Source organism: Aeromonas sp. 602200, assembly GCF_049173895.1.
Lineage (GTDB): Bacteria > Pseudomonadota > Gammaproteobacteria > Enterobacterales > Aeromonadaceae > Aeromonas > Aeromonas veronii_A.
The window spans coordinates 1-57671 of the sequence record NZ_JAAKSL010000018.1; the positions used below are offsets into that span (position 1 = coordinate 1).

The window sequence follows — 57671 nt, forward strand, 5'->3', positions numbered from 1 at the left end:
GAGCGGGAAACGAGACTCGAACTCGCGACCCCGACCTTGGCAAGGTCGTGCTCTACCAACTGAGCTATTCCCGCAACTACCTTAAAACAGGCCGTACAGCATTTGGTTGCTTGCGCTACTGTACGGGAGCCGAATTATAAGAGCAGTCATTCCAATTGCAAGGGCTTTTTTGTCTGGTTGCGCGCGTTCGCTCAAAAGCTGGCCGAACTGTCGATTTTAGCAGCCAGCACATGACAAACCCTTGCCGGGGAATCAGATCTTGAAGACGTGGCTGCGATAGAACTGCAGCTCGGCGATGGATTCGCGGATATCGTCCAGCGCCTGGTGGGTGCCGCTCTTCTTGAACTGATCCAGCAGTTCCGGCTGCCAGCGGCGTACCAGCTCCTTGATGGTGCTGACGTCGACATTGCGGTAGTGGAAGAAGGCTTCCAGCTCGGCCATGTGCTTGACCATGAAGCGGCGATCCTGACCGATGCTGTTGCCGCACAGCGGGCTGGTGCGCTCCGGCACCCACTGGCGAATGAACGCGAGGGTCTCGGCAACGGCTTTCGCTTCGTCGTGCTGGCTCGCCTTGACCCGGGCCACCAGACCGCTCTTGGTATGGGTGTTGACGTTCCAGTCGTCCATCTTGGCCAGCTCTTCATCACTCTGATGAATGGCGATGACCGGCCCTTCGGCCAGTACGTTCAGATCCTTGTCGGTGACGATGGTGGCAATCTCCAGTACCACGTTCTCTTCGGGGTCGAGACCCGTCATCTCCATGTCGATCCATACCAGGTTCTGCGCGCTGACTGTCATGATTGCTCTCTCTATTGGGAGGAATGGCGGAATTTTGCCAATTTGCATGTATCATACTGGCTTTGGATCTGTTCATAAACTGGCGAATCGAGTGGCAAAGAAAGCAAAACTCAATCTGGGTCAACAAAGGCGCGTCCAGGCCAACCGCGAACGGCGGCTGCAAAAAGAGCACACCACAGTGGTGGATGACACCCTGTTTGGCCCCGCCATCGAAGGGGTGGTGATCAGTCGTTTTGGTCAGCACGCAGACGTGGAAGCGGTCGATGGCACCATCCACCGCAGCAACCTGCGGCGCAGCAGCATCAGCAGTCTGGTGTGTGGCGACAAGGTGGTGTGGCGTCCCGGCCTCAATGCCGCGACAGCGGGCGTCATCGAGGCGGTGCATCCGCGCCACTCGGTACTGACCCGGCCGGACTTCTACGACGGGGTCAAACCTATCGCCGCCAACATCGACCAGATCATCATCGTCTCGGCGGTGATGCCCGAGTTCTCCACCAACATCGTCGACCGCTATCTGGTGGCCGCCGAGGATGTGGAGATCCGCCCCCTCATCGTGCTGAACAAGGTCGATATGCTCGATGATGCCGCCAGAGCGCGCATCGAAAGCCAGCTCGAAACCTACCGCAAACTCAATTACGAGGTGCTGCTGGTGAGCTGCGAGAGCGGCGAAGGGCTGGATGAACTCAAGGCAGCCCTGACCGACAAGATCAGCATCTTCGTCGGCCAGTCCGGGGTGGGCAAGTCGTCGCTCACCAACGCCCTGATGCCGGGACTGGATGTACTGACCGGCGAGATCTCCGAAAACTCGGGGCTCGGCCAGCACACCACCACCACGGCGCGGCTCTACCACTTCCCGAGCGGTGGCGATCTCATCGACTCCCCCGGGATCCGCGAGTTCGCCCTCTGGCATCTGGAAGCCGACCGCATCACCTGGTGCTTCGTCGAATTCCGCGACTACCTGGGTGGCTGCAAGTTCCGCGACTGTACCCACAAGGACGATCCCGGCTGTGCCCTGCGCGCCGCGGTCGAGGCGGGCGCCATCAGCGCCGATCGCTTCCACAACTATCACCGCATCCTGGAAACCATGCAGGAAGCCCGTCACGGTCGCCAGCAAGCGCGCCTGTGACCCTCATAAACCTACGTTGATGATGAACATGAGCATTACTGACAACCTGAAAATTGCCGGTCAATACTGTCTGCCCAAGCACGCCCTCTCCCGTCTGATCGGCAAGTTTGCCGCCGCCGAAGCGGGCAACATCACCACCAAGGTGATCGAGGCTTTTATCAAGCAGTACCAGGTCGACATGAGCGAGGCGCTGCACGAGAGCCCGGCCCACTACAAGAGCTTCAACGAGTTCTTCACCCGCGAGCTCAAGCCCGGTATCCGCCCCGTGGTAGAGGATGCCATGACTCTGGCGCTGCCGGTGGATGGCACCGTCAGCCAGCTCGGTCCGATCCAGCAGGGTCGCATCATCCAGGCCAAGGGCCACGACTACAGCGCCCGCGAACTGCTGGGCGGCTATGAAGATCTGGTGGCGCCGTTCAAAGATGGCGACTTTGCCACCATCTATCTGGCGCCCAAGGATTATCACCGCATCCACATGCCGCTGGACGGTGTGCTGGAGAGCATGGTGTTCGTGCCGGGGGATCTCTTCTCCGTCAACCCGCTCACCGCCGAGAACGTGCCCAACCTGTTTGCCCGCAACGAGCGGGTGGTCGCCACCTTCCGCACTCCGCACGGCCCGATGGCGCTGGTGCTGGTCGGTGCCACTATCGTGGCCAGCATCGAGACCATCTGGGCCGGCAACATTGCGCCGACCAAAGAGAAGAAGGTGGTGCGCTGGGACTACAGCGGCGACGAGGCCATTACCCTGCAAAAAGGCGCCGAGATGGGCCTGTTCAAGCTGGGCAGCACCGTGGTCTGCCTGTTTGGCCCGGGCATGCTGGCCGGTTTCGAACCCCATCTGGCCAACGGGGTCACTACCCGCATGGGTCAGCCCTTTGCCAAGCTGGCGGAGCAGGCATGAGCGAGCAACCGAACGCCTCGCAGAAGAACAACCCGCTGCACGGGCTGACACTGGAAGCCATCGTCACCGCGCTGGTCGAACACTACGGCTGGGAAGAGCTGGGGCAGCAGATCAATATCCGCTGCTTCACCGATAATCCCAGCATCAAGTCCAGCCTGAAGTTCTTGCGCAAGACCCCCTGGGCTCGGGAGAAGGTCGAAAGCCTCTACCTCTACGTCCAGCGCAAGCAAGCCAAATCGAAGAAGGAAGGGCAAGATGGCCTTTAAGATTACGTACACCTATAAAAAACAGGCCAAAGAGATCGGCTACGCGAACGACAAGTTCCGCAGCATCTACGACGCCATCGCCGCTGCCGAAGGGCTGGACCTCACCAGTTTTCACGCCATGGAGGCCCAGCTGGCTCAGGTTTGTCGCCGTGACAAGAAAAGCGTGAAGGATTACCAGGAGAACTACTTCAAAGAGTTGGGATTCTCCAACATCGTCATCGAACGGGATCTTCAGGAGTAACCATGCGCACCTTGACCCTGATGGCCGCCTCTCTGCTGCTGGCGGCATGCAGTACACCGGAACAACATCTGGTGGGCAGCGATCGCGACAGCCACGGCTGTATCGGCAGTGCGGGCTATCAGTGGTCAGCGCTGACTGGCAAATGTGTGCGCCTGTTTGATGAAGGTATCCGGCTCAATCCAACCGATGCCAGCCAGACCAGCAGCGCCTTCGTGATGTTCAATGCCGACCAGACGCAGGCCGAATTGCATCTGCCAAGCGGCGAGCAGCACCTGCTGACCCGTCAAGGTGCGGAGGGCAACTGGTCGTGGCAGGGCAGCGGCTACACCCTCTTTATCTGGAAGGGTTATGTGCTCAAGCACGGTGACAAGGCGCTCTATCACGGGGAATAACCCCGTGCGATAGCGCACTGCGTGGTATCGGCACGATACCCGCGAAAAAAATGCCGACCCTGTGGTCGGCATTTTTGTTTTTGCAACAGCCTGTTATCAGGCACGGCTGAGGTAATCGGCCTGTCCCACCCACTTGTAGCTGGTGAGCTCGGTCAACCCCATGGGGCCACGGGCATGCAGCATCTGGGTCGACACCGCCACTTCAGCGCCCAGACCAAACTGGCCACCATCGGTGAAACGGGTGGAGGCGTTGACATAGACAGCCGCCGAACCGGCGCCATTGACGAAACGCTCGGCGTTGGCCAGATCGTTGGTCAGGATGGCATCGGAGTGGCCGGCGTTGTGCTCGCGCATATGGGCCAGCGCTTCGTTGACGTCTGCCACTAGCTTGACCCCCAGGGTCAGCCCGAGCCACTCGGTATCGAAATCCTCCGGCCCTGCCTCGCACAGGTTGTCGGCACCCGCCAGCAGCGCCATGGCGTTGGGCGCAGCCACCAGCGTCACCTTGCGCTCGTTCATCAGCGTCACCAGCTGCGGCAGGAAGGTGGCAGCCACCTTCTCGTGCACCAGCAGGGTATCGAGGGCATTGCAGGCGGAGGGGCGTTGCACCTTGGCGTTGTCGATAACCGCCAGAGAGCGCACCAGATCGGCGCTCTCGTCGACGAAGATGTGGCTGATGCCGAAACCGCCGATGATGACCGGAATCGAGCTGTTCTCCTTGCACATCTTGTGCAAGCCGGCACCACCGCGGGGAATGATCATGTCCACATAACGGTCGAGGCGCAGCAACTCGCCGACCAGCGCCCGATCCGGGTTGTCGATGTACTGCACCGCCGCTTCGGGCAGACCGGAGGCCGCCAAGGCATGCTGGATCACCCGCACCAGTTCCAGATTGGAGTGGAAAGTCTCGCGCCCGCCACGCAATATGCTGGCGTTGCCAGTCTTGAGGCAGAGGCTGGCGATATCGATGGTGACGTTGGGGCGCGCCTCGTAGATGACACCGATAACCCCAATGGGCACCCGACGACGGGAGAGTCGCAGGCCATTTTCCAGCACCCGGCTATCCATTTCGGCGCCGACCGGATCGTCCAGCGTGATCACCTTGCGCACATCCGCCACAATCCCGGCCAGCCGGGCCGGATTGAGCAGCAGGCGATCCAGCATCGCCTCTGACAAGCCCGCCTCACGACCAGCCGCAATATCCTTGTCGTTGGCAGCAAGGATCTGTTCACTGCGCGCCTCAAGCTCATCGGCAATGGCGGCCAGCGCCCGATTCTTCTGCGCCGTGCTGATGGTAGCCAGCTGATAGGCGGCTTCACGGGCCGCCTGCCCCATTTTCTCCAGACTCATCTCGGTTCCCTTTGTTCATGCTGTGCCGCCCTGATTAGAGCAGCACCATATCGTCTCGATGGATGGCTACTGAACCATATCCATAGCCCAGTACCTGCTCAATCTGATCCGAGTGGACGCCACGCAACTTCTCCAGCTCCAGATGGTCGTAACGGCAGATGCCACGCGCCAACTCGGCGCCTTTGGGATCAAGAATGCGCACCACATCGCCCCGAATGAAATCGCCCTTGACCGCGACAATCCCCTTGGGCAGCAGGCTGGAGCCTTTATCCTTCATGGCGGCGACAGCCCCCTGATCCACATGGACTTCGCCGTGAGGGGGCGGGCCTGCCAGGATCCAGCTCTTGCGCCCTTCTAGCGGGGACGCCAGCGCCGGGAACAGGGTGCCAATCCGCTCACCCTTGGCAAGACGGCCAATCACCTCCGGCATCTGGCCGGTCGCGATCACCACGTTGACACCAGCTCGACGCGCCACATCGGCGGCCTGCAACTTGGTAGCCATGCCGCCGGTGCCAAGGCCGCTGACACTGTCACCCGCCAACGAGCGCAGGGTATCGTCGATGGTCTGCACCTCTTCAATGAGCTGGGCATCGGGATTGGTACGCGGATCGGCGGTAAACAGCCCCTTCTGGTCTGTCAGCAGGATCAGCAGATCCGCATCCGCCAGAATGGCGGCCCGTGCGGAGAGGTTGTCGTTGTCGCCGACCTTGATCTCGGCGGTCGCCACCGCATCGTTTTCGTTGATCACCGGAATAATGCGGTGATCGAGCAGGGTGCGCATGGTGTCGCGGGCGTTGAGGTAGCGCTCCCGATCTTCCAGATCGGCGCGGGTCAGCAGCATCTGGCCGATATGCAGACCGTAGAGGTTGAACAGATCTTGCCATACCCGAATAAGCTGGGTCTGACCAACCGCCGCCAGCATCTGCTTGTTGGGCAGGGTTGGCGCCAGTGGCGGGTGGCCCAGATGTTCACGCCCGGCGGCGATAGCTCCTGATGTGACGACCACGACCCGATGGCCGTGACGGTGCAAGGCCGCACACTGTCTGACCAGCTCGACCATATGGGCACGATTGAGCTGGGAAGACCCCCCTGTGAGCACGCTGGTGCCCAACTTGACGACTATGGTTCTGTTTTCCATGGGAGCATAAAGGCTAAAAAGTAAGGAATATCTTTATACCCACGGCCATGGAGCCCTGCAAGGCAATTCCATAAAGGGTGATGAAAGGATGGGGCAAGAGTCTCCCTGCGAGCTCGTCACAACCTCTCGCAGGGCATCAGAGGCTCAGGCAGCCGTTACACTCAACTCGTTGGTCACCTGTTCGGCAGGCACTAGCTGACACTCGAGCGAGGCCAGTTTGTCACTGATCAATTTGTAGAAACGGTTGAGGGTCCGTTCCACCTCGACCTGGTGCTTCTTGGGGATCGGCTTGTCGAGCCACTCGCCATCGGCATTGTACAATCCGAACTGGTAATGGTAGCGGAACAGATGATCCTCCTGCTCCAGCACCAGCCACCAACCCCAGAACTCCCGCTTGTCTGGCGCCGGTTTGGCACTGACACAAACGGAAAGACTGTCGAAACGGTAACGCCCCTCTTCACAGAGATCCTCACGCAAATAGGGGCCAATGGCAGCAAACTGTCTCAGCAGTCGCTTGTAGGTCACTCTTTCAGACATGTTAACCTCCCTGTTAAACAAGCCGCGCCACCTCGGGATGGCGTCAGTCCTTCAGCGCATCAGATACATAGATGCTGTTTCAGCCACTCGACGATTTCGTCCAGCGCCTTGTCATACACCTCAAGCAAGGGCTGCTTGTCGAAGACGATGGCCTTGCCGTTACGACTGGCCGCCGCCAATGCCCGTACATCCTGCTCGGGACAAATAAAATCTCGCTTGTGTCCAATACTCAATATCGGCACAGAGGTGCGAGTCCCCAGTAATCCCTGCGTTTTCAGTGAAAATACCTGACACTTGGTACGCATGGTATCCCAATGAGCCGCATCAGCGCCCAACCGGTTGGCCAGGCTGTCCCGCATCATGCGCGGGCACTTGGCAAACAACTCCTGATTGGTAAACACCTGATTGACCCCGGCCCCGACACAGACCACGGTTTTGAGCTTGAATGGCTCGATAAAGGCCAGACGTGCCGCCACATTGCCTGCCAATCGCATACCGACCATAGCGATACGCTGATGATCGACCCAGGCCACTTCGGAGAGATAGTGCAGCACAGCCTGATGAAGGCGGCTGGTATCCTGTACCAATGGCCAATGCTCGGCATACCCGATGCCCGGCATGTCGAGGGAGAGCATACCGATGCCGTTGGGCTCGAGTCGCTTGAGATAGAAGTTGAGGAAATCGAGCTGCAGAGAGTCGATCCCCCCGCTGATGATCACCAGAGGCACCGGTTTGTCGGTGGTCGGCAGGTGGAGATAACCCTGAATATGCTTGCCGCGAAAGGGCACCTGGATCTCTTTGAGCGGCACCTTGAACAACCGGCCCGCCTCGCGATAGGCCATATTGCCAAGCAGCTGGGCCTGATCCGCCAGTTCATCATCCTTGAGATGGGGATAGCTGGCGATGGAGTAGTAGCGCACCGCCTTGAGCAGCTGTTTCAAGGCGCCAGCTGCATCCCCCTGCTCACGCAGTTCGCGCCCAAGCTTGAAGTAGTTACCAGCCACCTGGCTCCACTCATAGATCCAGTTGCCAGGCACATAGCCCTTGATGGTATCGAGATAGCAGTCATGGGTGCGTTCACCGGTCGCCATGGCGATGCGGGCCAGAGTCTGCTCAACCTCGACCGGGTCGGCCCCCTGCCAGGCCCAGGAGGGGCGGCGCAGCAGGCGATACCAGCTCTTTGACATGGAGCCGTCGATAAACATCTCGTCTGACTCTGCTTCGGCAATGTCCGCCGGGCTGGAGTTGGAGATCTCGGAAGTTTCCAGCACCTTCTTGACCCGGGTAAACAGCTTTTCGGTCAGGTTTAGGTCTTCGTTCAAGTCCAAGATAGTGTCCCATTCATATCAGGCAATAGCTCATCTTAACCACTTTTACTGCCCATCAGCCACCCTGCAACAGATTGATACACAAAAAAACAGGGCTCCAAATTGGAGCCCTGTGAAACCATTATTGCCGGTCGCGACCAATGGACGCAGTGAGCGTCACATCCCGCTCCCGTTACTTTTCGTCGCAGATCGGTGTGGCGAACTCCAGTGCCATATCCCACGGCTGTTCGATCCAGGTATCCTGCGGGATCGCCACTTCGAAATCGTCCAGCAGCGCTTCGCCCATCGGCTTGGCGAAAATCGCGATGAACTTGGCTTTCGGGTAGAGCTCGCGGATCGCCTTGGCGGTAGTGCCGGTGTCGACCAGATCTTCCACCACCAGCCAGCCTTCGCCGTCACCAGCGGTGGTGGCAGCCTTCACGACCACCAGCTCTCGCTGGCTGTCATGGTCATAGCTGGAGATGCAGAGGGTTTCCACATTACGAATGCCAAGTTCACGGGCCATCAGGGCTGCGGGCACCAGGCCACCACGGCTGACTGCGATGATACCTTTCCACTGGCTGACAGGCAGCTGACGACGGGCCAGACGGCGAGCTTCACGTTGCAGGTTGTCCCACGACACATAGAACTTTTTCGGCATGTTATCGATCTCGAATAGTTATTTAAAAACAATCACTTAAAATAACAACATCCGCAATTATCCCTGCGGATGCCAGTAAATGGCGGCCCTTGCCCGACTGAATTCAGATTGCACTTCGGCTGCCTCAGGGCTAAGCCTCGGCAGCAAATCTGATAACAATGGAAGCAAGATGGGCTTATCCGGCGATCGGTTAGATGATGTGTCCAAACCGCGGACAGGCTGTTGGGCCGATATGATAGCACCGTTTGCAGAGAAAATGCCTGGCAAACGTATGCCAAAAACAGGAAAAATCGGCATCACCCTCTCCATTCGGCCCATCTCGAGCGCCAAACGACTAACCTGCCGTCCCTGCTGCCGAGTCCAAATGGGCTGTGCGGCAAATCGCAGATAAAAAAATAGCAGGGGGGAGGATTTACCTCACGCACCTGCTGCTTTCTCGCCTCTGCCTGGTTGGGCAGCTCGTCTTAGCGACGAGTGACGAAGGGGTTAGGGTAGCTGAAACCCTGGGTATACAAAGAAGGGGCAAACCAATAGGTTGAGTTGCTGCCTGGCATATTGAAACTCCTGATTGCTTAACAAGTTACGTACCTTTATGCGGGCTCAAATCCTTGAACGAACACTCGGTTCCATGGAGGCGCACTTGCTTTGCTTCGGTTCCCTGGAGGCTTTCATCGTCATCCTGACGGGTGGCGAACCACGGGAGCTAATTTACCAGTCGGTGCGTTAAATTCAATATTTTTGTGAGATCGGTCACACATTTTCTTTTCTATCGTTCAGCGTCGTCCGAACCTGACGATCGTACTGCCTGGTTGCCATCAGCCAGCACAAGCTGCCTGCGATTTGCGCTGATTGCTCACATTTTTGTGTGATTGACTGTATTATCGTTATCCTCTTCCCCGGCCCGCTGATGGGGCCCTGTTAATTCCGTGCTGGTAAGGAGTCCCGACGTGGCACAGCTTAGCTCTCTCTCTCCCAAACTGATTTGGCATTTCTTCGAACAGATCTGCTCCATTCCCCACCCTTCCAAACATGAAGCCAAACTGAGCGCCTGGATCATCCAATGGGCTCAAGGGGAAGGTCTGGCGGTCAAGCAGGACAAGGTCGGCAACATCATCATCAAGAAACCGGCCACCCCGGGGATGGAAAACCGCAAAGCCGTGGTACTGCAGGCCCACATCGACATGGTGCCGCAGGCCAACGCCGACACCAAACACGACTTCGCGACCGATCCCATCGATGCCTATATAGATGGCGAGTGGGTCACTGCCCGTGGCACCACCCTGGGTGCCGACAACGGCATCGGCATGGCCGGTTGCCTGGCTGTGCTGGCTGACAAGACCATCAAGCACGGTCCGCTGGAAGTGCTGCTGACCACAGACGAAGAGACCGGCATGACCGGCGCCTTCGGTCTGGAAGCCGGCTGGCTGGATGGCGAAATTCTGCTCAACACCGACTCTGAAGAGGATGGCGAGGTCTATATGGGCTGCGCTGGCGGTGTGGATGCCAATATCCGCTTCCCGCTCGAGCTGGTTGATGCCAGCGAAGGCGAAGCGTTCGAACTGGTCGTAAAAGGACTGCGCGGCGGTCACTCCGGTTGCGATATCCATCGCGGCCGTGGCAACGCCAACAAGCTGCTGGTGCGTCTGCTCAAAGCAGCCGAGCCGCTGGATGTTCGTCTGGCCGAGATCCACGGCGGCACTCTGCGCAACGCCATCCCGCGCGAAGCCCGTGCCACCCTGCTGGTGCCTGCTGCCAGCGTGAACGAGTTCAAGGCGCTGGTTGACCGCTACACCGGGATCTACCAGACCGAACTGGCCGCCACCGAGCCGAACCTGACCGTACTGGTCAACAGCGCCGCCAAACCGGCCAAGCTGATGAGCGTCTCCCTGCAACTGCGCCTGCTGGATGCCCTGATGGCCTGCCCGAACGGCGTGATGCGCATGAGCGATGCCATGCCCGGCGTGACCGAAACCTCTACCAACCTGGGGGTCATCAAGACTCAGGATGGCGAAGTGTACGTCCAGTGCCTGATCCGCTCCCTGATTGACTCCGGCCGCGAGAGCATCGAGCAGATGACCCGCTCCCTGTTTACCCTCGCAGGCGCCAGCTGCGAATTCACCGGTGCCTATCCGGGTTGGGCGCCGAACGTGGACTCCCCCGTCATGGCGCTGGTACGCAACAGCTACCAGACCTTGTTCGGTACCATGCCCAGCGTCATGGTGATCCACGCCGGTCTCGAGTGCGGTCTGTTCAAGAGCGCCTATCCGGAGTGGGACATGGTCTCCTTCGGCCCAACCATCCGCGGAGCCCACTCCCCTGACGAGAAGGTACATATCCCGGCGGTCGAACGTTTCTGGCAACTGCTGGTGCACGTGCTGGAAGCGATTCCGGCCAAGTAAGCCAGCCCGGATAAAACAACAAAACAAAGCCCCGCACTGCTGCGGGGCTTTTTATTGTCTGTTACAGCCAGATTTTGGCGCTTAACGGATGCCGCGGGCCTCGCGGATCCACTCCCAGGCTTGCTGGATCTCCTGGGTCTTCTCCTTGGCCATCTCCATCATCTCCGGCGGCAGCCCTTTGGCGGCCAGCTTGTCCGGATGATGCTTGCTCATCTCCTTGCGGTAGGCGCGCTTGATATCCTGATCGCTGTCGCTCTCGCTCACCCCCAGCAACTGGTAGGCATTCTTGAGGCGATCCGCAGAGGGTGCCGCCTGCCGATACTGCTGGCCACCGGAATGGCCTCCCTGATACTGGCCATGAGCCTGATTGAAGAAGTTCATCTGCGCTTCGGCCATCGCCAGAATTCGGGCCAACTCGATGCGGCTGAAGCCCAGCTCGTCGGCAATGGTGTGCAGAATGGCGCGCTCGCCCTCCTCTACCCGCCCGTCGGCAAAGGCAGCCTGCAGTTGTACCTCGAGGAAGAAGCGCAGAATGTCGCGCTGCCCCAAACTGGCACGGCGGAACTCAGCCAGGGTCTCGCGCAGCGGGAAGTCAGCCTCCTTACCGAGACGAAACGACTCCTGCGCCCGGGCACGCTGTTCGCCCGCCAGCCGCATACGATCCATCAGGTTGGAGGCAACCCGGATCTCCTGCTCGGTCACCTGACCGCTGGACTTGGCAATGTGGCCCATCACCGAGAAGGTGGCGTGGAAGAAGACGGCTTGCTGCGCCTGACTCGGGCCGCGACGAAACGCCCCCTGCAGCCCCATGCCACGGTCGAAACGGTGGCCTATCCACAGGCCAATCAGGGCGCCGATAATATTGCCGAGCAGAAAACCGAAGAAGGCGCCCAGCACCTTACCCCAAATACGCATGGTTCAAGACCTCTTGAAGTTAATGAGTGCGGGCCTGGAGCTGGTCATCCAGCTCGCGCAGTCGGTCGACCGTGCCGATATCACGCCACTCGCCAGCGAGAAGGCTGCCGCCCACCCGCCCTTGCGCCATCCAGTCACGGAGCAGGGGCGCCAGCTTGCGGGCGCCGCCAGCGAGACCGGCAAAGGCCGCCGGATCATATAGCCCGACCCCACTGAAGGTAAACGCTGGCGTATCCATCACTCGCCCGGCTTGCAGGGCAAAGTCCCCGCTCGGGTGTTGGGGCGGGTTGGGCACCAGCCAGAGGTGGGCCAAGTCATCGCCAAGGGGCTGGCTGACCAGAGTGCGATAATCGAGCTCGAGCCAGGTATCGCCGTTGATCACCAAAAAGGGTTCAGAGCCCAGCAGTGGCAGCGCCTGCACGATGCCGCCCGCGGTCTCCAGCGCGCTCTCCTCGGCCGACCAGTGGATGGTCACACCAAGCGCACTGCCATCACCAAGGCTCTCGACCAGCTTGTGGCCGAGCCAGGCGTGGTTGATCACCAGCTCGGTCACGCCAGCTGACTTCAACTTTTCGATATGGTGGACGATGAGCGGTTTGCCCCCCACCGCCAGCAGCGGCTTGGGCAACAGGTCGGTCAGCGGGCGCATCCGCTCGCCACGGCCAGCGGCCAGGATCATCGCTTTCATGGTTTCACTCCAGCGTTGGCGATCCCTGGCAACACCACCTGCTCCAGCCACTGACCAAAACGGGCCAGTACCGGATAGGCGCCACCGTGAGTGCGACAGACATCCACCACATAGCCGAGGGTGCGGGGAATATCCTTGAGATAACCGGACTTGCCGTCGCGATGATAGAGCCGGGTGAAGATCCCCGCCGCTTTCAGGTGGCGCTGCATGCCGGTCAGGTCGGCACCACGGCGGAAACTGGCATAATCGAGTTCACCAAGCAGCCCCGCCTGTTGCAGGGTGGCAAAACCGTGGCGCATCCCTTCATCGATCACCTCATCCGGCCAGCGCACGTAGCAATCTTTGAGCAGGGAGACCAGGTCATAGCTCAGGGGCCCGATCACCATGTCCTGAAAATCGATGATGGCCAGCCGGCTGCTCTCGGGGGTATCTCCGCCACATACCATCAGGTTGCGACTGTGGAAATCTCTATGCATCACCCCCTGCGGCTGGGCCAGATTGCAGGCAGTGAGGCAAGCGAAGGTCTCGTCCAGCAGTTGCTGCTCTTCATGGCTCAGGCTCAGTTGCAGATGATGGCCAAGCAGCCACTCGGGGAAAATGCTGTTCTCCCGCGCCATAAATGCCGCATCGAAGGGTTCAAGCGCCAGTTCAACCGCCCCTAGGCGGGGCAGCAAATCAATCGCCTTGCCATACCAGGCCAGTACGTTGTGTTCGTTCAGGCAGCTGATCAGCTGAGTATCGCCCAGGTCACTCACCGCCAGCAGACCCTGTTCGTAGTCCACCGCCTTGACCTCTGGCGCCAACAGCTGACGCGCCTGCAAGGCGGCCGCGTTACGAACAAACTCATGATTTTTTTCGGTTTTCGGATTGGCATCCACCCAAACCAGACCACCACCACGAGAGTAGCGGCGGAAGCTGGCATCACCGGAAATGAGGGTCAACTGAAGATTGGCATCACCGGAAATACGGCGTGCCCACTGCAATAGCAGGGAATCGCGATCGTGCATAAGTAGAGGACCAAGGTGGAAAGCAGCACTTGGCTGTTAGCCCTGGCCGCAATAATGCTTTATCATTGCCGGCTAACATAAAGCAATGACATGCAATGTCAACTCGATGAAACCTGTCGTAAAATGCATGCCTTGGATCAACCGTATCTATCACGGATTGCACGAGTCTTTCACATGACCAAATGGACACTGGGGTACCGCTATCCCATCGCCCTGACTATCAGCCTGGCCCCCGCACTCACTCCTATGATGGTGCAGGCGGCCCCGTTCGAAGCGCCGCCAGCCACCGGCATTCTCGATAGTCTCTGCTATGACTATGTTCCCAAGATAGAGAAGCCTGCATCGGATCAGGATGCCAACGCGCAGCCGGTCGAGGTCGATGCTGACCGTCTCGAGGCCAAACAGGGCGGCACCGCCGTCTATGAAGGCGACGTCAAGGTTCGTCAGGGTGTTCGCAAGTTTGACTCCGATTATGCACAGCTCGATCAGAAGAGCCGGGATGTCATCGCCATCGGCAACATCTATTACAACGACGGTCAGGTGACCGTCACCAGCGACAAGACCCTCAAATCCAACCTGGATACCAAAAACTCCGAGCTGGAGGAGGGCAAGTATCAGGTGCATGGCTCACCGGTGCGCGGCTTTGCCAAACGCGTGGTGATGACCAACAACAACCAGAACATCACCATGGAGGGAGCCCAGTACACTACCTGCCCCCCCGGTCAGGAAGTGTGGACCCTCAAGGCGGGCAGCATCGACATCGACCAGAAAGAGGTGTTCGGCGAAGCCTGGAACGCCAGCCTCTGGCTCTATGACTACCCGGTGTTCTACTTCCCCTATATCAACTTCCCCATCAAGGATGAACGGAAGACAGGTCTGCTCTACCCGGGTTACAAACAGAGTTCCGGCAACGGCATGGAGATCACCCAGCCCTTCTACTGGAACATTGCCCCCAACTACGATGCCACCATCACCTCCCGCTTTATGGACAAACGCGGCCTGATGGAACAGGTAGAGTTTCGCTACATGCCGGACCCAGCCCATACCGGTACCCTCTATTTTGAAAGCCTCAGGGATGACAAGCAGTATGATGCTGGCAACCCGAGCTTTACCAACCCGTCGACAGGGACTCCGTACCTCTCAGATGGTCATCGTTACCTGATGAATATTCGTCACGGATCCACCCTGATGGATGGCTCCCTGCGTTTAGGCATCGACTACACCCAGGTACGGGACAAGGATTACAACTACTTCAACGACTTCAGCCCGCAAGTGGGCACCCAGGTCGACAGCCAGTTGCAGCAATCCTTTACCGCCGGTTACTACCAGCAGAACTGGAACCTCACCTCCGAGGTGCGTCGCTATCAGATCCTGAGTCCCTACGCGCTGCTGCCCCACGAGATGCTGCCACGCATCAACTACAACTACTTCCAGCAGGGGAAATGGTTCGATCTGGCCTGGAACAGCGAGCTGACCAAGTTTGGCTATGACAGCGGCAGCGCCACTGCCCAGCAGGCCGGTGAGCGTTATACCGCTACCCGTCTGCATCTGGCTCCCACCCTGACCATCCCCCTGGTCGATGCGCCGGGTTACTACCTTATAAGCCAGTACAAACTGATGTTTACCTCCTACAACCAGGAGATCCCCAAAGACCTGATTAGCCAGGATCGCAGTAAATTTACAGACGCAGATAGCCAGCAGCTGACCCTGAAAGACGGCACCATTACCCGCACCTTGCCGTCCTTCCGCCTCAAGGGGGGCGTCAACTTCGATCGTCCGGTAGACTGGTATGATGGCAAGGGCACCCAGACCCTGGAGCCTGAGTTCCAGTACCTCTATATCCCTTACAAGAATCAGGACGAAATAGGGATTTACGACTCCACCACCACCCGTCAGGACTACTACAGCCTGTTCAGCGATCGCCGCTACGCCGGTCTCGACCGCATCAGCGATGCCAACCGGGTCACCGTTGGCCTGACCAGCCGGGTCTATGACAATGTGGGGGATGAGCGGTTACGTCTGGCGGTAGCCCAGGCCTTCGAGATGACACCACCCAAGGTGCGCCTCTACCCGTCCGATCAGGAAAACACCAACGCTCGCTCCCTGCTCTCGTTCGAGGGGGATGCCCGGATCACCGATGAGTGGTTCGCCCATGCCGGCACCCAGTACGATACCTCCGAGGGGGAATTTACTGCCGGCAACGGTGCAGTCGAATACCGGACCGGCAAGCTGACCACCCAGGTCAACTACCGCTATATCCAGGACGGCAACCGGGACTATCGCTACCCGAGCAATCCTGCTCTGGCCGAAGACCTCAGCCAGGCTGGTCTGGTGATGATGGCGCCGATCGCCGATCAGTGGCAGATGTATGGCGGTTACTATCGCGATATCAAGCAGGATGTGAACATTGACCGCAAGATCGGTGTCAAATACGACTCCTGCTGCTGGAGCATCAACATGAGCCTGGAGTGGCACAATCAGCCGGACAACGTCACCCTGAAGCCCACTTCGGAAAAAGTCATTGGTCTGCAGTTTGAAATGAAGGGACTTGGCAGCGTGGGTACCGGTGGCCGCAGTGTCACACTGGATACCGAGCTGTTGCCCTATGTTCGCCCGTTTAATCTGAAAGACCAGCAATGATGCTGGTCCAGCCTTGAGAGATGGATATGAAAAAGACCCTGATTGCCCTGCTGACCGCGGGAATGTTCGGCGCCATGAGCCAGGCCGCACTGGCTGCGCCCGAGCTGATGGACAAGGTTCTGGCCGTGGTCAACAAGGACGTAGTGCTGTCCAGTCAACAGGACGCACTGGTCAACAAGGTAAAACTCTCCGCCCAGGAGAGCGGCCAGTCTCTGCCTGACGATGCCACTCTGCGCAAACAGGCACTCGACCGTCTGATCCAGGAGAGCCTGCAGCTGCAACTGGCGGATCGCCAGGGGCTGAAGATCAGTGATACCCAGCTGGAACAGGCTATTCAGGGCATCGCCGCCGACAACAAGATGACCCTGGATCAGCTGCGCGCCCAGCTCGCCCGTGAAGGGATGACCTATGCCCAGTATCGGGAAGAGGTTCGCCGCGAGATCCTGATGAACGAGGTGCGCCGCAATCAGGTGCGCCGCCGTATCAACATCTCCGAGCAGGAGGTGAAGCAGGTGGTGGAGATCCTGAAGAAACAGGGTCAACAGCAGAACGAATACCACGTCGGCCATATCCAGATTGCCCTGCCGGACAACCCCACCGCCGCCCAGCTGGATGCCGCCAAGAGCAAGATCGAGCACATTCTGGCCGCCCTCAAGCAGGGTGCCGACTTCCGCAAACTGGCCATTGCCGAGAGTAACGGCCCCAAGGCGCTGGAAGGGGGTGACTGGGGCTGGATGAGCCCGCAAGAGATGCCGACCCTGATGGCCGAAGCGGTACAGGGTACCAAGAAGGGCGACATCGTAGGCCCGCTGCGCTCCGGCGCCGGTCTGCACATCGTCAAGGTGTTCGACACCAAGGGTCAGCAGCAAGTGATGCAGACCGAGGTGAAGGCCCGTCACATCCTGATCAAGCCCTCCATCATCCTGAGCGAAGAGAAAGCCAAGGGGATGCTGGATGGCATTCTGCACGACATCAAGAGCGGCAAGGCAAGCTTCGCCAGCATGGCGGAGAAGTATTCCGAAGATCCGGGCTCTGCGGTGCAGGGTGGCGAACTGGGCTGGTCTGATCCCAACGTCTATGTACCAGAGTTTCGCGACATGGTTAACCGGCTGCAACCAGGCCAGATCAGCGCCCCCTTCCGCACCAGCCACGGCTGGCACATCGTCCAAGTGGAAGATCGTCGCAGCCAGGATGCCACTGACAAGGCTCTGGAACAGCGTGCCTATCAGCTGATCTACAATCGCCGCTTCGTGGAAGAGTCCCAGGCCTGGTTGGACGAGCTGCGTGATGAGGCTTACATCCGTGTCGAAGGATCTGCGAGCTGATGAGCTGCCGTCGCCTTGCCGTTACCCCGGGCGAACCGGCCGGGATCGGCCCGGATCTGGTGCTGCAGATTGCCCAGCAGGATTGGCCCCACCAGTTGGTGGTGATCGCCGATCCGGCGCTGCTGCGCGAGCGAGCGGCCCTGCTGGGGCTGCCCATCGAGCTTGAGCCCTATGACGCAATCGCCCCTGCTCATCCGCAGCGAGCCGGCACCCTGACCGTCTGTCCGGTCACCCTCGGCGCCCCCGTGGTGCCGGGCGAGCTGAACGAAGGCAATGGCGCCTATGTGCTAGCGACCCTGCAGCGTGCCTGCGATGGCAACATGAGCGGCGAATTTGCCGCCGTGGTGACCGGGCCGGTGCACAAGGGGATCATCAACCAGGCCGGGGTCTCGTTCAGCGGCCACACCGAGTTCTTTGCCCAACAATCCAACACTGCCGATGTGGTAATGATGCTGGCAACCGAGGGGCTGCGGGTCGCACTGGCGACTACCCATATTCCGCTGGCCTATGTAGCGATGGCCATCACCGAAGATCGCCTCGGCAAGGTGATCCGGATCCTCAACGAGGATCTCGCCACCAAGTTTGGTATCGCCAAACCCCGTATTTACGTCTGCGGCCTCAACCCCCACGCCGGGGAAGGTGGCCATCTCGGACGTGAAGAGATTGACGTGATCGAACCCGCCCTGGTCACCCTGCGCCAGGAAGGGATCGATCTGGTCGGCCCGTTGCCGGCCGACACCCTGTTCCAGGAGAAATACCTCAAGGATGCGGATGCGGTACTCGCCATGTACCACGACCAGGGGCTGCCTGTGCTCAAATACAAGGGCTTCGGCAGTTCGGTCAATATCACCCTGGGGCTTCCCTTCATCCGCACTTCGGTGGATCACGGCACCGCGCTGGATCTGGCAGGCAAGGGCCTGGCCGATCCGGGCAGCCTTGTCACCGCGATTAACCACGCCATCAAGATGGTAGAGAAAAAAAGATATGAGCAGTAAGGTGCACATGGGCCACACGGCCCGTAAGCGTTTCGGTCAGAACTTCTTGCACGACCGGTATGTGATCGATCAGATCGTCGCCGCCATCAACCCGCAGCCGGGTCAGAATCTGGTGGAGATCGGTCCGGGTCTGGCCGCGCTGACCGAGCCGGTTGCCGCCCAGATGGACAAGATGACCGTGGTCGAGCTTGACCGGGACCTGGCAGCTCGCCTGCGCGAGCACCCGACACTCAAAGACAAGCTGACCGTCATCGAAGCGGACGCCATGCGTTTCGACTTTGGCACCCTGATGGGTGAAGGCAAGGGGCCGCTGCGCATCTTCGGCAACCTGCCCTACAACATCTCCACCCCGCTCATCTTCCACCTGTGCGAATTTGCCGACCGGGTTGAAGACATGCACTTCATGCTGCAAAAGGAAGTGGTGTTGCGTCTGGCCGCCGGCCCGGGCAGCAAGGCTTATGGCCGTCTGAGCGTAATGACCCAGTACTACTGCCAGGTGGTGCCGGTGCTGGAAGTGGGCCCGGGCGCCTTCAAACCGGCGCCGAAAGTGGACTCTGCCGTAGTTCGCCTGATCCCGCACAAGAATCCGACCATAGTCGCAAAAGACATTCGTTGTCTGAATCGCGTCTGTACCGAAGGCTTTGGCCAGCGTCGCAAGACCATCCGCAACAGCTTCTCCAACTTCATCACCGACGCCCAGCTGACCGAGCTTGGTATCGATGGCAACCTGCGCCCGGAGAATCTCTCCCTCGAGCAGTTTGTCATGATCGCCAACTGGCTGGCGGATCAGCAACAGGCCTGATCCTGTGGCACTCCCGCACATCGAGATCCGCCCATACCCCGTGTATGTGGCGGGCTCCAAAGACCCTTACCAGTTTCACTATCTGATCGAGATTGAGAATCTGGGGCCCGGCCCGGTGCAACTGCTGCATCGGCGCTGGCTCATCACCGATGCCAATGGCAAGATGCTGGAAGTGGCAGGCCCAGGCGTGGTCGGGGAACAACCCGTCATTGCCGAAGGTGAGACCTACCGCTACCAGAGCGGCGTGCCGCTGGCGACCCCGCTCGGGGTGATGGAAGGGAGCTATACCCTGCAAGATGGCTCTGGTCAGCAGTTTGAGGCGCCCATCGCCCCCTTCACGCTAGCCATCCCCAATATTATCAACTGAGGTTTCATGGCGAACTGTTTTGTCGGTGACATCCAGGGCTGTTACGACGACTTGCGCCGTCTGCTGGATCTTGCCGCGTTCGATCCCGAAAATGACGTGCTCTGGCTCTGCGGCGATCTGGTCGCCCGCGGCCCGGACTCCCTCAATACCCTGCGTTTTGTCAAAGGGCTGGGCAACCGTGCCGTTACCGTGCTCGGCAACCACGACCTGCACCTGCTGGCGGTCGCAGATGGCGTTGCACCGCTCAAGAAGAAAGACAAGCTGCAAAGCCTGATGGATGCCCCTGATCGGGATGAACTGCTGGAGTGGCTGCGCCACCGCCCGCTGCTGGCGGAGCATCCGGATCTGCCCATCATGATGGTGCATGCCGGGATCTCCCCCGCATGGGATGTCCGCACCGCGCGCAACTGCGCCCGCGAGGTAGAGAGCCTGCTGCGCGGTGACCAATACAGCTGGCTGCTGCACAACATGTATGGCGACCAGCCCGATGGCTGGAAAGATGATCTGGTCGGGATCGACCGCTACCGCTACATCATCAACACCTTCACCCGGATGCGCTTCTGCTATTTCGACGGTCGTCTCGACTTCAAATGCAAGAAGGGGCCCAAGGAGTCGACCCCGGGGCTGCGTCCCTGGTTCGAACAGCGCGAACACCACGTGGATGACCCCATTCTGGTGTTCGGCCACTGGGCGGCGCTGATGGGCAACACCGGCAAGAGCGATATCAAGGCGCTCGATACCGGCTGTGTCTGGGGCAACAGCCTCACCCTGTGGCGCTACGAGGATGATGCCCTGATCGCCACCCCCTGCCCGGTTCACGCCAGCTAGGGGGGACGCAACAATCTGGCGGTCGCTGCCGCACGGATGGCTACAGCCCGTTCCAATAACAAAGCCCGGCTGGTTGCCGGGCTTGCTGTTTAGGTTCCCTGTTTTCCGGCGAATGAAGTTACAACTTGCGCCCCAGCCGCTTCTCGATCTGGCGCCGCTCCCACTCGGGGCCAAACAGCTTGAAGGGCTGAAACACCCGAACAGCATGGGAGGCAAGTCCCAGCCCCCAACCCAGGGTTGGCCACCAGGCCCAGATGTACTCCGGATTACTCAGGTAATTGATGACAAACAGCCCGCAGATCACCACCACGTAGCTGGCGACATGGTGATAGAAGCCCTTGAGCTCCTCCACATAGCGCATTGCCGCCCGCTCCTCTGCCGATACCTGGACCGCATCCTGACCCATAGTGTCACTTCCTCTCATCTCGCGCTCCTGTTGCTCTGATCCATCCAGTTGAGCCACATCGAGTTCAAAGACGGCGGCCAGGGCCTTGAGAGATTCCAGTCCGGGTTGCTGCCCCTGCTCGATCCGCTGGATAGTGCGGACACTCAAACCAGTCAACGTTGCCAACTGATCCTGAGACCAACCCCGTTGCAATCTCAACTTCCTGACGATCATCTCGAACTCCTTGTGGTAATTGACAGGGCCAGCATAGGGCTTGCGCCGCGAAAGGTGACACGACAGATGGCCGACATCAACCTGACAACTCTTTAAAATCAATTAGCTGAATAAACATAAAGAGATATAAGGTCAAGCTATGCCACACATGCAGATGTGCCCGGATGTGTAATCACAGGCTCTGCATCAGCTCGGCGGCAATTTCAAAGGAGCGCAGTCGGGCCTGATGATCGACGATGGGCCCATTGAACATCAGCTCATCGGCACGGGTTTCCGCCAGCAGCGCCTTGAGTCCATGACGAACCTGCTCCGGGTTGCCCACTAGCGAGCGGGCCAGGGTCTGCTCCATCGCCATCAGCTCACGGGGAGACCACTCATCGCCAAGCTGGACGACCGGCGCGGGCAGCTTGCCCGCATCACCGCGATGGAGGCGCAAGAACTGCTGCTGCACGGTAGTGAACTGGAAGCGGGCCTCCCGCTCGCTGTCGGCGGCAATCATGTTGATGCAGACCACCGCATGGGGCTTGGGCCAGCGAGCGGAGGGGCGATACTGGCTACGGTAGATCTCCAGCGCTTGCAGCAACATGGCAGGGGCGAAATGGGAGGCAAACCCGAACGGCAAGCCCATCGCCGCTGCAAGTTGCGCGCTGTAGAGGCTGGAGCCCAGCAGCCAGATGGGCAGATGCAGCCCCTGACCGGGCACCGCCTGCACCGCGCCGATCTCGTCGCCAAAGTAGCTCATCAGCTCGCGCACATCGGCCGGAAAATCATCCACCTCGCCACTGCGCATACGCCGCAGCGCCCGCATGGTGCGCTGATCGGTCCCGGGGGCGCGGCCAAGGCCAAGGTCGATGCGGTCGGGATAGAGAGAAGCCAAGGTGCCAAACTGCTCGGCAATCACCAGCGGCGAGTGGTTCGGCAGCATGATGCCACCCGCGCCGATCCGCAAAGTGGTGGTGGCTTCGGCCAGATGACCGATCAGCACCGAGGTGGCGGCACTGGCAATGCCCGGCATGTTGTGGTGTTCGGCCAGCCAGTAGCGCTGGTAACCCCAGCCCTCGGCATGGCGGGCTAGATCCCGCGAACGGCGAAATGACTCGGCAGGTACGGAACCTTCGGCAACAGGCACCAGATCGAGCACGGAATAGGGGATGGCAGGCATGAGTCACTCCATGGATTTACAGACCAGTAACAAGTGAGGCAATGTAGCACGGGATACCTGAATGAATCACTATCTCCTGCCAAGCTCTGCCTGGCAGTGGGCAACCATGGAAAAGCACAGATATCAGGCCAGTATTGTCATTTCTGTTATCGTATTGACACACTGCTGACAGATCGTCTCCGCAAGCATCACTGTGACAAGGAAATGTCCATGATCACTGCCAGATCCGGGCGCAAGCCCTTCTATGTTCACATTGCCACCCTATTTACCCTGCTGTTCAGTGTGCTGGGCATGCTGCTGATTCTGCTGCAGTTCCAGCAGGGCTCTCGCCAGATGCTGGAACATGAGCGCCACAACTTCAAACAGTACCGGGAACAGCTGGCCCTCGCTCTGCAATTGAACGAGCAGCCAGCCCGCATGTCCCTCAGCCTGCTAGCCAGCAGCCGACTGGCCGACATGAGTGATCTGGCAAGCCGACTGGAGTATCTGCCGCAGTTGGCAGAGATCTTGGCCAATCGCGACAGCTATGGTGCCGTCTACATCGGCTATGAGAGTGGCGATTTCTTTCTGGTACGAAAACTCACGGAACGGGCCCGGGTCCAGTTGCAGGCTGTGCCTGAAGGCAGCCAGTTGCTGGTTCAGAGCCTGAGTAGCGGGCGGGGAGAGTTCCTCTATTTTGACGAGCAGCTGCAACTTTTGGCACGGCGAGCCATGGCGGATTATCGATTCGATCCCCGCAGCCGCGACTGGTACCGGCTGGCTCGCGGTTCATCAAAGATTGTCGCCACCACCCCCTATCTCTTTTTTACCACCAGGGAGCCAGGCATGACGCTGGCTGTCACCAGCCATAGCCAACGAGCCGTGATCGGGCTGGATGCCAGTGTCGAGGGGCTCTCGGCCTTGATTGGCGAGCTGCAGTTGCCGCTCCAAAGCCAGGTAGTGTTGTTCGATCGCTCCGCGACCCTACTGGCGGCCGATCCTGTACATCTGCCAGCCTATGATCAGCTAACCCAGCTGCCAGCGATCACGGCTCTGGGCAGCCCAGTCATGGCCGAGCTGAAAACTAGGCTAGAGAGGACGCCTGTGCTGCTGGATGGTTCTCCCCGGGAGCTGACCCTGACCACAGGGGAAAAACAAGAGTGGCTGGTCAATATCTCCCCCCTCGGCAAGGACACCCCTTTTTACATCGCCCTGCTGGTCTCGGCAGATCTGCTCTATCAGCAGGCACGCAATGAAGCACTGATCAATATGGCATGGGCGCTGACCAGCCTGTTGTTGCTGCTGCCAGTAATCTGGATGGTCTCCCGCCGTACCGCTACCCCGCTGCTGGCCCTGACCCGCGAGGCCGAGCGGATCCAGCGTTTCGACTTTGGCGAGGGGCAGGTTCCAGAATCGGCCATCCGGGAGATAGATGACCTTGCCCGCACCATGTCCGGCATGCGCCAAACCCTCGGCAACTTCATGAACATGGGTAGAGCACTGGCTGCAGAGCACCGCTTCGACTCCCTGCTAAGCCGCATCCTGCATGAAACCATCGCCGCGGTACAGGCAAAAGGGGGGAGCCTCTACCTGGCCCAACAGCAAAAGATGCAGCCGGTCCAGGCCCGCTGGCAGCAAACCGAGCTGCCCCTTGGGCAGGTTCCATGGCCACAACCATTGCTATCCGGCATGGCCACTTCCCAGCGCATCTCCCTCAGCCTGGATGAGGCGACATGGAGGCAACACCTGGACAGTTGGGGTTCCTTTCCCGACCCATGCCAGCTGGTGGCTGAGCCGCTCTGCAACCATCGTCAGGAGCTGATCGGATACCTCCTGCTGATCCTGCCACGCTGCAGCGAACAGGAGCTGGCATCGCGCATCAGCCTCATCGAAGCGCTGGCGGGCACTTCCGCCTCCGCCATCGAGAACCAGCGCTTGCTGGAAGAGCAGAAACAGCTGCTCGAATCGTTTATCGAGCTGATGGCCGGCGCCATCGACGCCAAGAGCCCCTACACCGGCGGTCACTGCCAGCGGGTGCCGGAGCTGACCCGGATGCTGACCGAGGCGGCCTGCGCCCAGCGACAGGGCCCCTTTGCCGATTTCACTCTCAACGAGGAGGAGTGGGAAGCCATCCATATCGCCAGCTGGCTACATGACTGTGGCAAGGTGACCACCCCGGAGTTCGTGGTCGACAAGGCCACCAAACTGGAGACCCTCTACGACCGGATCCACGAGATCCGCACCCGTTTTGAAGTACTCAAGCGGGATGTCTATATCGAGAGCCTCGCTGCCCGCTTGTCATCAGAGATCAGAAGTGCCTGCCGGGAAGAGGCAGCCCCGCGCTGGGCCGAGCTGGATCAGGAGTTTGCCTTCATCGCCGAGTGCAATCTGGGTGGCGAGTGGATGGCCCCCGAGAAGATTGAACGGCTCGACGCCATCGCCAGCCGCACCTGGCTGCGCACCCTGGACGATCGGCTCGGCATCAGCCGGGAGGAGATCAAGCTGCGTCAGAAAGAACCATCTCCCGAGTTGCCCTGCCTCGAGCCACTGCTGGCCGACAAGTGCTGGCACCTTGTGCCTCGTCCGGATGGAGATCGGTTCGACGAGCACAATCCCTGGGGCTTCAAGGTCAAGGTACCGCACCATCTCTACAACCGGGGGGAGAGATACAACCTTGCCATCAGCAGGGGAACCCTCACCGAGGAGGAGCGCTACAAGATCAACGAGCACATCATCCAGACCATACGCATGCTGGAGCACCTCCCCTTCCCCCGTCATCTGCGCTGCGTGCCAGAGATTGCCGGCGGTCATCACGAGCGGATGGATGGCAAGGGTTACCCACGCCAGCTGACCGGAGCACAGATGAGCGTACCAGCCCGCATCATGGCTATCGCCGATATTTTCGAGGCGCTGACCGCCAGTGATCGCCCCTACAAATCTGGCAAGACGATCTCCCAGGCTCTTGCCATAATGCAGAACATGGTGCGTGAACAGCATATCGACTCGGATCTGTTCGCCCTGTTTGTCAGCAGCGGCATCTGGCGCGATTACGCTAGGCGCTTCCTCGAGAGCGCCCAACTGGATCAGGTGGACGAAACCGCACTGCTGGCCGCACTGGCCTAGGCTGGGTCATATTTTCTTACATTTGCGGGCTGGCCTGAGCGCTCTGGGCTGGTTATAACGGTGCCCCTATAGCGAAGGGGGAGCAATAGACTCCCCCTCACTCTTTGTCACACCATACTGTTCAGGTTATCTATGTCAAAACATCTCGTTCTGCTGGGCGCGCTGACGCTCTCCGGTTGCGCCCTGTTGTCTCCCCCAGCCCCCACCGTCACCCCGGTGCACCTTGCCGATACCAGCCAGCGAGGCTTCTACATCGAATGCAGCAGCATGAAAGCCTGCTTCCAGCAGGCCAACCAGACCTGCCCACAAGGTTACAAGGAGACCGATCGCCGCCAGCAGACGCTATACAGTACCCAGTATCTGGGAGGCAGCTACGACGAAGACAAGAAGGTCTACAAGGCGGCCAAGCCCTATAGCATCGCCAACACAGTCCACTCCCTGACAATTCAGTGTCCCGTCACTAGAGGCTGAGCCAGCCTAAGGGCGATGCTCTCCCCTTACCGCGGAAAAGAAAACGGTCAACCCAGGTTGACCGTTTTTCACTATGGCGTAGCCCTTAGAACAGCAGATGCGCTACACCGGCAATTACCGGCAAGGTAACCAGGGTGCGCATCAGGAAGATCACAAACAACTCCCACAGTTTGACCGGGATCTTGCTGCCAAGCAGCAGGGCCCCCACTTCCGACATATAGATAAGCTGGGTTACCGACATGGCGGCAATGACGAAGCGGGTCATCTCGCTATCGATGGTCGAGGCCAGCACCGCTGGAATAAACATATCGGCAAAACCGACCATGATGGTCTTGGATGCGGCTTCCGCCTCCGGCAGTTGCAGCAGTTCCAGCAAGGGGACGAAGGGGGCGCCAAGCCAGTTGAAGATGGGGGTGTGTTCGGCCAGCATCAGGGCACAGGTACCGATCGCCATGACCACAGGCAACACGCCAAACAGCATGTCGAGCGCATTTTTCACCCCTTCCCGGGCGACGGCACCGAGACCGGTCATCTGCTCTGCCTTGGTCAATGCACGTTCGAGACCATAACTCATCACACTGTGCTGGTGGGGCACCGCCTCCTGCTTGCGACACAGGGGAGCGCCATCGATATAGATATCCTTCTTCCAGGATAGCGGCGGCAGACGTGGCACCACGATAGCGGCAACCACCCCAGCCAGACAGACAGTCAGATAGAAGGGAACGAACATGTGTTCCAGCTTCACCTGGGAGATCACTACCAGACAGAAGGTGATGGAGACGGCGGAGAAGGTGGTGCCAATAACGGCCGCTTCCCGCTGGGTATAGAACTTCCCTTCGTACTGCTTGCTGGTCAGCAGGATGCCGACACTGCCATCCCCCAGCCAGGAGGCAAAGCAGTCTACGGCAGAGCGACCCGGCAACCGGAATACCGGACGCATGATGCGAGTCATCATAGTGCCGACAAACTCCAGCAGCCCGAAATCGAGCAGCAACGGCAGCAGCAGGCCGGCAAAAATGAAGACTGAAAACAGCACCGGCAGCAGATCGTTGAGCACCAGGCCGCCGGTTGCGCCTGAATAAAGCACCTCTGGTCCCACCTGGAAGAAGGTCAGCAGCACGAAAATACCACCCACCACCCGCACGCAGGCCCAGAAAGGAGAGACGTTGAACAGGCTGTTGAGGAATGGTCTACGCACCAGAATCGCCGGTTTGAACAACCAGGTGATGATAGTCATCAGCATGGTGGTAGTGATCACCGCACTGACCATGGCAACCAGATAATCGGCAAAAACCCGCTGCACCAGCTTGGCCAGCACTGCGACGGGGATGGTGACGTTACCGTCATAGACGACCGGCGTCATGAACAGCAAGATACCGATCAGTGACGGTATTAGAAACATCAACAAGTTACGGCGGGTATTAACCGCAGATGCTTCAAGACTCTTTTCCAGCATGATAAGACTGCCCTAATGTTACTTTTCCATAGCCCGGCCTACCTGCGTATTCATGCATTAACCGGCAAAACGGGCGCAAGAATACTCCAAAAAAATGCACAAACAAGCCCATAATGCATAAATCTGCGCATAAAAATTTTTACAGGTAAACCTTCCATCAAAACAATCAGATACAGAAACGCATATCGATTCAATCGACATCGCCAGATGATTGTTTCATTAGTGTTAATTTTGATGGGCAGTATAAACAGTTATCAACGGCAGGCAATAAGTGGCATCACAAACATACCTAATGAGCCACTACTCGACAGGCATAAAAAAACCGGAGCCTGTTCAGGCTCCGGTTATCAATGAAATGGACAGACAAGGGTATCAGTCACGGACGTAGATCACTTCCACACCATCATCATCTTCGTCATCCCAATCATCATCGTCGAGACTTTCGTCAAAGGCCATGGAGGCGGCAAGCGCTTCCGCTTCGGCTTTAGCCAGCTGGTTCTTGTGGTAGTCGTCCCACTTGAACTCCACTTTCTCGATCGCCTCTTTGGCATCCTGCTCCAGCTGACGGGGCATGGTATCCAGCAGATCCAGGATGTCGTAGCAGACCTTCTTGGTCCCTTCCTTGCTGATGGCAGTGATGGCGTAGACCGGCCCTTCGTGGTTGAGGGCGGCTTTCACGCGATCCATCACTTCCTGAGCCTCTTCTTCCAGGATCAGATCCATCTTGTTGAACACCAGCCAGCGCGGCTTGCCAGCCAGTTCCGGGCTGTACTTCTCCAGCTCACGCACGATGGTCACGGCATTTTCAGCCGGATCGGAGCCATCAATGGGGCAAATATCCACCAGATGGATCAACACGCGGCAGCGTTCGAGGTGCTTGAGGAAACGGATACCAAGACCTGCGCCTTCGGCTGCCCCCTCAATCAGGCCCGGAATATCGGCGATCACGAAGGAGCGGGAGTTCTCACCACGCACCACACCGAGGTTCGGCACCAGGGTGGTAAAGGGATAATCAGCGACTTTCGGGCGGGCGGCAGAAACAGCGCGAATAAAGGTAGATTTACCGGCGTTGGGCAGACCCAGCATACCGACGTCAGCCAGCAACAGCAGCTCCAGCTTCAGGGTACGCACTTCGCCCGGTGTGCCGTTGCTCTTCTGGCGTGGAGCCCGGTTGACCGAACTCTTGAAGCGGGTATTGCCCAAACCGTGGAAACCGCCCTTGGCAACCAGCAACTTCTGCTCGTGGTGAGTCAAGTCGCCCAGCAACTCGCCGGTATCGTCATCGGTTGCACGGGTACCGACCGGCACGCGCAGGATCTTGTCCTTGCCACGACGACCGGTACAGTTGGCACTCTGGCCATTCTCGCCACGCTCGGCAGCATGGAAACGCTCAAAACGGTAGTCGATCAGGGTGTTGAGGTTCTCATCGGCAACCAGATAGACGTCACCACCGTCACCACCGTCACCACCATCCGGACCACCGTTGGGAATATATTTTTCACGGCGAAAACTTACACAACCGTTACCACCGTCACCGGCATCGACTCGAATCTGGACTTCATCAACAAACTTCATAGGTAACCGTCACCTTAATTCGAAAAACCGATACGCAATTATAGTGGTACAGACCCCTGCGGGCGATACGCATCTTGCCTCTCCGGGCAATCTCGGTACCCGGGTCATCTGCGTTCCGTTTTTTCGTCATTATTTCGGAAAAACAAAAGCCCCGCCTGTTGGCGGGGCTTCGGATCCTTGCGGTCCGTAATTACTCAGCAACGATGCTAACGTACTTACGATTCAGCGGACCTTTAACTTCGAACTGCACCTTGCCGTTCGCGGTAGCGAACAGGGTGTGGTCCTTGCCCAGACCAACGTTCTCACCAGCGTGGAACTTGGTACCGCGCTGACGAACGATGATGCTGCCAGCCAGAACTGTTTCGCCGCCGAAACGCTTCACGCCCAGGCGTTTAGCTTCAGAATCGCGACCGTTGCGGGATGAACCGCCAGCTTTTTTGTGTGCCATCTATCGGACTCCTCTAATTAAGCGCTGATGCCAGTGATTTTGACTTCAGTGAACCACTGACGGTGGCCCGCTTGCTTACGGTGGTGCTTACGACGACGGAACTTGACGATAGTCACTTTCTCGCCACGGCCGTGAGCCACAACTTCAGCTACAACCTTGCCACCTTCAACGAAAGGAGCACCTACTTTAAAAGTGTCGCCTGCAGCAACCATCAGCACTTCGTTGAAGTCGATGGTAGCGCCAGTCTCAACGTTCAGCTTTTCCAGACGAACGATTTGACCTTCGGCCACACGGTGTTGTTTTCCGCCGCTTTGGAATACCGCGTACATTTGATTAACTCCGTAAAGGCATGTCTTTTGCTCAAGGCTAGACATGCGCAAAAACCTATAACAATGGGCGGGCATTCTACGCAAATCGATCTGCTCAGGCAAGGCCAATTTAGCAAAAAGTTTATTTTGTGCGCATATCTGCCGCCGTGGATAAACGCCTAACTGTAACCCATTGTGAAATCGTGTAGAATCCCTGCCATTACTAAAATCGCAGTTATTGCTGCTGTCACGTTACGAGACTTATGGACCAACAGACTATCCGTGCGCTCTGTGCCGCCGACATGACGGCGGTCAATGAACTGATCCTGGCCCGACTCCAGTCCGACGTTAGTCTGATCAATCAGCTGGGTTTCTACATTGTCAGCGCCGGCGGGAAACGGATGCGCCCCATGCTGACCGTGATGGCTGCGCGTGCGCTGGGCTATGAAGGTGAGGATCACCTGAAACTGGCCGCCATCATCGAATTCATTCACACCTCTACCCTGCTGCACGACGACGTGGTCGACGAATCCGACCTGCGCCGTGGCCGGGAGACCGCCAACGCCATGTTTGGCAATGCTGCCAGCGTGCTGGTCGGTGACTACCTCTATAGCCGCTCCTTCCAGATGATGGCCGAACTCTCCAACCTGCGGGTGATGGAGATCCTCTCGGATGCAACCAACACCATCGCCGAAGGGGAAGTGCTGCAGTTGATGAACTGCAACGATCCGGATACCACCGAAGAGAGCTACATGACGGTCATCTATTGCAAGACCGCCAAGCTGTTCGAGGCCGCCACCCGTCTCGCCGCCGTGCTGACCCATCAGCCGGAGCCTGTCGAGCAGGCCATGACCGACTACGGCAAGTATCTGGGTACCGCGTTCCAGATCATCGATGATGTGATGGATTACTGCTCCCAGAGCGAAGAGATGGGCAAGAACGTCGGTGACGATCTGGCCGAAGGCAAACCGACCCTGCCGCTGCTGCGCGCCATGGAAGTGGGTAGTGCGGAAGAGCGCCAACTGGTGCGTGATGCCATCGAGCACCGCAACGGCATGGAGCATCTCGACCAGATCCTGGCCATTCTCGACCGCACCGGTGCTCTGGAGTACTCCCGCATGCGCGCAAGGGAAGAGGCGGACAAGGCCATTGCCGCGCTCGCCATCCTGCCTGACTCCCCGCACAAACAGGCGCTGGAAACACTGGCCCACATGGCGGTGCAGCGCAGTGCCTGAGTAAACGGCATGCATGAAAAAAGAGGCCTTCGGCCTCTTTTTTATTGTCTGCTATCTGCTGAGCAGTGCATTTCGCCAGACTCAGCGACTCACCATCCAGAGGATCACGCTGCCAGCCACCACCAGCGAGCCGCCGATACGGCGTAGCTGCTCCGCCGGTTGTTCGCTCAACAGCCGCAGCATCTGCTGCCACACTCTTGGCATCAGAAACGGCCCCAACCCTTCAAACAGCAACAGCAGACCCAGCCCCGTCAGTATGGATGTCATCATTCTGCCCCTCTCCCGTCAAAAACCATTGACCCCGTTTGTTTGGCAGACAAATAAAAGGGCCTGACAAAGCAGGCCCCTGGCAAAACAACTCCCGACACTTACTGCTTGGTGCCTTCAGGAGACTTGAAGTAACGGAAAAACTCGCTATCCGGCTTGAGCACCATCAGGTCATTGCCACCGGCGAAGCTCTTGCGATAGGCCTCCATACTGCGCACGAAGCTGAAAAACTCGGGGTCTTTCTTGTAGCTGTCAGCATAGATTTTGGCGGCTTCCGCATCCCCTTCACCGCGCAGTTGACGAGCGTTACTCTCTGCATCAGCGATCATCACGGTCACTTTGCGATCGATATCGGCCCGCAGGATCTCGGCCTGCTCACGCCCCTGGGAGCGATGCTCACGGGCCACGGCAGTACGCTCGGCCCGCATCCGCTGGTAAATGGAGTTGGACACTTCCACCGGCAGGTTGATCTGCTTGATCCGCACATCCACCACCTTGATGCCGAGCTCGGAGGAGCGCGCCATCTTCATCAGAGCATCTTCCATCACGGTACTGCGTTCACCGGAGACGATATCCTTGATGGTACGATTACCGATCTCGGAGCGCAGACCGTTGTTGATTTTGCGCTTGAGCAGATCCTCGGCCTGCAACTTGTTGCCACCACCGGTTGCCAGGTAGTACTTGGAGAAGTCCTCGATCTTCCATTTCACATAGGAATCGATGATCAGGTCTTTCTTCTCGGAGGTGACAAAACGGTCAGCCTGGCTGTCGATGGTCTGGATGCGTGCATCCATTTTGCGAACCTGGTCGATGAGCGGCACCTTGAAGTGCAGGCCCGGTTCATAGAGGCGGGGTTCACCGGAGTCAACCCGCTTCACCTTGCCGAACTGCACCACAATCCCCTTCTGGCCTTCATCAACGATAAAGACAGAGGAGAAGCAGACCATGGCCGCGACAGCGATTACACCAATAGCTAGCTTTTTCATCTATCAGTTTCTCCCTGAGCTGAAGCGGTCACCGCTACGCAGCGGCGTCGGAGTGGAGTTGGCGCCCTCGTTGGAAGCTGGCGTGGACTCGATGGTCGGCGCAGCAGCTGGACGCCCCTGCTGGACGCTCGCCTGCTTGCCAGCCAACTTGTCGAGCGGCAGATAGATCATGCTGTTGTTGCCAGCCGGCATGTCGACCACCACTTTATTGGCCTGCTGATAGAGCTCTTCCATGGTCTCCAGGTAGATACGATTGCGTGTCAGATCGGGCGCAGCTTGATACTGGGGCAGCAGCTCGTTGAAGCGGGCCACTTCACCCTGGGCTTTCAGCACAATCTGGGACTTGTAGGCTTCCGCCTCCTGCTCCAGACGCTTGACCTGACCACGGGCCTTCGGCTCGACTTCACGGGCATAGGCTTCGGCCTCGCGGATGAAGCGTTGCTCATCTTCCTGAGCGGCAATGGCGTCATCAAACGCATCCTTCACCTCTTCCGGCGGACGAGCCGGCAAGAAGTTGACGTCGACGATCTGCAGACCCATCTGGTAAGGCTCGATGATGCCATCAATCACCTGCCAGGTCTCCTGACGCACCTTCTCACGACCGGTGGTCAGCACGTCGTCCATCTTGGTGTGGCCCACAACATAACGCAGGGCACTGTCGGTGGCCTGACTCAGGCTCTCGTCAGCATTCGTTACGCTAAACAGATACTGCTCGGGGTTGACGACACGGTACTGCACGTCCATCTCGACCCGCACCACGTTTTCATCCTGAGTCAGCATGAAACCGGAAGCAGGCAGCGAGCGCACGGACTCGACATCCACAGGGATCACCTTGTCGATAAAGGTGGGATTCCAGCGCAGACCCGGCTCGACAATATGGGAAAACTTGCCAAACCGCAGCACTGCACCACGTTCCGCTTCACGAATGGTGTAGAAGCCGCTGACAACCCACACCACCACAGCGATCACCAGTGCGATGGAGATACCAAAGCGACCGACATCACCACCGGATGTGCCACCACCAAACAGGCCCCCGAAGCGACGGCTCATCTTGCGCAGCATTTCGTCCAGATCAGGGGGCCCCTGATTCTTGCCGTTGTTCCCCCAAGGGTCACGGTCTTTGCCGTTGTTACCAGGCTCATTCCAAGCCATCAGCGTCTCCATTAATACTTGCGGATGGATATCACCTCTATCAGAACATCAATGTCTGATAAAGCGTTGTAAACTCTCACCTTCCTGCTTTACGAGGCGGTTCCAGTCGGCCACTTGCAAGCGGACTTCCAGCACGAAATCTCCCTCCTCGCTAAAGCCTTCCTGCTCAATGCCCTTCAACTGATAAAGCGCACTGCGCAATCTTGCTGCCGAGGGTGGCAACTGCAGGGTGTGGTGCACCATGGAGCCGGCCAGCAGTTCAGTCAGCGCCGTAAACAGATGCTCACAACCTTCACCAGTCTGAGCCGACAGCCAGACGCGCAATGGGCGCCCCTCGTCATCTCGCTCCAGACCAGCAGGACGATCCGCCAGCTTGTCGATCTTGTTGCAGATCATCAGCTGAGGCCTGTCGTCAGCTTCAATTTCGGCCAGCACCTGCTGCACGGAGTCGATATTCTCCTGCATCTGCTCATCGGCACAGTCCACCACATGCAGCAGCAGATCCGCTTCGCGGGTCTCCTGCAGGGTCGCTTTGAAAGCCGCGACCAGATCATGAGGCAAGTGCCGAATAAATCCAACCGTGTCAGCCAAAATCACATCACCCACATCCCGGATCACCAGTTTTCGCAGGGTCGGGTCCAGTGTTGCGAACAACTGGTCGGCAGCATACACGCTGGCAGCTGTAAGTTGGTTGAACAAAGTGGATTTTCCGGCGTTTGTGTAACCAACCAGAGAAACTGTCGGTACTTCGTTGCGGTTGCGGGCACGACGTCCCTGCTCCCGCTGCTTTGCTACCTTGTCGAGCCGGCGCAAAATCGCCTTGATGCGTTCCCGCAGCAGACGTCGGTCAGTTTCAAGCTGGGTTTCACCCGGACCACGCAGACCGATCCCGCCCTTTTGACGCTCAAGGTGGGTCCAGCCTCGCACCAGGCGAGTGGAAAGGTGGCGTAACTGGGCCAGTTCGACCTGCAGTTTACCTTCATGGGTTCGGGCGCGCTGGGCGAAGATGTCGAGGATCAGACCGGTTCTGTCCACCACCCGGCACTGGAACAGACGTTCCAGATTTCGTTCCTGGGCAGGAGTCAGGGCATGGTTGAAGATCACCACATCCGCATCCAGCATCTGGACCTGGGACGCGATCTCTTCAGCCTTGCCGCTGCCGACAAAAAATTTGGCACTGGGCGCACTACGACTGGTGGTGATGACCGCCAGCGCATTTACACCGGCAGAACTCACCAACATCTTGAGCTCTTCCAGATCCTCCCGCTCACCCTCATCACTGAAGTTGACATGCACCAGAACGGCCTGTTCGCCAGCTTCATAACGGTCAAACAAGCGCTTGCTCCTTAACAGGAATCATGATGAATCTGAGTTGGCGAGTCGACTCGCCCAGGGATATCACGCCTCGGCATCACCCTGTTCATCAGCCGCGCCACCCGGAGTGGGCTGGTGATGATTGACGGCACGGGCCGGTACGACAGTCGAGATGGCGTGCTTGTAAACCATCTGGCTCACGGTGTTTTTCAGCAGGATAACAAACTGGTCAAAAGACTCGATCTGACCTTGCAGTTTGATGCCGTTCACCAAATAGATAGAAACAGGAATCCGCTCACGGCGCAGCGCATTCAAAAACGGGTCTTGGAGAGATTGCCCCTTAGCCATTTTTCTTTTCCTTATAGTTTGTTGTTTTTAAACACCGAATATCAATATAACAACCTGATTATACAGGGAGTGTCAAGCCGCACCAGCGCGAGCAAGCACGAGGTCAAGATTGCCAGACTCACCAGATTCCAACCAGGTCACGTCGGGCCAGCCGCGCAACCAAGTCATCTGTCGTTTTGCCAATTGGCGTGTGGCAACAATGCCACGATAACGCATCTCATCATACCCCACTTCACCGCACAGGTAGTCCCACATTTGGCGATAACCCACACAGCGAATGGAGGGGAGATCCGGGTGCAGATCGCCGCGCGCCATCAGCGCACGAACCTCCTGTTCAAAGCCACCTTGCAGCATTTTGTCAAAGCGCTGTTCGATCCGCTGATGCAGCACGGCACGATCGCTCGGGGCGATGGCAAACTGCTGCACTCGATAGGGCAAGCCCTCCCCCTGCACCTGCGTCAGCTCGGTAAGGGTCTTGCCGCTGATGCGGTAAACCTCCAGCGCCCGAGAGAGTCGCTGCGGGTCATTGGGGTGGATCCGCGCCCCGGCCACCGGGTCGATGCGTACCAGCTCATCGTGCAGCGCCTGCCAACCGAGGCGGGCAGCCTCTTCCTCAATCCCAGCTCGAATGGCGGGATCGGCGGAGGGCAGCGGGGACAATCCCTCCAGCAACGCCTTGAAATAGAGCATGGTACCGCCCACCAGCAGCGGAATGCGGCCACGGTCGGCGATCTCTTTCATCTCCCGCAGGGCATCCTTGCAAAAATCGGCTGCCGAATAGCTCACAGCGGGATCAAGAATGTCTATCAGCCGGTGCGGAGCCCGCGCCAGTTCATCAGCGGTGGGCTTGGCCGTACCTATATCCATGCCGCGATAGATCAGCGCAGAATCGACGCTGATGATGTCGCAAGGCAATACCTGGCACAATTCAATGGCGAGATCCGTCTTGCCGGAGGCCGTCGGCCCCATCAGAAAAATTGCGGTCGGCAAGTCACTCGCCATGTTCAAACTCCTCCAGCACGGTCGCCAGCGAAAGCGGGCGCACCATGCGAATGTCTGCCAGTTGGTCACTGAAATCGGTCACAAGTTCCGTCAGCAGACGACTAGCAGTTGAAAAATCGTATATCTTCTCGCGGCTTATCCCCTGCTCCACCAGCCATTGGCATAATACCTCAGCCTGCTGACCAGCATCACTGTCAGATCCGCCCTCGATAATTTGCAGCAATTCGGGTAACAGACGCACCAGATCGGTCTGGCGCAGCAGAGCCGGCACCCGAGTCAGGATCATGGTGTCGCGCCCCCCGCTTTTCAACTCCAGCCCCATCCGTTTCAGCAAACGCTCCTGCTCGGTCACCAGCGCGATCAAATTCTTCGGCAATTTGAAGGAGACCGGCAGCAACAGTGGCTGGGCCGCCAGTCCCTGACCCCAGGTCTCCAGCAGCCAATGGCGTAGCAGCACACGCTCGGCGCGTACCAGCGAGAGCAGCGCCAGCTGATTATCCCGCTCGATCAACAGGTAGGCCTGCTCCACCAGTGTCAGGGCGCGACATCCCCCCTGTTTGGGTGACGGCACTGGATCAGTGGGCTGCACAGGAGCAGCCTCAGCTTCGATAGGTAGCGTAGTGAGCAGAGCGCCCATGCCGCGCATCGCCTCCCGGCTTGGGGGCTCGGGCGGTTGATAATTGCTGGCTCGGCCAGCCCCACCGCCCCCCTCCCGCACCTGTGCAGGCGCCCGGTAGCTGTGCTCGGCACCGTACCACTCCGGGCGTGGCACCTGACCGGGGTATTCAATCTGCGGACTGACCGGCAACTCGACCAGGGTTTCGGCCAGCGGAGTGTCCTGATGAGCGGTGCTCACCCCTTCGCGGCGCAGCGCAGTAAACAGCGCCTGAAAGATAAAGTCGTGGATCAGTCGCGCCTGATGGAAGCGCACCTCATGCTTGGCCGGGTGGACGTTGACATCCACCTGACGGGGATCCAGCTCGATATAGAGCACATAAGCGGCGAAGCGGTCGGGAGGCAGCAACTCATCATAGGCCTGACGAATGGCGTGGTTGATGAGCTTGTCGCGCATCATCCGGCCGTTGACATAGGTGTATTGCAGGTCGTTCTGCGGCCTTGCCCCCTCCGGAGTCGCCAGCCAGCCCCACAAACGCACATCGCTGTGTTCGCTCTCCACCGCCAGCGCATGGTGCATGAAGGGGGTGCCGCAAACGGCGGCGAGACGTCGCTCCTGCTCCGGCACGGTATTGGCGGTCTTGTACTGGCGCACCACCTTGCCATTGTGGCGTAGGATCAGGGTGGCATCGAAGCGGGAGAGCGCGATGCGGCGCACCAGCTCGTCGATATGGGCAAACTCGGTCTTTTCGCTGCGCATGAACTTGCGCCGCGCGGGGGTATTGAAGAAGAGATCCACTACCTCCACCGTGGTGCCCACCGGATGGGCCGCCGGCTTGATGGTGACGCTCATTTCGCGCCCTTCCGCCTGGGCTTGCCAGGCTTCGGACTGATCTGCAGTACGGGAGGTGAAGGTGAGACGGGAGACCGAGCTGATGGAGGCGAGCGCCTCGCCACGAAAGCCGAGGCTGTTGATCCCTTCCAGATCATCCAGCGTGGCCACCTTGGAGGTGGCGTGACGCGACAGCGCCAGCACCAGCTCGTCTTTGGCGACGCCACAGCCGTTGTCACGGATGCGGATCAGCTTGGCTCCCCCCTTGTCGATGTCGATCTCGACCCGATCGGCACCCGCATCCAGGCTGTTTTCCACCAGCTCTTTCACCACAGAAGAGGGCCGCTCCACCACCTCTCCGGCTGCAATCTGGTTGGCCAGAATGGGTGGCAAAATACGGATCGGCATCATTTACTCCTGAATTTCTATCTTGCGGATAGAGAGCCGTTCCACCACCTCTCCACCAACCGGAATCTGGTTGGCCAGGATAGGGGGCAATATACGGATCGGCATCACTTACTCCTGAATTTCAATCTTGCGGATAGAGAGCCGTTCCACCACCTCTCCACCAACCGGAATCTGGTTGGCCAGGATAGGGGGCAATATACGGATCGGCATCACTTACTCCTGAATTTCAATCTTGCGGATAGAGAGCCGCTCCACCACCTCTCCACCAACCGGAATCTGGTTGGCCAGGATAGGGGGCAATATACGGATCGGCATCACTTACTCCTGAATTTCAATCTTGCGGATAGAGAGCCGCTCCACCACCTCTCCACCAACCGGAATCTGGTTGGCCAGAATCGGGGGGTAATATACGGATCGGCATCACTTGCTCCTGAATTTCAATCTTGCTGATGGTATTGGCTAACAGCGAGAGCGGTATCACCCGCTCCCGCGCGTCAGTTTTGCGGAATGTAGAGCACCTGCCCTACCTGAATATTCCGCGATTTGAGCTTGTTGATCTCTACCAGTCGCGCCTGACTCACCCCATGCTTCTCGGCAAGGCGGGAGAGACTCTCCCCCCGCTTGACCACATGGCGGATCATCTGCGACTTGTCATCACTGCGAACGGGGGCGGCAGCGCGGCTCTGCCCCTGCTGGGGAATATAGATGGTCTGACCAATCTGAATATCCCGGCTGCGCAGCTGGTTGATCTCTACCAAAGTGGATTGACTCACTCCATGCTTCTCGGCAAGGCGAGAGAGACTCTCGCCCCGTTTGACCACATGGCGGAGCATCCGAGATTTGTCATAGTCGCCCACATTGCTAACCGGCGCACCAGAATCTTGCGCAGCCTCCGAATAGGGCTTGATCACCCCGGCACCTGAACCGGTCGCAGCCGCGCCGTCACGTACTGTCGCTGGCATCTTATTGGTCACCACCGGCTGCGACTGCACTGGCTTGGGCTGGCTCACCGGCTGCGAAGCTACCGGTGCAGAGCGAGTGGTCGCGGCAGGCCTGCTCGCCTGTCCCTTGCCGGTCAACATGGCTCCCTTGGTCGGGTGGGCGCGGTAGTAGTTGCGGATCCCCTCGAAAATGGCGCGGGCCAGCTGATCCTGATAGCTTGAGGTAGCCAGCAGCTTCTCTTCCGCATGGTTGGAGATAAAGCCGGTTTCGACCAGCACCGAGGGAATATCCGGCGCCTTCAGCACAGCCAGACTGGCATGCTCCGGGGCCTTCTTGTGCAGTCGGGCAACCTTGCCCAATGAGCGCAGGATCTGACGGCTGACGTCGTAGCCTTCGGCACGGGACTTGTCCATGGAAAGGTCTAGGAAAGTTTGCGCCAGATAGGGATTGGGATCGGATTCCGCCAACACCTTGCCGACCCCGCCCAGCAGCTCGCCCTGCTTCTCCTGCTTCTCCAGCCAGCTGCCCATCTCGCGGTTGGCACGGTTGGTCGAGAGGACCCAGACAGAGGCGCCGCGCGGAGTGGAGTTATGGAAGCTGTCCGCATGGACCGACACCAGCAGATCCGCCTTGGCCTTGCGGGCAATCTCGGAACGCTTGTTGAGGTCGACGAAATAGTCGCCACGACGGGTCAGCACGGCGCGCATCCCCGGCTCGCGGTCGATCAGCGCCGCCAGCTTCTGGGAGACTGCCAGCGTAACTCGCTTCTCATAGGTACGACGCGGACCGATGGAGCCCGGGTCTTCCCCACCGTGGCCCGGGTCGATGGCAATCACCACCCCCCTGCCCTTGCCACCGACGGGCGTGGATTGCACCGCAGCCGCCGAGCGCTTCTCTTCATAAGGCAGATCGATCACCAGACGGTGACCATAGGGCCCGGCTGGTGCCAGCGGAAAGACCACCGGCTTGATGGCGGAGCTGAGATCAAGCACCAGCCGCAGGCCCCCCTTCTCCAGCGGAGTGCTCTCACGTATCTTGCGCACCAGCTCGCTGTTGTTCTCGACCCGGGCCAGATTGGTGGCATTGCTCGCCCCTTTCAGATCGATCACCAATCTATCGGGGCCAGCCAGGGTGAAGTAGTTGTAGTTGGGGGCACTGCTCATATCGAGCACCACCCGGGTGTTATCCGGTGATGGCCAGATTCGCACACTCTTGAGCTGATTCGCCCAGGAGGGTAACGCCATCAAGGAGAGAGCAATAACAAGGATCAAGCGCACGTAGATGACAACCGTTCCAGAATGGCTTCGCCAATAGCAGTGCGGGCCTCTATCAGAGCCTCGCGCTGCTCGCCTACATAAGTAAGGGTAATTTCAAGGTCAGGAGCCGGTAACCAGCCCTCGCCCTTCTCGGACCACTCCACCAGACAGAGAGTATTGGCGGCAAAATAGTCCCGAATGCCCATGAACTCCAGCTCTTCCGGATCAGCCAGACGATAGAGATCGAAGTGATAGACCTGCCAGCCATCGAGTTCGTAGGGCTCGACCAGGGTATAGGTCGGGCTTTTTACCTTGCCCTGATGGCCAAGGCCCTGCACCCAGCCGCGGGTCAGAGTGGTTTTACCAGCACCAAGCGTGCCATGCAAAAACACTGTGGTCGCCTGCTGGCAGGCCTGTGCCAGACGGCCACCCAGTGCCACGGTTGCTGCCTCGTCCGGCAGTGTCATCATCAACTGTTTTGCCATGTTCTTCTTTTTAACTTGTAATGGTGTCGGGATTAACCAGTTTGCGGATCAGCGGCAGCAGATCTGACGCCAGCATGCCCCGTTCGCCGTCAGCGGCGGCCTGATCTGCAGCCTCGCCGTGGATCACGGCGCCCAGCCAGCTTGCCATGGTGGCAGACCAGCCCTGGGCCAAAAGGGCAGCGATTATACCAGATAACAGATCGCCCATGCCGCCACTTGCCATGCCTGGGTTGCCTTCACAACATAGAGCGACCCGCTCGCCGTCATAAATAAGTGTTCCCGCCCCTTTTAACAACACCACACCGCCATAACGCCGCTGCAGCGCCTGCACGGCGGCAAACCGGTCGGTTTCAATCTCGGCAATGGAGCATCCCAGCAGGCGCGCAGCTTCGCCGGGATGGGGCGTGAGCACCCAATTATCCTGATGGCGGGGAGATTGCGCCAGCCAATTCAATCCATCGGCATCCAAAACCAGTGGCAGCCGGTCGGTGAGATAACGGGCGATTTGCGCTCTTCCCCACTCATCCTGACCGAGGCCGGGGCCAATGACCCGCACCGACGCCCACCCCTCGTCATCTGCGGTAGTGAGACTCATCAGTTCGGGTTGATAGAGGCTGACCGGCGGATGTTCCGGATGCTGACATACCCGCACCAGCCCGGCCCCCGCCCGCAGGCAGGCGCGGGCAGCCAGCACGATGGCCCCCTGCATGCCGCGATTGCCCCCCACCAGCAGCACCTTGCCATAAGAGCCCTTGTGGGAAGCGCGCTGGCGCGGGGTCAGCTGCGTGCTGAGCAGTGGATAATCGATACGCCAGGCGGCGGGCAGCATAGTGTCATCAGGTGTCACGCCAAGGGGATCACAATCGAGCAGGCCGACGCAATCCACCCCGTCGCCGGTGAGCATCCCCTGCTTGATACCGATAAAGGTGAGGGTGCGAGTGGCCTGCACCACGGCCCCCATGGCACGGCCGGTATCGCCGTTGAGGCCGGAGGGGAGATCCACCGCCAGCACGGGCACAGCCAAGCCATTGATTGTTGCGACGATCTTTGTCAGTAGTGGCGAGAGGGGCGTGTTGACGCCAGTGCCAAGCAGGGCATCGACCACCAGATCCGGGGTGGAGTGCTGGTCCTTATCAAACTGCTCGGCCAGCCAGACCCGGCCACCGGCCGCCAGCCACTCATCGGCGGCCCGTCTGGCATCCCCCTTCAGCTGGTCGGGTGCTCTGGCGGCAATCACCACCACCTCGATGCCAATCTGGCGGGCAAGGCGGGCCAGCACATAGCCATCACCGCCGTTATTACCGGGGCCGACGAAAATCCACCAGCAGCGACTGTCAGGCCAATGCAGAGTGGCATAGGTGCGCAGCACGGCACCGGCTCGCTCCATCAGGGCATAGAGAGGTTGCCCCTCACGCGCGGCCCAGTTGAGCTCCAGTGCGCGGATCTGTTCAGTCTGCCACAGCCCCTGTGGTAAACTGCCCCCCTCTTTTGTGCCCAACGCGCCCCTGATGATCTCTACCATGACGGCTCCCGCCTCTTATCAATCGACCCACGCCAGCAAACGCCGGCCAGGCCAAGCCGCATGAGCGCACCTGACTTCCACCAGCTGGCCCAAGATATCAAGCTCTGGGCACGGGAGCTAGGATTTGACCAGGCGGGCATCACCGACACCGACCTGCGTATCGAAGAGCCGAGATTGCAGGCCTGGCTGGATGCGGGCTATCACGGCAGCATGGATTACATGGCGCGCCACGGCATGATGCGCGCGCGCCCCCACGAGCTGCTGCCGGGCACGGTGCGGGTGTTGTCGGTACGGATGAACTACCTGCCGTTCGAGGCGGGCTTCGCCGCTACCCTGCGCGATCCGACTCTCGGCTATATCAGCCGCTATGCTCTCGGTCGCGACTACCACAAGGTGCTGCGCAACCGGCTCAAACAGCTGGGTGATCGCATTGAAGCGCGCTGCGCCGAGCTGTTTCAAGGCACTGAAGAGACCTTGGGTGAGTGGCGCCCCTTCGTCGACTCCGCCCCCATCCTCGAGCGGCCACTGGCAGCCAAGGCGGGCCTCGGCTGGGTTGGCAAACACTCACTGCTGCTCAACGAATCGGCCGGCTCCTTCTTCTTTCTCGGTGAGCTGTTGCTCAACCTGCCGCTACCGCTCGACCAGCCAGTGGAGAAGGAGCAGTGCGGCAAGTGCGTCGCCTGCATCAACATCTGCCCGACCGGCGCCATTGTCGCACCCTATGTGGTGGATGGCCGCCGCTGCATCTCCTATCTCACCATCGAGAATGACGGCCCTATTCCGGAAGAGTTCAGGCCCCTGATGGGCAACCGCATCTACGGCTGCGACGACTGCCAGCTTATCTGCCCCTGGAATCGCTACGCCGATGCCAGCCCGGAACCCGATTTTAGCCCCCGCCCCAGCCTGCACCGCCCGCCCCTGCTGGCGCTGTGGTGCTGGAGCGAGAGCGATTTCCTCAAACAGACCGAGGGGAGCCCGATCCGCCGCATCGGCTATCAACGCTGGCGCCGCAATCTGGCAGTCGCCCTTGGCAATGGCCCGGCGACCCCCGAGGTGATCGCGGCCCTGCAACTGGGGCTGACCACCGCCGAGCCCATGGTGGCCGAACATATCGAATGGGCGCTGGCCACCCTTGCCCGGCGTCAGGATGAAGAGAACAAGAAGACCCGTTTGCTGATCCGCTGCATCGAAAAAGGTCTGTCGGATCACGCATAAGTGATCTGCCCCTTGCCGGATTGCAGCACTTTTTTCATGCTCTGCCGACCTGCAGTGCCCATAACAGCGTGGTCACTGCAAACTGGTCGGCACACAACAAGGACAACACAGATGCATATGTTGGGAGTGGATATTGGAGGCTCGGGGATCAAGGGCTGTCTGGTGGATACCAAAACCGGCGAATTGATTGGCGAGCGCCATCGCATTGCCACACCGCAACCGGCCACCCCGGCCGCCATCGCCCATACCCTCAAGGCGCTGGTCGAACACTTCGACTGGAAAGGGCCGGTGGGCTGCGGCTTTCCTGCCACCATCCACAACGGGGTTGCCAAGAGTGCCGCCAACATCGACAAGAGCTGGATCGAAACCGATGCCGAGCATCTGTTTGCCGATGTCACCGGCAAGCCCTGCTATGTGCTGAATGATGCCGATGCCGCCGGTCTGGCCGAGATGCGCTTTGGTGCCGGCAAGGATCGCAAGGGGGTCATCATCCTCATCACGGTCGGCACCGGCATCGGCACCGCCATCTTCGTCAACGGCCATCTGCTGCCCAACACCGAGCTGGGCCATCTGATGCTGGAAGGAATGGTCGCCGAGCACTACTGCTCCGATGCGGCGCGCAAACGGGAAGATCTCTCCTGGAACCGCTGGGGCAAGCGCTTCAACAAGTATCTGGCCCGCCTCGAGTTTCTCTTCTCCCCCGACCTCTTCATTCTGGGGGGCGGCAGCGCAGCCAAGCTGGATAAGTTTGTCGATCGCATCGAGACCCGGGCGCCGCTTATTCCGGCGGCCAGCCTCAATCAGGCGGGCATTATCGGGGCCGCCCTCTACGCGGCCGAGCAGCAGGGCTGACCGACGCTCACTGCAAGTCAGCAGATACCAATGGAAAGGGCCCGGCACTGCTGCCGGGCCCTTTTGTTTTGCGGTCATCTTGCGTGTTTGGTGCTTATCACCCGCTACATGTCGTCGAGTCGGTGCACCCCGTGCACCAGTCGGGTCAGGCGGGTCTGCTCCAGCCCTGCCAGATTCTCGAGCAAAGCGGTGGTGGCCGGTGTCGGGCACTCCCGGGCCAGATGACTCAGCTCGCCCACCAGCTGCTCTTCCCAGCGGCATACCTGAGTGACGATATCCTGAGTCTGGACTGATGCCGGCAGCTCGAAGCGGGTAATGGCAGGCAGCATATCCTCGCTGAAACTCTGGTTCAACCAGGTCTCCCTGACCGCCTCTCCCAGCTGAGCGGCATATTCGTGCAGATGGGCACTGGCCGCATCCTCACGCCCTTGCAGATAGACCAGCAACATCCGGCTCCGTTCGCTGTCCACCTGACTGGTCAAACGCCGGTAACAGAGTCCGAGCTGGTGATGAACCTGCTCAAGATAGTGCAGCAACTCTTTGATCTGTTGGAATCTCATCGCACTGCCCTCCATGCTTGTCGACATCATCAGTATAAAAAACCGGCGTCACCGACCCAATCCCTATCCGAGCCCCCCTTGCGCTGCATCAAGGTTGACGCCGACAAAGTGGCGATCAGGTGGTCCGGTCACGAATAGGGAACGATTTGTGCAGCAATTTGTGTAACGATGGAGGAGTATCAGGCTCGATGGCCGATATGGACAGGAACGGGCTGGCACACTAATAAAACCAGCATATACCCGATATAAACCATCTTTAATTCGGTCATATCCCGTAGGGACGAAACAGGATCTGGCAGAGCAACAATACCATCCTGATTGTTATCCGCCTGACAGAAATCCTTATCACTTTTTTAGACGTCTAGACGTAAAAACATGCGTTGACATGGCCATCCAGACATCTTAGCATCATCCTCCATGATGACAGAGTAACCCAGTGGAACCTCTGCCCAATTTCCCCGCCTGTAGCGCCCTGTGCTTTAAGGCTGTTAGCACGGAAGAATCCATGATTAAGTTGATCGGTCTCAACAAAGTCTACGGTACAGGCAGTGACGCCGTGCACGCCCTGCGTGATGTGAGTCTGCATGTACCCCAAGGCAAAATTTTCGGGGTGATCGGTGCCTCCGGTGCCGGCAAGAGTACCCTCATTCGTTGTGTCAACCTGCTGGAGCGCCCGACAGAGGGCCAAGTCATCGTTGATGGCCAGGATCTGGTCGCCCTGAGCGAACGGGATCTGACCCAGGCTCGCCGCCAGATCGGGATGATTTTCCAGCACTTCAACCTGCTTGCCTCCCGCACCGTGTTTGCCAACATCGCCTTTCCGCTGGAGCTGGCAGGCTGGAGCAAAGAGAAGATCCAGCAACGGGTTGCCGAGTTGCTGGCACTGGTCGGGCTGGAAGCCCGTGCCCAGGCCTATCCATCCGAACTCTCCGGCGGCCAGAAACAGCGGGTCGCCATCGCCCGCGCATTGGCCCCCGCGCCCAAAGTGCTGCTCTGTGACGAGGCCACCTCTGCTCTCGACCCGCAGACCACCCGCTCGATCCTGACCCTGCTCAAGGAGATCAACGTCAAGCTGGGGCTCACCATCCTGCTCATCACCCACGAGATGGACGTGGTGAAAGGGATTTGTGACGAAGTGGCCATCATCAGCGACGGCCGGCTGATCGAGCAGGGAGAAGTGGCCTGGTTCTTCAGCAACGCCAAGACCCAGCTGGCCCGTGACTTCATCCACTCCACCATCCATCTGGAGGTACCGCAGGAGTATCAGGATCGGATGAGCAGCGAGCGGGTGCCAGGCAGCTACCCGCTGGTGAAGCTTGGCTTTACCGGCAGCACGGTCGATACGCCGCTGATCTCCGAGGCGAGCCGCCGTTTCAATATCGACATCAGCATTCTGAGCGCGGACATCGAGTACGCCGGTGGCGTCAAATTCGGTTTCCTGCTGGCCGAGCTGTTCGGGGATGAAGCCCAGTGCGAGGCGACCCAGCAGTTCCTTATCGACAACCACATTCAGCTGGAGGTAATGGGTTATGTCCGAAGCCATGATTAATCTGCTCATCACGGCTCTGGGCGACACCCTGATCATGGTGTTTGCCTCCGCCCTGTTTGGCTGCCTGCTGGGTCTGCCGCTCGGCGTGGCACTGCATGTGACCAAGGCGGGCCAGATCCTGGCCAACCCCTTGCTCAACCGTACTCTGGGCATGGTGGTCAACGTGGGTCGCTCGGTGCCCTTTATCATCCTGCTGGTCGCGATTATTCCGCTAACCCGGCTGATTGTCGGCACCAGTATCGGCACCATCGCCGCCATCGTACCGCTGACTGTCGGCTGCATCCCTTTCATCGCCCGTCTGGTGGAAGGGGCCCTGATGGAAGTGCCGGACGGCCTGCTGGAAGCGGCCAAGGCGATGGGAGCCAAGCCGCTGCAAATCATCACCAAGGTGCTGCTGCCCGAGGCTCTGCCCGGCATCCTCAACAGCGTCACCATTACCCTAGTCACGCTGGTGAACTACTCGGCCATGGCCGGGGCCATCGGTGGCGGCGGTCTGGGGGATGTGGGTATTCGTTATGGTTATCAGCGCTTTGACCCGACCGTCATGCTGGTGACCGTGGTTATCCTGGTAGTACTGGTTCAACTTATCCAGAGCGCGGGTGAGCGCCTGGTCAACAAATGTGATCATCGTTAATCGTCGATTTCTGACAGGAGGTTTTATGAAATTTGGCATCAAATCCGTTGCGGCTGCCCTGCTGGCTGGTCTGGTTCTGGCCGGTTGCGGTCAAAAAGAAGAGAGCAAGGTTCTGAAAGTGGGCGCTATTGCCGGCCCCGAGACCGAACTGGTTGAAGTGGCTGCCAAGGTCGCCAAAGAGAAATACGGTCTGACAGTCGAGGTGGTCAACTTCTCCGACTACGTCACCCCGAACGTGGCGCTGAACGATGGCAGCATCGACGTCAACGCCTTCCAGCACAAACCCTATCTGGATGCGCAGGTGCGTGATCGCGGCTTCAAGCTGGTGCCGGTTGGCAACACCTTTGTCTACCCGATCGCTGGTTACTCGAAGAAGATCAAGGCGCTGAGCGAGCTGCAAGATGGCGCCCAGATCGCGGTGCCGAACGATCCGACCAACCTGGGTCGCTCCCTGATCCTGCTGGCAAAACAGGGTCTGATCACCCTGAAAGATGGTGCCGGTCTGGAAGCAACCGTACTGGATATCGCCAGCAACCCGCGCAACTTCAAGATTGTCGAGCTGGAAGCAGCCCAGCTGCCGCGCTCGCTGGAAGACGTGGACTTGGCCATCATCAACAACACCTTCGCCGGTCAGATTGGTCTGACCCCGACCGAGAACGGTCTGTTTGTTGAGGACAAAGAGTCCCCCTACGTCAACCTGATCGTCGCCCGTGACAACAACAAGGATGACGAGAAGGTCAAACAGTTCGTACAAGCTTTCCAGACCGATGATGTCTACAAGAAAGGTCTCGAGCTGTTCAAAGGCGGCCTGGTAAAAGGTTGGTAATTGCTCACTCGGCAAAAAAGGCCACGCAATGCGTGGCCTTTTTTATTGGCGCCGCTATCATATCCGCGAGCACGGCAACACGAACATACTCATAACATGAAAAAATGGTATCTGGCCTACTGCAAGCCAAAAGAAGAGGCCCGCGCCCGCGCCCACCTCGATGCCCAGGGTATCGAATCCTATTACCCCATGGTGGAGATCGAGAAGCTGCGCCGGGGCAAGCGAGTTCCGGTACGGGAACCCATGTTCCCCAACTATCTGTTTATCTTTGTCGATCTGGAAGAGGTGACACCTGTCACCCTGAAATCGACCCGCGGCATCAGCCGGATTATCCACTTTGGTAGTGAATGGACCCCAATCAGCAGCAAGCTGGTCTATCAACTGATGAGCCGCGATGACAGCGACGAGGCGAGAGCCAGCTACGCTAACCTGCCCTGCTCGGGCGACAAGGTGCTAATTGAAGAGGGGCCGTTGGCAGGCTTTGAGGCCATCTATATGGAACCGGATGGGGAGAAACGGGCGATTTTGCTGGTCAGCCTGCTCAACCGGGAGACTACCAGCAGCTTCGACAACCACACCTTCAGACGTCTGGACTAAGCCCATGGGCCAGACGGCCCGGTGAATGGCAATAGCAATGGCGGGATGATCCCGCCTTCTCACGCATCAAGATCAAAGCGGGCGATGACCGCCTTCAGCTTGCCGGTATCGCCAGCCAGTCTGGCTACGATCTCCTCCCCCTGCTGACTACGCTGACAGGATTGCCGACTGAGCGCGGCAATGTCGTCGACCGTCCCGGATACCTCGGCGGCCACCCGCGACTGCTGCTCGGTTGCCACCGAAATGGCCTCCAGCTGGCCCGACAGCGACTGAACCAGCTGGTTCATGGCACTCAGGGTATCGGTCACCAATCCAACAGCATCCCGCCCTTGATCTACCAACCGGGTACCGCTGCTGACGGTACTTACCGTCTGGCGAGTCTGCTGGGAGATGGCCGCAATAGTCTGGCTGATCTCGGCGGTTGATTGATGGGTGCGGGTCGCCAGCTGGCGTACCTCGTCGGCCACCACCGCAAAACCGCGCCCCTGCTCACCTGCCCGTGCCGCCTCGATCGCCGCATTGAGGGCCAGCAGGTTGGTCTGCTCCGCAATGGTGGCGATCACCTCGGTGATCTGCCCCACCTGTTCACTCTGATGCTCCAACAGCCCCATGGCCTCGTTGGCCTGCCCAATCATGGTGGCAATCTGCTGCATGGTATCGCTCATTCGTGCCAGCGCGGCCTCTCCCTGACGGGTCTGCTGCTTCACCTGATGGGCACCATCCGCCACACCGGCAATGTTGCCAGCCACATCACGAGCACTCACCGACATCTGATCGATAGCCGCCGCCACCGCATCGACCCGCTGATCCTGCTCCGTCAGATCCGCCACTATGGCTCTGGTGGTGTTGCCCACATCAAGACAGGCCTCTTCAACCTGTCCCACTGCGCCCTGCAACTCGCCGACCAGATCACGTAACTGGGCAGACATCCGGTTGATGGAGCCAGTCAATCCACCCAGCTCATCCTGACCCGTTATCGGCAAGGGCTCGGCCGCCAACCGACCATCCGCAACCAGCCCCGCCCGGATCACCAGACTGGCAATGTCACGGGTCAGACGACGGCTAAAGAGCCAGGCGACCAGCATGCCAAGCACGATGGCGCTGCAGGTAGCCAACAGTAGAGTCTGGTTGATAGCCCTCCCGGCTCCGGTCATCTGCGCCGAAATCTGATCCACCTCGGCACGGGTTTTCCCCACCTGCTGGACCAACTGCTCGCTGAGGCTGGACTGCATCGGCTCGATGTCGGTGGCCATCAGGTAGTTGGCCTGATCCCAATCCGGCGCCTGGCGCTTCTCGATCACCTGCCCCACCAGCTCGGAGAAGGGGGTCGCCATCTCTTCAAACAGCTGCCAGAGACTGCGCTGGGTCTCGGTAAAGAGCGCGGCTTGCTGTTTCACCTCAGCCACTCGCTGCTGATGAAACTGGTAGTAATCCTGATATTTGCTGCGGTATTCGGGATCGCCTGAGATAAGAAAATCCCGCAGGGCGGAGAGGGAATTGGCGAGGCTGTTGTAGGCATCTCCCACCTGTTTGAGCAACATGCGACGATCGCCCGCGAGTTGATCCTGCGGAGTGCCAACTTCTTCATTGGCAAAGGATTGCAGCTGATCGAGCGCCGCCTCTGCCAGCGGACCCGCCTCCTGCAACATCAGGGTATGAGCGGGCAGATTCTCTTCGCTCTGGGCTATGGTCCACACCTTCTCCTGATGGCTTTTGAAGGTCTCGAGAGACTTGGCGAGCGCCGGGCTGAAGGCCTGATGGGCGATGGCCTGCCAGGCCGACTCCCACTCCAGCTTGAGGCGGGAAGCCTGAGCCGGATCCTTGCCGAGGATCAGATAGCCACGCAGGGCAGAAACGGTGGCCACCAGTGCTTTCTGGCTCGCCTCATCCCGCTGCAGAGCGGGCAGCGCCTGCTCCAACAGGGTGTGTTGGGCCTGATTGATCTGGGTCAGCCGGTAATAGACCAGCGCGGAGGAGAGCAGGATCAGCAGGTTGATAAAACCGAAGCTGAGCAGCAACTTGCTTGAGATTTTCATGAACATCCTTGTTCAAACGGAGGGATCCAGCCAACAGAATCAGATAGATATCAGTGTAGGCAATCTATCTTGCCAAGCCCGGTGCCACTCTTGCAACTCGCTGCGTGGCATCGGTCTGGCAGAGAAGAACCCCTGACAAACATCGCAGCCCAACTTTGCCAGCAACCGCCAGGTCTGCTCATCCTCTACCCCTTCAGCCACCGACTTGAGGCCCAACTTGCGCGCCAGCTCGATACTGGACTCGATAATGGCCAGACGGGATGGGTCTTCAAAACAGCGGTCGACAAAGGAGCGATCCAGCTTCAGTTCGGTAAAGGGCAGCAGCGCCAGTTGCTGCATGGAGGAGTAGCCGGTACCAAAATCATCAATGGCGAGGCCAAAGCCGTGCATCCGCAGCCGGGTCAGCACCTCCAGCGACTTGCCCAGATCCTGTACAAAGGCGCTCTCGGTCACCTCCAGGGTGATAAGCTCGGGGTTGATGCTCCAGCGTTGACACTGATTGATCAGGGAATTGCACAGATCGCCCTCGATCAGCGAGGTAGTGGAGAGGTTCATCGACAGATTGAGCGAGAGTCCGGTCTCTTCCCACAAGTGACCATCACTAAGGGATTTGCCGATGATCACTTCAGTCAACTGATCGATCAGTCCGTTGCGCTCCGCCAGTGGAATAAAACGCCCCGGAGAGATCAGGCCGTACTCCGGGTGCTGCCAGCGGGCCAGCGCCTCCATCCCGACCCACTCGCCGGAGGCAAAGCTCACCTTGGGCTGATACCAGGGCAGCAACTGATCCTGCTCGAGTGCACGGCACAACTCATCCAGGCCGATCCTGTGCCCCTCCTCCTCCCTGGCAGGCTCCTCCCGGGGTGACCAGGCATCGATCAGCAGCTTGAGCTGCTGCTGGGTAGAGGGTTTCTCTATGCGGCCGAGCACCTGCAAGCCATAGGCGGCACTCATCCGCAACACGGCCTCCACCACATCGTCTTCAAGGGCGCTGGAGAGGATAATCCCCCCGCGAAAACCGCCCAGTGACAGGCGGCGCAGCAGTGCCATGCCATCCATGCCCGGCATCCGCAGGTCGCAAAACAGGATATCGACGGCGTGTTGCTGGCTCAGTACCAGCGCCTCGGCACCATCGGCCGCCTCCAGCAGATTCTGGTAACCCAGGCTGCGGACCTGGTGCAGCAGCGCCTTGCGCTGAAATCCATGGTCTTCCACGACCATAATGACCAACTCATGTTGTGCTTTTTTCATCGAGCCATAATCCAATGTCGTGGGCGATCGCCGTCATCAATAGCTGCACCTTGCTGGTCAGCTCATCCAGTTCCTCAAGCTGCTTCAATCTGGCAGCCGACTCCAGCCTGGCAGCCTGTGTGGCCAGCTCCTGCAGCCCGACCATGCGGGCTGCCCCCTTGATCCGGTGGGCAGTTTCTACCAGTACGCTGAAATCATGGCAAGCCAGCGCAGCCATCATATGAGCCCCATCCTGACGATTGGAGTCGAGATATTCCGCCGCCATCGCCCGCGCCGTCGGCTCATCGCCAAACAGGGTCAACCAGCGTTCAGCCTGAACGGCCAGCACATCATCGACCGCCGTCACCGCTGTACCACCCGCCGGTACCGACTCAGCGAGCCAGTGTGCCAGCAGCTGGCGCAGGGTATCCAGCGGGTAGGGCTTGAACAGCATGTCACTCATTCCCGCTTCCACCATACGGGCATGGGCCTCTTCCGAGGTATCCGCCGTCACCCCAATAATGGGCGCCGTCACGCCCGCAGCCCGCAGCGCCTTGGTCAAGGCATAGCCGTCCATCACCGGCATGTGGCAATCGGTCAGCAACAGGGAGAATGGCTGCCCCTGCCAGGCCCGCAACGCCTTCTCGCCATCTTCCACTACCTGGGATTCAATTCCGAGGATAGCCAGTTGTCGTGCCAGCAGGGCGCGATTGACCGGATGATCATCGGCCACCAGCACCCGTCCTCCCAGCTTGTCGGCCAGCGCAGGCAGAACCGGGGCGACCCGTTCCTGCAGCAGTTCGAGACAACTCTCCAGCAGCAGATCCGGGTAGAGAGGAGAGAGCCCCAATCGCCACCACAACTGACCGCCGATCCGGCCGCGAAGGGCCTCGTTCGGTGACGATATGATCCCTCTCAATGAGACATGCTGCAACCATCCCTGCCACTCACCGCCGAGGGCCTGCTCCAACCACAGCTGATCAGCCAGCAGCAACCCTTCCAGTGAGCGGTTGAGCTGGCTGGCATCCAGATGCCTTAGCTTGGCGCCCAACCGCCGCATGGCCGCCTCGAGGCTGGCATCGGCGCTGAAAAACCACCATTCGGTGCCAGCCAGCGGGGGCGCATCCCATTGAGGGTTGGTCAGCGGCACGGTAAAGCGGAAACGGGATCCCTCTCCCGCCTTGCTGGTCAGGGTGAGTTCGCCCCCCATTTTGCGCACCAGCTGATCACAGATTGCCAGCCCCAGCCCGGTACCACCAAAGCGGCGATTGATGTCGGACTCCACCTGCTCAAACGGAGTGAACAACAATGCCTGTTTCTCCTCGGCAATCCCGATACCGGTATCGCGGATACTGATAGCAAGCTGATCGCGCAGGTAGCTGACCCGGATGGAGACCTCCCCCTGTTCGGTGAACTTTACCGCATTGTTGAGCAGATTGGAGATCACCTGACCGACCCGTACCCCGTCGATATCGGCCCAATCAGGTACATGCTGGCCCCACTCCAGCGTCACGTTGAGCCCCTTGCTATGGGCCAGGGTAGCGTGGCCACGGATCGCATCGCAGATCACCGTCTGCAACCGGCTGACCTGACAATGCAGTTGCAACTGACCCGCCTCGATCTTGGAGAAATCGAGTATGTCGTTGACCAGATAGAGCAGGTTGTTGGTCGAGGTGACCACATTACGCACCATGTAACGTTGATCGTCGTTGAGCTCGCTCATTTGCAACAACTCGAGCATGCCGTGCATGCCGGAGATGGGGGTGCGTAACTCGTGGCTCATGGTGGCCAGAAAGCGGCTGCGCGCCTGCATCGCCTGCTCGGCATAAGCACGTGCCTCGCGCAGCTCATGCTCCTGCTGCTTGAGGGCCGTGATGTCCTGAATCACCCCGTTGAGGATCAGCGCCTGCTGCTCCTGACGGACAAAATTGCCGCGTACCTGCAGATAGCGATCCCCGTCAGGGCGCTCCACCTTGACCTCCAGATCGAGGGGGGCCAGGGTCTCGGCATGGTTGGCCACCTTGCTGACAAACTCCTGCAGGGCCTGTTCGGTAAAGCCAAATACCTCACCACCCGATTCAGCGTTAAATAAATCCTGATGAGATACCCCCAGGATCTCGTTGGCCCCCTGAGAGGCATAAAGAAAGCGTCCCTTGCCCGGCCCCAGCCACAGATACTGGTAGACTACGCCGGGCATGCTGTCGGTGATCTGGGTCAGGCGAGTTTCAGCCTGACGAGCACGCTCCTCGGCTTCCTTGATACGGCTGACATCGGTCAGCACTGTCAGCACACCCCGCATGTTGCCATCGGGGTCCCGGTAAGGGCGCTTGGCATAGATAACATGAAAAGGGGTGCCATCGGCACGCAAGCTATTGCCGGCCCCCTCCAGCTCCTGGCCGCTTTGCCATATCCTGCGCTCCTCTTCCAGCACGCTCGCACGCAGGGGCTCGGGGATGCTTTGCAGGTCGTCAAGCGCCTCGCCATTGACATCAACGAGAAAGGCATCGCGATAAGCCCGGTTGCAGAGGGTTATACGCTGCTCGCTGTCGCGCAATGCCACCATGGTCGGCAATGAGTTGAGCAGGGTCTGTACAAACAGCAACTGTTCGTTGAGTTTGCTCTCTGCGATTTTCCGCTGCGCAATCTGGCGACGCAGGCTGCGGGCCCAGAACATCACCAGCAGACCGCAGGTCAACAAGGCCACTCCGCCCAGCGCCAGCCACTTGTAGAACTGGCTGTAATCGGATTCGACATTTACCGAAACATTGAGCCAGCGCCGCTCCAGCAGTTGCCACTCCTCATCCGTGATGGTCAGCAACAGCTTGTCCATGATCCGCAGCAGCTCGGGCTGCCTGATATCAACGGCCATGCTGATGGGCACGGAAAACTCGGGGGAGCTCAGCACCACCTGATACTTTTCGTTGAAGCCCTTCATGGCCTGCTGCCCCAGATTGGTCATGGTCAACAGCACATACTCGGCTTTCCCCGTATCAAGCAGGGTAAGCAGCTCGGTATCCTTGCCCACTTCAATGACGTTGCCACCATGGGCGCTGATAAGAGAAGCTTCATAAGAACCGGTCACGCCACCAATCAGGCGCCCTTTCAGCTCCGCCAGCGACTTCAACGGGCGTGCGCCGCGCCGGGATACCACATAGCTGTCGAATTTAAGGTAGGAGGAGCTGAAGGAGGCAAATGCCTCGCGATCCCTGAGCGGTGTCATCAGGGGGATCAGATCCACCTTGTGCTGTTTCAGCAGAGCCAGAGACTCTTGCCAGGTGCTGGTCGGCTCAAGTTCAAAGCGGATCCCCGAGCGCAGACTCAACAACTTCATCAAATCTGCCGCATAGCCGTGCAACACCCCTTCGTCATCAATCTCGCTGATACCGGCAAACGACGGCGCAACGGCAAACCTGACCACCTTGCTCTTCTTCTTTAACCAGGCTACCTCGTCTGGTTCCAGCAACAAACCCGCCTTGAAACGGCTGTCTTCCTGATTCAGCCGCAACCGGGCATCAGCCACCGGGATCCGCTGGTAGGCCTGCCAGATGCGATCCGTCAGCGCCGGGTCATGGGTACTGGTTGCAATGGTCAATGCACTACCGGGGATCCAGTCCGGGATCACAATCCCCATCGACTCAGGCAACCGCTCCATCTCCATGGCAATGATCGGCCCCAGAGCCAGATAAGCATCGGCCGCCCCCAGTTTGACCATATAGGTCGCCTCGTCACGGCTCTCCAGCTCGGTCACATGAGGCATCCCCAGTCGCGCCAGCTCATTGCAACTGCCAAAACCGCGAATACAGACCCAGCGAAGCTTGCGCGCCTGTTCCAGGGTCAAACGTTGATCCGGATGGCGCATCAAGATGGCGCGGGCGTAGGAGCCCAGATAGCCAATATGATTCATCCCCTCCAGCTCGAGCGCATCGAGCTCGACCCCGATCAAGGCATCAACTTGGCGTCTGTTCAGCGCACCACGGGCATCCACATAGGAGTTGTAGGAGACATAGCGCAGGGAGACCCCCATTTCTGCCGCAATACGCGAGGCCAGCTCCTTGAGCGGACCGGCATAGCGCTGATTGGGCAGTTCATAGAGGAACGGAGGATAACCACCACGGGGCACCCCGACCACCAACTCTTCATCAACCGCACTCTGGTGGTCCGCCACTGCCTTTTCCAACTGGGGAACAGCAACAGCAGGCAGGCCGGAAAGCAGCAGCAACAGGGGGAGAAAAAGCTGACGAAAGAGTGACATGAAGTCTTGTCCTGATGAGTAAAACAGATAGGCCACCATATCTAATCTTGCCGATCCTGGCGGAACAAGGCGAGAAAACATACGCATCTGTCACAAACGGGGCAGAGAGGATAGTGCCGGGGCACAGAAAAGTGAATAAAAAATCAACCTGCAAACACAAAAATGGCAGGCATTACGCCTGCCACGTCACCACGGGGAGAGCGTTTACCCTCCCCTATGGATCAGGTTATTCGATTCCCGAGCCGAAAGCCGGTTTGATACTCGCTTTCGCGGATATGGGCGATCTGTCCTTCAAACCCTTCCAGACCAATATCTTTCAGCAGGGCAGGTGACAGATTGACCACGGCGAGACGACGCTCGACCCGGGCAATCCTTCTCTGGACCAGGGATTCAACACTGCGCAGTAAAACCAGTTCGATAGACATGACATTCTCCAGTTGAACATGCGGTTCTCCCGGAGAAAGTGGATATCACCCTGCGGGACGAACCGCGGGTGATAAAAAGACAGGGGTTACCTGTTTACGCCACGCGGTAAAAGAGCACGAGATTTCACGCCGCACGCAGTGCCGCGAGAGAATGCAAAATTGAGCATCAGATGTTGCATTTTCATCTCCTTACCGAGTAAAAGTTGAACAGGTTGCAGAAGTCTAAAAAATATCCGAATTTAAAACAAGCCTCTTGCGGCTCCTTTTTAAACGTTTTTACGGCATTTTATGCTGTCCGTCTGGCAACGATGCCAGCACATCAGATCCCCGAGAGTAGCCGGTACTCTTCCAGTACATAGGTATCCGTCATGCCGCTGACATAATCGAGCAGCAACCGCACCCGGTAATACCACTCCTGCTCGTTCTGGCAGGCAAAACGCTGATCCGGGGTGGCGATCGCCAATCGATAGGCCTTGAGATGGCGGGCCGAGAGGCGGTGATAGAGACGGCGCGCAAAGAACAGCGCCTGACTCCCCTCCCCGGCCAGCAGGCGAGCAAACTGTGGCGCTGGCAGCGCCAATAGACAGGCATAACTGGTCAGCACCCCGCGCAGCGCCGCATACCCCTCCAGCTCAAGCGCTTCCACTTCGGGGCGCATAAAGACCAGCTCGCGGGCCACCTGCTTGAGGATGTCGAGCACCCGCGCCGCCGGCGCCTGACCATGCAGCAGTGCTTGCGGATAGGAGCCCTGCAAAATGGCCTGATGTTCGCTGACATAGCTCTGCGCCGCCAGCGCAACCAGATCCCGGGTAAGTTGCTGGCGAAAATGGGGGAAAAAGCCCCGACCACTGGCAAGCGCGTCATCCAGCAAGGTGCCCATGTAGTCACTCTGGTCAGCAGCTCGCAGTGCCGCCAGCAGTTCACCCAGAGTCAGGATCCTCCGATCTACCGCATCTTCCAGATCGGCGATGCAGTAGGAGATATCATCGGCCGCCTCCATGATGTAGACCAGCGGATGACGGCATCCTGGGGCCAATCCCAGACTCTGGCCGAGGGCACGGTAGAGCGGCTGCTCGCTAAAGAAGATGCCCCGTTTGCTGCTCCAGCCATGATGTTGGCCATAGCTCACCCCGGGTTGAGGCTGCTGCGGGTATTTGCAGAGCGCCGCCAGTTGCCCGAGCGTCAGATTGAGCTCGTGCAGACTGTGCACCAGCCGCAAGCTCTGGGCGTTGCCATCAAACAGTTGCAGATCCTGACGCAGCTCAGCCCACTGGGTCGAGGGGGGCTGCGCCAGCGCCTGCTGATAG

The 57671-nt window shown here is 59.0% G+C and carries 52 protein-coding genes and 1 tRNA gene (1 of these 53 running past the window's edge); 21 read left to right on the forward strand and 32 right to left on the reverse strand.

The annotated features are described in order from the left end of the window. Position 1: 1 nt before the first annotated feature. Positions 2-74 (reverse strand) — tRNA-Gly (locus G5221_RS18025). Between the two features lie 178 nt (positions 75-252). Further along, positions 253-798 (reverse strand): oligoribonuclease, encoded by a 546-nt coding sequence (gene orn, locus G5221_RS18030; protein ID WP_236296062.1) that lies wholly within the window; start codon positions 796-798, stop codon positions 253-255. 91 nt (positions 799-889) lie between these two features. Here orn and rsgA point away from each other — a divergent pair, with 91 nt between their 5' ends. Genes rsgA through G5221_RS18055 form a run of 5 tightly spaced genes read left to right on the forward strand, consistent with a single transcriptional unit; the run spans position 890 to position 3724 of the window. Continuing rightward, positions 890-1924: a small ribosomal subunit biogenesis GTPase RsgA gene (gene rsgA / locus G5221_RS18035; protein WP_421263668.1), complete on the forward strand. Its 1035-nt coding sequence runs from the start codon at positions 890-892 to the stop codon at positions 1922-1924. A gap of 28 nt (positions 1925-1952) precedes the next feature. Continuing rightward, the gene (asd, locus tag G5221_RS18040; RefSeq protein ID WP_162516305.1) at positions 1953-2825 is read left to right on the forward strand and encodes an archaetidylserine decarboxylase; all 873 of its coding nucleotides are present in this window, start codon (positions 1953-1955) and stop codon (positions 2823-2825) included. Further along, entirely contained in the window at positions 2822-3091 is a 270-nt protein-coding gene (locus tag G5221_RS18045; protein WP_005349372.1) for a VF530 family DNA-binding protein, read from the forward strand. Before asd ends, G5221_RS18045 begins: the two co-directional genes overlap by 4 nt. After that, on the forward strand, positions 3081-3332 hold the full coding sequence (locus G5221_RS18050; protein WP_005338984.1) for a DUF2960 domain-containing protein: 252 nt from the start codon (positions 3081-3083) through the stop codon (positions 3330-3332). The genes G5221_RS18045 and G5221_RS18050 overlap by 11 nt, the downstream gene beginning before the upstream one ends. A 2-nt stretch (positions 3333-3334) precedes the next feature. Continuing rightward, complete coding sequence (locus tag G5221_RS18055; protein ID WP_005358367.1) at positions 3335-3724, forward strand: hypothetical protein; 390 nt, start codon at positions 3335-3337, stop codon at positions 3722-3724. Positions 3725-3820: 96 nt separating this feature from the next. Here the strand turns inward: G5221_RS18055 and G5221_RS18060 are convergent, their stop codons facing one another. The 5 genes from G5221_RS18060 to gpt form a co-directional block, all read right to left on the reverse strand. Then, on the reverse strand, positions 3821-5074 hold the full coding sequence (locus G5221_RS18060) for a glutamate-5-semialdehyde dehydrogenase (protein ID WP_335812859.1): 1254 nt from the start codon (positions 5072-5074) through the stop codon (positions 3821-3823). Between the two features lie 34 nt (positions 5075-5108). After that, positions 5109-6212: a glutamate 5-kinase gene (gene proB / locus G5221_RS18065; RefSeq protein ID WP_042080580.1), complete on the reverse strand. Its 1104-nt coding sequence runs from the start codon at positions 6210-6212 to the stop codon at positions 5109-5111. A 144-nt stretch (positions 6213-6356) separates the two neighbouring features. Next, entirely contained in the window at positions 6357-6749 is a 393-nt protein-coding gene (crl, locus tag G5221_RS18070; RefSeq protein ID WP_216952944.1) for a sigma factor-binding protein Crl, read from the reverse strand. A gap of 59 nt (positions 6750-6808) precedes the next feature. Then, a complete protein-coding gene (gene frsA / locus G5221_RS18075; protein WP_266135373.1) occupies positions 6809-8077 on the reverse strand; it encodes an esterase FrsA in 1269 nt (422 codons plus the stop codon). Between the two features lie 172 nt (positions 8078-8249). Next, positions 8250-8717 carry a xanthine phosphoribosyltransferase gene (gpt, locus tag G5221_RS18080; RefSeq protein ID WP_005339007.1) on the reverse strand — a complete coding sequence of 156 codons (468 nt, stop codon included), beginning with the start codon at positions 8715-8717 and terminating at the stop codon, positions 8250-8252. Between the two features lie 947 nt (positions 8718-9664). Between gpt and G5221_RS18085 the strand changes: the two genes are divergently transcribed. Beyond that, on the forward strand, positions 9665-11116 hold the full coding sequence (locus G5221_RS18085) for an aminoacyl-histidine dipeptidase (protein WP_266135374.1): 1452 nt from the start codon (positions 9665-9667) through the stop codon (positions 11114-11116). Positions 11117-11197: 81 nt separating this feature from the next. Here the strand turns inward: G5221_RS18085 and djlA are convergent, their stop codons facing one another. From djlA to G5221_RS18100, 3 genes are read right to left on the reverse strand one after another with little or no spacing between them, the layout of a single operon-like run. Then, positions 11198-12031 carry a co-chaperone DjlA gene (gene djlA / locus G5221_RS18090; RefSeq protein ID WP_120414852.1) on the reverse strand — a complete coding sequence of 278 codons (834 nt, stop codon included), beginning with the start codon at positions 12029-12031 and terminating at the stop codon, positions 11198-11200. Positions 12032-12050: 19 nt separating this feature from the next. Further along, a complete protein-coding gene (murU, locus tag G5221_RS18095) occupies positions 12051-12719 on the reverse strand; it encodes an N-acetylmuramate alpha-1-phosphate uridylyltransferase MurU (protein ID WP_266135375.1) in 669 nt (222 codons plus the stop codon). Continuing rightward, positions 12716-13726, reverse strand: coding sequence for an aminoglycoside phosphotransferase family protein (locus G5221_RS18100; RefSeq protein WP_266135376.1), 1011 nt, complete (start codon positions 13724-13726; stop codon positions 12716-12718). Before G5221_RS18100 ends, murU begins: the two co-directional genes overlap by 4 nt. Before the next feature lie 174 nt (positions 13727-13900). Here G5221_RS18100 and lptD point away from each other — a divergent pair, with 174 nt between their 5' ends. Genes lptD through G5221_RS18130 form a run of 6 tightly spaced genes read left to right on the forward strand, consistent with a single transcriptional unit; the run spans position 13901 to position 20683 of the window. Further along, complete coding sequence (lptD, locus tag G5221_RS18105) at positions 13901-16366, forward strand: LPS assembly protein LptD (RefSeq protein ID WP_421263669.1); 2466 nt, start codon at positions 13901-13903, stop codon at positions 16364-16366. A gap of 26 nt (positions 16367-16392) precedes the next feature. After that, complete coding sequence (gene surA / locus G5221_RS18110) at positions 16393-17691, forward strand: peptidylprolyl isomerase SurA (protein WP_266135378.1); 1299 nt, start codon at positions 16393-16395, stop codon at positions 17689-17691. Continuing rightward, complete coding sequence (gene pdxA, locus G5221_RS18115; RefSeq protein ID WP_266135379.1) at positions 17691-18686, forward strand: 4-hydroxythreonine-4-phosphate dehydrogenase PdxA; 996 nt, start codon at positions 17691-17693, stop codon at positions 18684-18686. Before surA ends, pdxA begins: the two co-directional genes overlap by 1 nt. Continuing rightward, positions 18676-19488, forward strand: a complete 813-nt coding sequence (rsmA, locus tag G5221_RS18120; protein WP_005339016.1) for a 16S rRNA (adenine(1518)-N(6)/adenine(1519)-N(6))-dimethyltransferase RsmA — start codon at positions 18676-18678, stop codon at positions 19486-19488. Before pdxA ends, rsmA begins: the two co-directional genes overlap by 11 nt. A gap of 4 nt (positions 19489-19492) precedes the next feature. Then, positions 19493-19855, forward strand: coding sequence for a Co2+/Mg2+ efflux protein ApaG (gene apaG / locus G5221_RS18125; protein WP_031227971.1), 363 nt, complete (start codon positions 19493-19495; stop codon positions 19853-19855). Between the two features lie 6 nt (positions 19856-19861). Continuing rightward, a complete protein-coding gene (locus G5221_RS18130; RefSeq protein WP_005358331.1) occupies positions 19862-20683 on the forward strand; it encodes a symmetrical bis(5'-nucleosyl)-tetraphosphatase in 822 nt (273 codons plus the stop codon). A gap of 118 nt (positions 20684-20801) precedes the next feature. Here G5221_RS18130 and G5221_RS18135 read toward each other — a convergent pair whose 3' ends face one another. Together G5221_RS18135 and G5221_RS18140 are read right to left on the reverse strand one after the other, a co-directional pair. Then, the gene (locus G5221_RS18135; protein ID WP_021231934.1) at positions 20802-21302 is read right to left on the reverse strand and encodes a 2TM domain-containing protein; all 501 of its coding nucleotides are present in this window, start codon (positions 21300-21302) and stop codon (positions 20802-20804) included. A 172-nt stretch (positions 21303-21474) separates the two neighbouring features. After that, positions 21475-22464, reverse strand: coding sequence for a luciferase-like monooxygenase (locus G5221_RS18140; RefSeq protein ID WP_266135380.1), 990 nt, complete (start codon positions 22462-22464; stop codon positions 21475-21477). Between the two features lie 210 nt (positions 22465-22674). Here G5221_RS18140 and G5221_RS18145 point away from each other — a divergent pair, with 210 nt between their 5' ends. Next, the gene (locus tag G5221_RS18145) at positions 22675-25566 is read left to right on the forward strand and encodes an HD domain-containing phosphohydrolase (protein WP_266135381.1); all 2892 of its coding nucleotides are present in this window, start codon (positions 22675-22677) and stop codon (positions 25564-25566) included. A gap of 132 nt (positions 25567-25698) precedes the next feature. Then, positions 25699-26037, forward strand: a complete 339-nt coding sequence (locus tag G5221_RS18150; RefSeq protein ID WP_266135382.1) for a hypothetical protein — start codon at positions 25699-25701, stop codon at positions 26035-26037. Positions 26038-26122: 85 nt separating this feature from the next. On the opposite strand, the gene G5221_RS18155 is transcribed toward G5221_RS18150, so the two are convergent. The 4 genes from G5221_RS18155 to rplU form a co-directional block, all read right to left on the reverse strand. After that, positions 26123-27493: a YjiH family protein gene (locus G5221_RS18155; protein WP_216952929.1), complete on the reverse strand. Its 1371-nt coding sequence runs from the start codon at positions 27491-27493 to the stop codon at positions 26123-26125. A gap of 372 nt (positions 27494-27865) precedes the next feature. Next, on the reverse strand, positions 27866-29068 hold the full coding sequence (gene cgtA, locus G5221_RS18160) for an Obg family GTPase CgtA (protein WP_216952928.1): 1203 nt from the start codon (positions 29066-29068) through the stop codon (positions 27866-27868). Positions 29069-29258: 190 nt separating this feature from the next. Then, the gene (gene rpmA, locus G5221_RS18165) at positions 29259-29516 is read right to left on the reverse strand and encodes a 50S ribosomal protein L27 (RefSeq protein WP_005304202.1); all 258 of its coding nucleotides are present in this window, start codon (positions 29514-29516) and stop codon (positions 29259-29261) included. Between the two features lie 17 nt (positions 29517-29533). Beyond that, positions 29534-29845 (reverse strand): 50S ribosomal protein L21, encoded by a 312-nt coding sequence (gene rplU / locus G5221_RS18170; RefSeq protein WP_005304210.1) that lies wholly within the window; start codon positions 29843-29845, stop codon positions 29534-29536. A 242-nt stretch (positions 29846-30087) separates the two neighbouring features. Between rplU and ispB the strand changes: the two genes are divergently transcribed. Beyond that, entirely contained in the window at positions 30088-31059 is a 972-nt protein-coding gene (gene ispB / locus G5221_RS18175; protein WP_421222476.1) for an octaprenyl diphosphate synthase, read from the forward strand. Positions 31060-31140: 81 nt separating this feature from the next. Here ispB and G5221_RS18180 read toward each other — a convergent pair whose 3' ends face one another. The 10 genes from G5221_RS18180 to G5221_RS18225 all read right to left on the reverse strand — a co-directional run bounded on the left by G5221_RS18180 (position 31141) and on the right by G5221_RS18225 (position 42188). Beyond that, entirely contained in the window at positions 31141-31329 is a 189-nt protein-coding gene (locus G5221_RS18180; protein WP_421251601.1) for a DUF2065 domain-containing protein, read from the reverse strand. 98 nt (positions 31330-31427) lie between these two features. After that, positions 31428-32312, reverse strand: coding sequence for a protease modulator HflC (gene hflC / locus G5221_RS18185; RefSeq protein ID WP_421222473.1), 885 nt, complete (start codon positions 32310-32312; stop codon positions 31428-31430). Positions 32313-32315: 3 nt separating this feature from the next. Next, a complete protein-coding gene (gene hflK / locus G5221_RS18190) occupies positions 32316-33464 on the reverse strand; it encodes an FtsH protease activity modulator HflK (RefSeq protein ID WP_319919773.1) in 1149 nt (382 codons plus the stop codon). Between the two features lie 48 nt (positions 33465-33512). Continuing rightward, the gene (gene hflX, locus G5221_RS18195) at positions 33513-34799 is read right to left on the reverse strand and encodes a ribosome rescue GTPase HflX (protein WP_421172861.1); all 1287 of its coding nucleotides are present in this window, start codon (positions 34797-34799) and stop codon (positions 33513-33515) included. Between the two features lie 63 nt (positions 34800-34862). Further along, entirely contained in the window at positions 34863-35126 is a 264-nt protein-coding gene (hfq, locus tag G5221_RS18200; protein ID WP_005339045.1) for an RNA chaperone Hfq, read from the reverse strand. 72 nt (positions 35127-35198) lie between these two features. Next, complete coding sequence (gene miaA / locus G5221_RS18205) at positions 35199-36128, reverse strand: tRNA (adenosine(37)-N6)-dimethylallyltransferase MiaA (protein WP_421263670.1); 930 nt, start codon at positions 36126-36128, stop codon at positions 35199-35201. Then, positions 36118-37983 (reverse strand): DNA mismatch repair endonuclease MutL, encoded by a 1866-nt coding sequence (gene mutL, locus G5221_RS18210; RefSeq protein ID WP_421263671.1) that lies wholly within the window; start codon positions 37981-37983, stop codon positions 36118-36120. Before mutL ends, miaA begins: the two co-directional genes overlap by 11 nt. A gap of 494 nt (positions 37984-38477) precedes the next feature. Next, positions 38478-40169: an N-acetylmuramoyl-L-alanine amidase gene (locus tag G5221_RS18215; RefSeq protein ID WP_421203501.1), complete on the reverse strand. Its 1692-nt coding sequence runs from the start codon at positions 40167-40169 to the stop codon at positions 38478-38480. Between the two features lie 23 nt (positions 40170-40192). Beyond that, positions 40193-40666 (reverse strand): tRNA (adenosine(37)-N6)-threonylcarbamoyltransferase complex ATPase subunit type 1 TsaE, encoded by a 474-nt coding sequence (gene tsaE / locus G5221_RS18220; RefSeq protein WP_227341987.1) that lies wholly within the window; start codon positions 40664-40666, stop codon positions 40193-40195. Positions 40667-40676: 10 nt separating this feature from the next. Further along, positions 40677-42188, reverse strand: coding sequence for an NAD(P)H-hydrate dehydratase (locus G5221_RS18225; RefSeq protein ID WP_266135432.1), 1512 nt, complete (start codon positions 42186-42188; stop codon positions 40677-40679). 60 nt (positions 42189-42248) lie between these two features. Between G5221_RS18225 and queG the strand changes: the two genes are divergently transcribed. Both queG and ppgK read left to right on the forward strand, forming a co-directional pair. Next, entirely contained in the window at positions 42249-43403 is a 1155-nt protein-coding gene (queG, locus tag G5221_RS18230) for a tRNA epoxyqueuosine(34) reductase QueG (RefSeq protein WP_266135433.1), read from the forward strand. Between the two features lie 111 nt (positions 43404-43514). Beyond that, entirely contained in the window at positions 43515-44255 is a 741-nt protein-coding gene (gene ppgK, locus G5221_RS18235) for a polyphosphate--glucose phosphotransferase (RefSeq protein ID WP_005339062.1), read from the forward strand. Between the two features lie 104 nt (positions 44256-44359). Here ppgK and G5221_RS18240 read toward each other — a convergent pair whose 3' ends face one another. Then, positions 44360-44815, reverse strand: coding sequence for a hypothetical protein (locus G5221_RS18240; protein WP_266135434.1), 456 nt, complete (start codon positions 44813-44815; stop codon positions 44360-44362). Positions 44816-45320: 505 nt separating this feature from the next. Here G5221_RS18240 and metN point away from each other — a divergent pair. From metN to rfaH, 4 genes are all read left to right on the forward strand, one after another. After that, positions 45321-46364, forward strand: a complete 1044-nt coding sequence (metN, locus tag G5221_RS18245; RefSeq protein WP_005339067.1) for a methionine ABC transporter ATP-binding protein MetN — start codon at positions 45321-45323, stop codon at positions 46362-46364. Beyond that, the gene (locus G5221_RS18250) at positions 46345-46998 is read left to right on the forward strand and encodes a methionine ABC transporter permease (RefSeq protein WP_005339070.1); all 654 of its coding nucleotides are present in this window, start codon (positions 46345-46347) and stop codon (positions 46996-46998) included. The genes metN and G5221_RS18250 overlap by 20 nt, the downstream gene beginning before the upstream one ends. Positions 46999-47023: 25 nt before the next feature. Continuing rightward, the gene (gene metQ, locus G5221_RS18255) at positions 47024-47824 is read left to right on the forward strand and encodes a methionine ABC transporter substrate-binding lipoprotein MetQ (protein ID WP_005339072.1); all 801 of its coding nucleotides are present in this window, start codon (positions 47024-47026) and stop codon (positions 47822-47824) included. A 96-nt stretch (positions 47825-47920) separates the two neighbouring features. Beyond that, positions 47921-48421: a transcription/translation regulatory transformer protein RfaH gene (gene rfaH, locus G5221_RS18260; RefSeq protein WP_058057235.1), complete on the forward strand. Its 501-nt coding sequence runs from the start codon at positions 47921-47923 to the stop codon at positions 48419-48421. Between the two features lie 59 nt (positions 48422-48480). On the opposite strand, the gene G5221_RS18265 is transcribed toward rfaH, so the two are convergent. The 5 genes from G5221_RS18265 to dgt form a co-directional block, all read right to left on the reverse strand. Beyond that, a complete protein-coding gene (locus tag G5221_RS18265; protein ID WP_266135435.1) occupies positions 48481-50457 on the reverse strand; it encodes a HAMP domain-containing methyl-accepting chemotaxis protein in 1977 nt (658 codons plus the stop codon). A gap of 39 nt (positions 50458-50496) precedes the next feature. After that, the gene (locus G5221_RS18270) at positions 50497-51708 is read right to left on the reverse strand and encodes an EAL domain-containing response regulator (RefSeq protein ID WP_216952920.1); all 1212 of its coding nucleotides are present in this window, start codon (positions 51706-51708) and stop codon (positions 50497-50499) included. Further along, positions 51689-55939: an ATP-binding protein gene (locus tag G5221_RS18275; protein ID WP_266135436.1), complete on the reverse strand. Its 4251-nt coding sequence runs from the start codon at positions 55937-55939 to the stop codon at positions 51689-51691. Before G5221_RS18275 ends, G5221_RS18270 begins: the two co-directional genes overlap by 20 nt. Positions 55940-56160: 221 nt before the next feature. Continuing rightward, positions 56161-56364, reverse strand: coding sequence for a hypothetical protein (locus G5221_RS18280; RefSeq protein ID WP_245133436.1), 204 nt, complete (start codon positions 56362-56364; stop codon positions 56161-56163). Positions 56365-56683: 319 nt separating this feature from the next. After that, positions 56684-57671, reverse strand: the 3' portion of a protein-coding gene (gene dgt / locus G5221_RS18285) for a dGTPase (RefSeq protein WP_216952917.1). Its footprint extends 377 nt past the window's final position; 988 of the gene's 1365 nt are visible here — the last part of the coding sequence; its start codon lies beyond the right edge, outside the window; the stop codon is at positions 56684-56686.

Coding starts and splice junctions, on each gene's coding strand:
- hflC (WP_421222473.1), bottom strand. CDS start 32,312: ATGAAAAAGCTAGCTATTGGTGTAATCGCTGTCGCGGCCATGGTCTGC.
- G5221_RS18140 (WP_266135380.1), bottom strand. CDS start 22,464: ATGCCTGCCATCCCCTATTCCGTGCTCGATCTGGTGCCTGTTGCCGAA.
- metN (WP_005339067.1), top strand. CDS start 45,321: ATGATTAAGTTGATCGGTCTCAACAAAGTCTACGGTACAGGCAGTGAC.
- queG (WP_266135433.1), top strand. CDS start 42,249: ATGAGCGCACCTGACTTCCACCAGCTGGCCCAAGATATCAAGCTCTGG.
- rplU (WP_005304210.1), bottom strand. CDS start 29,845: ATGTACGCGGTATTCCAAAGCGGCGGAAAACAACACCGTGTGGCCGAA.
- rsmA (WP_005339016.1), top strand. CDS start 18,676: ATGAGCAGTAAGGTGCACATGGGCCACACGGCCCGTAAGCGTTTCGGT.
- crl (WP_216952944.1), bottom strand. CDS start 6,749: ATGTCTGAAAGAGTGACCTACAAGCGACTGCTGAGACAGTTTGCTGCC.
- G5221_RS18155 (WP_216952929.1), bottom strand. CDS start 27,493: ATGCTGGAAAAGAGTCTTGAAGCATCTGCGGTTAATACCCGCCGTAAC.
- ispB (WP_421222476.1), top strand. CDS start 30,088: ATGGACCAACAGACTATCCGTGCGCTCTGTGCCGCCGACATGACGGCG.
- asd (WP_162516305.1), top strand. CDS start 1,953: ATGAGCATTACTGACAACCTGAAAATTGCCGGTCAATACTGTCTGCCC.
- gpt (WP_005339007.1), bottom strand. CDS start 8,717: ATGCCGAAAAAGTTCTATGTGTCGTGGGACAACCTGCAACGTGAAGCT.
- G5221_RS18280 (WP_245133436.1), bottom strand. CDS start 56,364: ATGTCTATCGAACTGGTTTTACTGCGCAGTGTTGAATCCCTGGTCCAG.
- ppgK (WP_005339062.1), top strand. CDS start 43,515: ATGCATATGTTGGGAGTGGATATTGGAGGCTCGGGGATCAAGGGCTGT.
- G5221_RS18265 (WP_266135435.1), bottom strand. CDS start 50,457: ATGAAAATCTCAAGCAAGTTGCTGCTCAGCTTCGGTTTTATCAACCTG.
- G5221_RS18055 (WP_005358367.1), top strand. CDS start 3,335: ATGCGCACCTTGACCCTGATGGCCGCCTCTCTGCTGCTGGCGGCATGC.
- rfaH (WP_058057235.1), top strand. CDS start 47,921: ATGAAAAAATGGTATCTGGCCTACTGCAAGCCAAAAGAAGAGGCCCGC.
- lptD (WP_421263669.1), top strand. CDS start 13,901: ATGACCAAATGGACACTGGGGTACCGCTATCCCATCGCCCTGACTATC.
- G5221_RS18250 (WP_005339070.1), top strand. CDS start 46,345: ATGTCCGAAGCCATGATTAATCTGCTCATCACGGCTCTGGGCGACACC.
- G5221_RS18100 (WP_266135376.1), bottom strand. CDS start 13,726: ATGCACGATCGCGATTCCCTGCTATTGCAGTGGGCACGCCGTATTTCC.
- G5221_RS18145 (WP_266135381.1), top strand. CDS start 22,675: ATGATCACTGCCAGATCCGGGCGCAAGCCCTTCTATGTTCACATTGCC.
- proB (WP_042080580.1), bottom strand. CDS start 6,212: ATGGAAAACAGAACCATAGTCGTCAAGTTGGGCACCAGCGTGCTCACA.
- hfq (WP_005339045.1), bottom strand. CDS start 35,126: ATGGCTAAGGGGCAATCTCTCCAAGACCCGTTTTTGAATGCGCTGCGC.
- G5221_RS18215 (WP_421203501.1), bottom strand. CDS start 40,169: ATGGCGTTACCCTCCTGGGCGAATCAGCTCAAGAGTGTGCGAATCTGG.
- G5221_RS18180 (WP_421251601.1), bottom strand. CDS start 31,329: ATGATGACATCCATACTGACGGGGCTGGGTCTGCTGTTGCTGTTTGAA.
- G5221_RS18225 (WP_266135432.1), bottom strand. CDS start 42,188: ATGGTAGAGATCATCAGGGGCGCGTTGGGCACAAAAGAGGGGGGCAGT.
- orn (WP_236296062.1), bottom strand. CDS start 798: ATGACAGTCAGCGCGCAGAACCTGGTATGGATCGACATGGAGATGACG.
- G5221_RS18135 (WP_021231934.1), bottom strand. CDS start 21,302: ATGATCGTCAGGAAGTTGAGATTGCAACGGGGTTGGTCTCAGGATCAG.
- rpmA (WP_005304202.1), bottom strand. CDS start 29,516: ATGGCACACAAAAAAGCTGGCGGTTCATCCCGCAACGGTCGCGATTCT.
- miaA (WP_421263670.1), bottom strand. CDS start 36,128: ATGGCGAGTGACTTGCCGACCGCAATTTTTCTGATGGGGCCGACGGCC.
- tsaE (WP_227341987.1), bottom strand. CDS start 40,666: ATGGCAAAACAGTTGATGATGACACTGCCGGACGAGGCAGCAACCGTG.
- G5221_RS18275 (WP_266135436.1), bottom strand. CDS start 55,939: ATGTCACTCTTTCGTCAGCTTTTTCTCCCCCTGTTGCTGCTGCTTTCC.
- hflK (WP_319919773.1), bottom strand. CDS start 33,464: ATGGCTTGGAATGAGCCTGGTAACAACGGCAAAGACCGTGACCCTTGG.
- G5221_RS18270 (WP_216952920.1), bottom strand. CDS start 51,708: ATGAAAAAAGCACAACATGAGTTGGTCATTATGGTCGTGGAAGACCAT.
- G5221_RS18240 (WP_266135434.1), bottom strand. CDS start 44,815: ATGAGATTCCAACAGATCAAAGAGTTGCTGCACTATCTTGAGCAGGTT.
- cgtA (WP_216952928.1), bottom strand. CDS start 29,068: ATGAAGTTTGTTGATGAAGTCCAGATTCGAGTCGATGCCGGTGACGGT.
- G5221_RS18150 (WP_266135382.1), top strand. CDS start 25,699: ATGTCAAAACATCTCGTTCTGCTGGGCGCGCTGACGCTCTCCGGTTGC.
- metQ (WP_005339072.1), top strand. CDS start 47,024: ATGAAATTTGGCATCAAATCCGTTGCGGCTGCCCTGCTGGCTGGTCTG.
- mutL (WP_421263671.1), bottom strand. CDS start 37,983: ATGCCGATCCGTATTTTGCCACCCATTCTGGCCAACCAGATTGCAGCC.
- murU (WP_266135375.1), bottom strand. CDS start 12,719: ATGAAAGCGATGATCCTGGCCGCTGGCCGTGGCGAGCGGATGCGCCCG.
- G5221_RS18050 (WP_005338984.1), top strand. CDS start 3,081: ATGGCCTTTAAGATTACGTACACCTATAAAAAACAGGCCAAAGAGATC.
- G5221_RS18060 (WP_335812859.1), bottom strand. CDS start 5,074: ATGAGTCTGGAGAAAATGGGGCAGGCGGCCCGTGAAGCCGCCTATCAG.
- G5221_RS18130 (WP_005358331.1), top strand. CDS start 19,862: ATGGCGAACTGTTTTGTCGGTGACATCCAGGGCTGTTACGACGACTTG.
- surA (WP_266135378.1), top strand. CDS start 16,393: ATGAAAAAGACCCTGATTGCCCTGCTGACCGCGGGAATGTTCGGCGCC.
- pdxA (WP_266135379.1), top strand. CDS start 17,691: ATGAGCTGCCGTCGCCTTGCCGTTACCCCGGGCGAACCGGCCGGGATC.
- djlA (WP_120414852.1), bottom strand. CDS start 12,031: ATGCGTATTTGGGGTAAGGTGCTGGGCGCCTTCTTCGGTTTTCTGCTC.
- G5221_RS18045 (WP_005349372.1), top strand. CDS start 2,822: ATGAGCGAGCAACCGAACGCCTCGCAGAAGAACAACCCGCTGCACGGG.